The sequence below is a fragment of the Microbacterium sp. CFSPD4_SD4 genome (assembly GCF_057364585.1).
Window position 1 is genome coordinate 56,512 of record NZ_JBNFOC010000003.1, and the last position, 55,159, is coordinate 111,670.

Consider the following 55,159-nt stretch of genomic DNA (forward strand, 5'->3'; position numbering starts at 1 on the left):
GGGAACCGCTGTCGGCAGGCCGCCATCGAGGATCCGCTGGACGATGCCGATAGCGCGGTCGCTGAGACCGTCGCCCGGGTAGAAGTCCTCGTAGTGTGCCTCCGCCGCCTCCACCGTGGTGATGCCGCAGAGGGTGAGCAACTGACGGATGTCGTCCACGTCGCGTCCTGGTCGGTTGGCGCGGAGCTTCATGGCGAGAAGCGCGTCCTTCGAGGCGACCTAGATGATGACGCCGTCTCGGTCGTAGATCGTCTCCCACTCGACAGCTCGACGGCCGAACGTCGGCACGGAATCCGCGTGCTCTACAGCGAAGTTGAACCAGCCGGCGCTCCACCCTCGTCGGTCTCCGACGCGCGAGGCCGCGGCGAGAACGGATTCGTCGCTTCCGGGGTTGATGTGAAGGGAATCGAGGGTCTCCGGTGGCACGGCGGTCGAAGTGCCTGATGACGAGCGCAGCGCCACCGACAAGTCGGATGCCTGCGACTTCGCCAGCGGTGTGAAGCTCGCCGACCAGGTCGCGGAGTCCGGCGATGATGTCGTCGCGGTTCAGTGCGTCAGCCATCAGACGCTCGTCAGTGTGTCTTGCCAGACAAGGACACCACGCTCGAAGAATTCCGTGGGCACGTCGTCGGGCGCCGGGATCGGATCCGCCGGATCGACGTCCAGGGTACGGGGAACCTGGACCCGCCTGTTCGGGGCGTCGACCCACGCCGGAGTGGGGAGCCCCTCCTCGCGGAGGCGAAGATCCACGAGGGCTGCCAGGGCGGCGTCCCAGACGCGGTCGCCGGTCGGCTCGGGTTCCGCGAGACCGAGGACCCCGCGTACGAGGCCGTGCTCGGCGTTGAGGTTGTCGCTCAGCTGGATGAACTCGCGAAGTGCGCTGTGCTTGTCACCCGCTCGCAGGTACCCGCGGATCGCCGCCGCGATGGTTGCCGCGTCGTCCCGTCGCGTCGGTGCGGAGTACAAGCGGTAGCCGGCGCCACGGAGGAAGCGCTCGACTGTGCTGAACTCAGCCTCCCGGCCACCTTCCACCCGAGATACTCGGCCTTGGTCGACGTTGGTTCGCTCGGCGAGATCCTTCTGCGTGAGGCCGCTGCTCTTCCGCGCAGCGCGCACGAGCACTGATGCGTTGGTCATGTCGCCTCCCGTAGAAATGTCTTCTGAGCCATATTCTGCGTCGGCGGCGATCGGGATGTGACGCCTCGGATCCGGGAAGCCGCGCCCCGTTCGTTCCAGGGCAAAGCAAAACCCCCGCCATGTAGAAGCTAGGCGAGGGTTTCTGGGCTGATTGTAATGATCAGCCTTGTGGCTCCGACCGGCATCGATCCGGTGACCTTTCGATTTTCAGTCGAACGCTCTACCAACTGAGCTACAGAGCCGCGCGGCGATGATGCTGCCGCGTCCTAGACGAAGAGCCCTCTCCGAAGAAAGAGCTCGTCGCACGGAGCGACCCTGACGGGACTTGAACCCGCGACCTCCGCCGTGACAGGGCGGCACGCTAACCAACTGCGCTACAGGGCCATACTGGTGTTTTCAATTGTATCGGATGGAGTGACCCCAACGGGATTCGAACCCGTGCTACCGCCGTGAAAGGGCGGCGTCCTAGGCCGCTAAACGATGGGGCCGAGTCAGTCCCGGGGGACTTCCTTGCCGACGCTCAAGCATAAGGGATCATCCGGGCAAATCGCGAATCGAGGCCGGAACCCGCTTCCCCCGGGCGTGTTCGAGCGGGACCATGGAGGGGCCGGGGATGCCGTTCACGCCGCTCCAGGAGTCTGGTGCTGGTGTGAAAGTTGTTGTTACTGTGGCATCTGTGAAACCGGCGGAAGGGGCCGTGTGAACGACAAGACCACGCAGGATGCGGCACTCGCGGCATCCGCGGACTGCGGGTGTGCGCCCACCCCGACGGAGCGACGTACCCTCTTCGGCGACGGCATCAGCCGCCGCGGCGCTCTCGGACTCGGCGCGCTCAGCGTCGTCGCCCTCAGCGCGTTCGGCATCACGTCCGGAGTCACGGCCGCCCACGCCGCGTCGTACCCGAGCTGGGACGACGTGCAGAAAGCCAAGCAGAACGAGGCCTCCAAGGCCGCAGAGGTGAAGCGCATCGAGGGGCTGATCCAGTCGCTCACGCAGAAGGTCTCCGAGACGCAGGCCGCCGCCGAGGTCGCCTCGACCGAGTTCTACAACGCGCAGCAGGCCTACTTCGCCGCGATCGCGGAGGCCGACTCGCTGCAGGAGAAGGCGGACGCGCAGGCCGCCGTCGCCGACGAGTCCGCCCGCAAGGCCGGCCAGGTCGCCGCGCAGCTCTACCGCAACGGCGGTGACGACACCTCGCTGGAGCTGTTCTTCGCGGGCTCCGCAGGCAACGCCGACGAGCTCCTCGCCCGCCTCGGCTCGATGGACAAGCTCCTCGAGTACAACCAGACCGTCTACAACGACGCGGTCGCCGCGCGGAACTCCGCGCAGTCCCTCAGCGACCAGGCGGTCGTCGCCCGGGACGAGCGCGACCGGCTTCAGAAGATCGCCGAAGAGAAGATGGTCGCAGCGCAGCAGGCCGCCGACGCCGCCCAGGCCGCTCTCGACGAGCAGTCGGCGAACCTCGCCACGATGCAGGCGCAGCTCGCCGCGCTGAAGGACACCACCGCGACCACCGTCGCCGGGTACCAGAAGGGCGTCGAGGAGCGCGAGAAGGAGCGCAAGCGCCGCGAGGCCGCCGAGGCCGCCGCGAACGCCGGGGGGAACAGCGGCGGAGGCGGCACCCCGGGAAGCGGTGGCTGGGTGCGTCCGCACGGTGGCTACCGCAGCTCCGGCTACGGCCCCCGCTCGCAGCAGTGCAACGCCAACGGCTGCTCTTCGAGCTGGCACTACGGCGTCGACCTCGCCAACGGCTGCGGCGCGGCGATCTACGCCGCCCACTCGGGCACAGTCGACGCGGCCTTCTACAACGGCGGCTACGGCAACTACGTCCGCATCCAGCACGGCGGCGGCATCGCCACCGGCTACGCGCACATCAAGCCCGGCGGGTTCGCCGTGCGCAGCGGCCAGTGGGTCGAGGCCGGACAGGTCATCGCCTACGCGGGCAACACCGGCGGCTCCTTCGGCTGCCACCTGCACTTCGAGGTCTACATCAACGGCCGCTACACGAACCCCATCGACTTCATGGCGGGCAAGGGCATCTCCGTCTGACGGACGGCTGGACAGCAGAAGACCCCCGGACGCCTGGCGTCCGGGGGTCTTCGCTTCGACAGGCTCAGCGACCCAGAGAGGTCAGCGACCCAGAGAGGGTCGGGTCAGTGGCCCTGCTCGCCGAAGCGGACGATGGCCTCGTCGAGGATGCGCTGCGCCTCGGCGGCGTTGCCCCACTCGTCGACCTTGACCCACTTGTTGGGCTCGAGGTCCTTGTAGTGCTCGAAGAAGTGCGCGATCTCCTTCTTCGTGTACTCCGGCACATCGTCGATGTCCTGGATGTGCGCCCAGCGCGGGTCCTTGGAGAGCACGGCGACGAGCTTGTCGTCTCCGCCGGCCTCGTCGCTCATCTTCAGCACGGCGACGGGGCGGACCTCGACGACGACGCCGGGGTAGATCTGGTGGTCGAGGAGCACCAGCACGTCGAGCGGGTCGCCGTCCTCGCCGAGCGTGTTGTCGAAGTAGCCGTAGTCGGCCGGGTAGCCGAAGGTCGTGTAGAGCACGCGGTCGAGGTGCACTCGCCCGGTCTCGTGGTCGACCTCGTACTTCACGCGGCTGCGCGCGGGATCTCGATGACGGCGTCGTGTGCGCCCATGCGTGTGCTCCTCAGGAAGATCGGTTGGGATGCCGCGGACCAGCCTACTCGGGGGTCGCGGGATGGCTGTCCCGGTGCCGCCGCTGGACGATCCGGTTCAGGAGGCGTGAGAGAGGACTGCTCAACAGGAGGACCAGCAACCCCAGGTATCCGTTCGGCGACGCGGCGACGGCGATGACCAGGGCGATCGCGAAAAGGACGATCGCCGCGAGATCACCGGCGATTCCGCCGCGGATCACCGCCGGGGGTGTCGTGATGAGCTCCCCGTGCCGCTGCAGATAGAGCCAGCCGGCGAGCGTCGTGACCTGCGTCAGAAGGAGCGTGCCGATGTAGAGGACCGCCTGCAGAGGGTCGGGCTCCATCTGACCGATCATCGCCGTCGGCACTGGCAGCCACACGATGGTCGCCATCCACGCCACGTTGATCCACAGCAGCGCCGGCGTGACCGCCTGGACGTCCCGGTACTGACTGTGGTGCCCCATCCAGAACACCGCGATGAGGAGGAAGCTCAATCCGAAGCTCAGAAGTTGGCCCGCGTGTGCGGCGAGGAACTCTGCCGTATCCAGGTGATCGGCGGCCGCCTCGGCGACCGAGTCCGTGAGCGGCAGGATCAGCAACGTCATCGCGATCGCCACGACCGCATCGACGAACGCCTTGGAGCGCTCAGGGCGGAACGACGGAGCAGGGGAGCGACCGGTCACGGCGCCAGGATAGCCCTGCGCGGTTTCGGGCGACACGGCAGCCGAGACGGTGCCCTAGCGTGGAGGGATGCCATCCCTCGACCCCGCCGTCGCCGAGATCCGCCTCGCCGTGCGCACCGCGCTCGCCGACCTGCCCGAGGGCTCGACCGTCGTCGTCGCGGTGTCCGGCGGTGCCGACTCGCTCGCACTGGCGGCGGCCACCGCGTTCGAGGCCGCGAAAGTCGGGGTGCGTGCGACCGCGGTGACGGTCGACCACGGTCTGCAGGACGGGTCCGCCGGGGTCGCCGCCGAGACGGCACGCATCGCCGGACGGCTCGGATTGGAGGCGCTCGTCGTCCGCGTCGAGGTCGACGGCGACGGTGGTCCGGAGGCGGCCGCGCGCGACGCGCGCTACCGCGTGCTCCGGGACGCGGCGGGCGACATCGGCGCGCGGGCGGTCCTGCTCGGTCACACGCTCGACGATCAGGCCGAGACTGTCCTGCTCGGACTCGCCCGAGGCTCCGGGGCGACGAGCCTGCAGGGCATGGCGCCGGACCGGGAGGACGACGACGGCCTCCGGTGGCTGCGCCCGCTGCTCGGCGTTCGCCGCGAGACCACCCGTGCGTTCTGCGCCGCGGCGGAGCTGCAGCCGTGGGACGACCCCCACAACACCGACGACCGCTACACGCGAGTGCGGGTGCGCCGCCACGTGCTCCCGGTGCTGGAGACACAGCTCGGTCCGGGTATCGCCGAGGCGCTGGCGCGCACCGCCGAGCAGCTCCGGGAGGACGCGGAGGCGTTCGACGAGATGATCCACGAGACGATCGAGGACATCGTCGAGCACGCGGAGGCCGGGATCTCGGTGAGCGTCGCCGCGCTCGCCGCCAACCCGGCCGCGCTGCGCAACCGCATCATCCGCATCGTGGTCGACAGCGAGTTCGGGGCGAGCCTGAGCCGCGGGCAGACGATCGAGGTCGCCCGCCTCGTGACCGATTGGTCGGGTCAAGGGCCGATCGACTTGCCGGGGTGCGCCGCCGTGCGCCAGGGCGGCCGGATCGTGTTCACCGCCGCGACCCGCTGAACCGCGGGCCGCGGCGGCGTCACGTTCTACTTCCTGCCGCCGAAGAGGCCCCCGAGGATGCCGCCGAGGTCGATGCCGCCGCCGGAGCCGCTCTTGCCGCCGCCGAGGAGGCCACCCAGCACGTCACCCAACCCGCCGCCGGAGCCGGAGTCGCCGCCGCCGAGGATGCCGCCGATGACGTCGCCGATCCCGCCGGAGCCCTCCGTGCCCGCGTCCGCCTTCGCCGTCTTGTCCTTGGTCGCGTTGGCGATCAGACCCATCACGATCGGCGCGAGGATGGGGAGGAGCTTTCCGAAGTCGATTCCCGGAGTCGCCTTCGACTCCGTCAGCTCCTTCGTGACCTCCTTCTCCTTCCCGCCGAGGATGTGGGAGACGATCTTCTCGCCGTCCTCCTTATCGATGTCGTCGATCGTCGCCGGGCTCGACGCACCGCGGTGCTTGCCGAGGGCCTTCTCGATGGCCGCCGACCCCTCGGAGCTCTCCGCGTTCTTGGCCAGCCCGCCGAGGAGCACGGCGCCGCCCTGCTCGACCGCGAGCTTGGCCTCGTCGCGCGACACTCCGAGCTTCTGCGCGATGTCGTCGAGGGGGACCTGGCTGAGGATGTCTTGGGTCGCCATGGGGATCTCCTTCCGTCGGGGCGTGCGCCCGCGTCACCGTCAGAGTAGTGCGGTGTCGCCCTGCGGGGGAGGGTGCGCGCCCGCGACCGGAGCACACCGCCGCGTCGCCTAAAATCGATCCATGCGCGCCGCGGAGATCCAGGACGACCTTGCACAGATCCTCGTCACCGAGGAGGAGATCCACGCCAAGCTCGACGAGCTCGCGGCGCAGGTCGCGAAGGACTACGAGGGCAAGGACCTCATCCTCGTTGGCGTGCTGAAGGGCGCGGTCATGGTCATGGCCGACTTCGCGCGGGCGCTGCCGTTCCACGCGCCGATGGACTGGATGGCGGTGTCGAGCTACGGCGCCAGCACGAAGTCGAGCGGCGTCGTGCAGATCCGGAAGGACCTCGACACCGACCTGCACGGCAAGCACGTGCTCATCGTCGAGGACATCATCGACTCCGGCCTCACCCTGAGCTGGCTCCTGGAGAACTTCGAGTCCCGCGGTGCGGAGTCGATCGAGGTCCTCGCGCTGCTGCGCAAGCCGGAGGCCGCGAAGGTCGAGATCGACTGCAAGTACGTCGGCTTCGACATCCCCGTGGAATTCGTCGTCGGCTACGGGCTCGACTACGCCGAGCGCTACCGCAACCTCCGCGACGTCGCCGTGCTGGCACCGCACGTCTACAGCTGACGCTTCGACAGGCTCAGCGGCCCAGGCGGGCCCAGGACCCGGGCGGCAGCGCCGAGGGCGTTGCGCCGTGGGTGAACGCACAGCGGCCCCCTAGCACGGAGGCGATACGCTGATCCGACCATGGATGTGAAGAAGCTCACCCGCAATCCGCTGATCTACGTCGCTCTGATCGGCGTGCTGCTCTTCGGCGGATTCCTGCTGATCTCGAACCTCGGTGCGCCGAAGCAGATCACGACGCAGGAGGGGCTCGAGCTGCTCTCCGGCAAGACCGTGACCGAGGTCGTCACCACCGACGGCGATCAGCGGGTGGACATGACGCTGTCCAAGCCGTTCGAGGGCTCCGAGAACGTCCAGTTCTACTACGTCGAGGCCCGGGCGACGAGGTGGTCTCCGCGATCGATGCGGCCGCCCCGAAGGACGGCTTCAACGACGCCGTGCCGCGCGCGACCTGGTTCGACGGCTTCCTCTCCCTGCTGCTTCCCCTCGTGCTGCTCGGCCTCCTGTTCTGGTGGCTCCTGTCGTCCATGCAGGGCGGCGGCGGCAAGGTCATGCAGTTCGGCAAGTCCAAGGCCAAGCTGGTCAACAAGGAGACCCCGACGGTCACCTTCGCCGACGTCGCCGGTGCCGACGAGGCCATCGAGGAGCTCCACGAGATCAAGGAGTTCCTGCAGGACCCGGCGAAGTTCCAGGCCATCGGCGCCCGTATCCCGAAGGGCGTGCTCCTGTACGGCCCTCCCGGAACCGGAAAGACCCTCCTCGCCCGCGCCGTCGCGCGAGGCCGGAGCCCCGTTCTACTCGATCTCCGGTTCCGACTTCGTCGAGATGTTCGTCGGCGTCGGCGCCTCCCGCGTGCGCGACCTGTTCAGCCAGGCCAAGGAGAACGCTCCCGCCATCATCTTCATCGACGAGATCGACGCCGTCGGCCGTCACCGCGGCGCCGGCATGGGCGGTGGCAACGACGAGCGCGAGCAGACGCTGAACCAGATGCTCGTCGAGATGGACGGCTTCGACCCGAACGCGAACGTCATCGTGATCGCGGCCACCAACCGTCCCGACATCCTCGACCCCGCGCTGCTGCGCCCCGGCCGCTTCGACCGTCAGATCGGTGTCGACGCCCCCGACCTCAAGGGCCGCCAGAAGATCCTCGAGGTGCACAGCAAGGGCAAGCCGCTGTCGAAGAACGTCGACCTCGAGGTCGTCGCTCGCAAGACGCCCGGCTTCACCGGTGCCGACCTGGCGAACGTGCTCAACGAGGCCGCGCTGCTCACGGCCCGCTCGAACGCGCAGCTCATCGACAACCGCGCCCTCGACGAGGCCATCGACCGCGTGATCGCCGGTCCGCAGCGTCGCACTCGCGTGATGAAGGACAAGGAGAAGCTCATCACGGCGTATCACGAGGGCGGACACGCGCTCGCGGCGGCGGCGATGAACTACACCGACCCCGTGACGAAGATCACGATCCTGCCCCGCGGCAAGGCGCTGGGCTACACGATGGTGCTGCCGCTGGACGACAAGTACTCGGTGACCCGCAACGAGCTGCAGGACCAGCTCACCTACGCCATGGGCGGTCGCGTCGCCGAGGAGCTCGTCTTCCACGACCCCACCACCGGTGCGTCCAACGACATCGAGAAGGCGACCTCGATCGCCCGCAAGATGGTCATCGAGTACGGCATGACGACGCAGGTCGGCCCCGTCAAGCTCGGCACCGAGGGCGGCGACATGTTCGTCGCACGGGACATGGGCCGTGGCCGCGAGTACTCCGAGAAGGTCGCGGAGCGGGTCGATGCCGAGGTGCGCGCACTCATCGAGCAGGCGCACAACGAGGCGTATGCGGTGCTCAGCGAGAACCGGGACATCCTCGACCGTCTCGCCCTCGCGCTCCTCGAGGAGGAGACCCTCGACCACAACCGCATCGCCGAGATCTTCACCGAGGTGAAGAAGCTCCCCGAGCGTCCGCTGTGGCTGTCCAGCGAAGACCGCCCGGTCTCGGAGCGGCCGCCGATCGAGGTCCCGAAGAAGGACGTCTCGCTCGCCGCCTCCGTCGAGGCGCCGACGGCCCCGCCGCGTCCGCAGCAGGGCTCCGCCGGAGCGGGCAACCCTCGTCCCGCGACGGCGTGACGTGACCGTCGACAAGGGACGCGTCGAGCGGCTCACCAGGGAACTCCTGGAGGCGATCGGCGAGGACCCCGATCGTCCGGGGATCAAGCAGACGCCCTCGAGGATGGCCGAGCTCTACGCGGAGTTCTTCGCCGGTGTGGGCGAGGATCCCGCCGAGCCGCTCGCCCACACGATCAGCGTGACCCGCGGGCCGGCGCCGGACACCCTGCCGTCCGGAGCGGTGCTGCTGCGCGACATCCGCTTCCGCTCGGTGTGCGAGCACCACCTCCTGCCCTTCGCAGGGCACGCGCACATCGCCTACCTTCCGGGCGAGCAGGTCGTCGGCCTCGGTGCGCTCGTGCGCGTCGTGGAGATCCTCGCCGCGCGGCCGCAGGTGCAGGAGCGGCTGGGGGAGCAGATCGCCGACACGATCGCCGAGAACCTCGACGCGCGCGGCGTGCTCGTCGTGCTCGATGCCAGCCACGGCTGCGTGACGATGCGGGGCGGGCGGCAGACCGAGGCCTCGACGCTGACCATCGCGGCGCGCGGGGTCTACACGGATCCCGTGGCACGCGCGGAGCTGGTGACCCTGATCGGCATGACCGTGCCGGGGGCCGGGACGTCGCGCGCATGACGGGCATCTGGGGCATCGTGAACGTCACCCCCGACTCGTTCAGCGACGGCGGGCGGTATCTCGACGCGGACCGGGCGGTCGCCCACGGCCTCCGTCTGCGCGCGGAAGGGGCGTCCGTCCTCGACGTCGGGGGCGAATCGACCGGCCGGGCGCGGAACGCGTCGGGGTGGACGAGGAGCAGCGCCGGGTCCTTCCGGTCGTCGAACAGCTCACGGCGGCCGGTGCCGTCGTCAGCATCGACACCCTCAACGCGTCGACCGCCGCGGCCGCCGTGCGCGCGGGAGCGCGCATCGTCAACGACGTCTCCGGCGGACTGGCCGACCCCGACATGCGCGCCGCGGTTGCGGAGTCGGGTGCCGACTTCGCGATCGGGCACTGGCGGGGCTTCTCCGCCGACATGTACGCGAACGCCGATTACCGCCGCGTCGCCCGAGAGGTGGCCGGCGAACTGCGCGAGCGCATCGGGGAGGCGGCCGCCGCCGGGATCGCGCCCTCCCGCCTGATCGTCGACCCCGGTATCGGGTTCGCCAAGGCCGGTGCCCAGAACTGGGACGTGCTGCGGGGCCTCGACGAGATCGTGGGTCTCGGCTTCCGCGTGCTGGTCGGGACGTCGCGCAAGCGCTTCCTCGCCGACGTGCTGCAGGAGGCGGCCCCGGGCGGTGACGGCGTGTCCGAGGAGCGCCGGGACCTGGCCACCGCGGTGACGAGTGCGCTCGCGATGCGCGCCGGCGCCTGGGCGGTGCGCGTGCACGACGTCGCGGCCACCCGCGACGCCCTCGCGATCACCCGCGCCTGGGAAGGCTGAGTGCGAGGTCGGAGCGTCGCCGTACCCTAGAGGCATGGACTTCCTCGACGAGATCGTGCTGACAGGGCTGACCGTGTTCGGCCACCACGGCGTCTACCCGCACGAGCGGGAGAACGGACAGGAGTTCACGGTCGACCTCCGGTTGCGGCTCTCCCTCGAACAGGCCGCCGCGTCCGACGATGTGGCCGACACCGTGCATTACGGCGAGCTCGCGGAGCGGGTGGCCGCCGTCGTCGCGGGGGAGCCGGTGAACCTCATCGAGACCCTGGCCGAGCGGATCGCGGACGTCGCCCTCGGTGACCGCCGCGTGCAGCAGGTGACCGTCACGGTGCACAAGCCGCAGGCGCCGATCGCCCTGACCTTCGGCGACGTGGCTGTGACGGTGCATCGGACGCGGGCTCCGGAGTCGCTGGAGGACATCACCACATGAGCCGCAACCTCACCCGCCCGCCGGAGGTGCCGGGCCCCCGAGCTCCGCGCCCCGAGACGGTGGCGGTCGTCGCGCTCGGCGCCAATCTCGGAGACCGCGAGGAGACGATCCGCGCCGCGGCCGCGCGCATCGCTCGGCTGCCGCTCGTCTCGGACGTGCGCCTGTCGCGCCTGTTCGAGACGGTGGCGCTGCGCGTGGACGGCCCCGATCCGGACGCCCCCGGGTACGTGAACGCGGTGGCCCTGGTGACCACCCGGCTCGCTCCCGAGATCCTCCTCGGCATGCTGCACGCCATCGAGGACGAGAACGGCCGCGTGCGCGGCGAGCGGTGGGGCGACCGCACCCTCGACCTCGACCTCATCGCCTATGGCGACGTCGTCTCGGACGACCCCCGCATCCAGCTGCCGCATCCGCGGGCGGCGGAGCGGCTGTTCGTCCTGGAGCCGTGGCTCGACGTCGACCCCGACGCCGAGCTCGTGGGGCGCGGCCGGGTCGCCGATCTGGCGGCGGACCTTCGCGCGCGAGGCGAGGGATGAAGCGCACCTCCGCCGGACTTCTCGCCGTCCTCGCGCTCGTCGGCGCCGGGGCCGGCTTCATCCTCGACCAGATGCTCACGGCGACGGGGCGGGCCACGTTCACGCCGTCCCTCTTCCTCCCGGTGCTGCTCGTCCTCATCGCGGGCGCATCGCTCGGGGTGGCCTGGCCGGTGCGGCGCAGCGTCCGCTCCGGAGTGCGCATCGACCCGTTCCGTGCTCTCCGGGCCGCAACCCTCGCGCGGGCGTCGAGTCTGCTGGGGGCGATCCTGGCGGGCTTCGGGGCGGGCCTGCTGGCCTTCCTCCTCACGCGCCCCATCGATCCCCCGATAGGGTCGACTGTGGCCATGGTGGCGCTGATCGCGAGTGCGGTCGTGCTCGTCATCGCCGCTCTCGTCGCCGAACAGTTCTGCACCCTGCCGAAGGATCCTGATGACTCAGAACCCAGAGACCGCGCCCCTGAACCCGGCGGAGGGCACTGACCTCGGCGCCCTCGACCAGGGCACCTACACGGGCCTGCGCACGGCGCGCAACGAGGCCCGCCTCGAGCTCGACGGCACCTGGCACCAGATCTCGCCGCGCTACGTGGTGTCGCAGATCGTGCAGAACGTCATCTTCCTGGCGATCGTCGTGGCGGCTGCCGTCGTGCTGAACATCGTGCTCGAACAGGACTGGGTGTGGATCCCGGCCGGGTCATCATCCTCATCACCCTCGTGACGCTGGTCATCCTCCCGCGTCAGGCGCGGGCGATCGGCTACATGCTGCGGGCGGACGACATCGTGTTCCGCAAGGGCATCCTCTGGCAGCGCATGATCGCCGTGCCGTACGGTCGCATGCAGCTCGTCGACATCACCCAGGGGCCTCTCGATCGGGCGTTCGGCATCTCCCAGCTCAAGATGGTCACCGCGGCGGCCACCACCGGCGTGCAGATCCCCGGCCTCACCCAGGCGGCGGCCGAGGCGCTGCGCGACACGCTCATCCAGGTCGCCGAGACCCGCCGGACCGGACTGTGAGCGAGTCGCAGCTCCCCACCGCCGCGCCGGGGCAGACCTCCGCGGGCGCACCGTCGACGCACCTCGCGGACGGCGAATGGCACCGGATGCATCCGCTGACGCCGCTCTTCAAGGGCGGCCTGGCGCTCATCATCGTCGGCGGCATCGTGATCGCGAACATGCGCGACCGCGTCATCGCCTGGCTCGTCGGGCAGTTCGCGCCGGAGGAGGCGCACTACGACGACTACGCCGGCGGCGATCCGGTCGACTGGGTGCTCGCCAACAACTTCGCCCTGATCGCGCTGCTGGGTGTCCTGGCGCTCGTCGTGGTGCTCGTGGCCATCTTCTGGTTCGTCTGGCGTTTCCAGCAGTTCCGGATCACCGGGGAGCACGTCGAGGTGCGCAAGGGCATCATCTTCCGGTCGCACCGTCGCGCCCCGCTCGACCGTGTGCAGGGCGTGAACCTCACGCGGCCGTTCCCCGCACGTATCATCGGCCTCGCAAAGCTCGAGGTCGTCGGCGCGGGCACCGACGCGAACGTCGCGCTCGAATACCTGGCGACGCCGCGCGCCGAAGGCGTGCGCGCCGAGATCCTGCGCCTGGCCTCCGGTGCGCGAGCCGCTCGGCACGCGGCGTTGGATCCGCAGAGCGGCGCGACATCCGGCGGGACCGCTCCGGCTACCGCGCGTGCACAGCTCGTCGGCTCGATGAACGAGGGCGTCAACGGCCTGCTCGCCGGCGTGGACCTGCAGGACGTCGTCCCCGAGAGCGTCGTCAAGATCCCGGCCGGCCGGCTGATCGGCTCGCAGCTCATCTCCGGGCTGCTGTGGCTGGTCTTCTTCGGCGTGATCTTCGCGATCGCGATCGGCAGCACCCTCATCGGCATCCTCGTCGACGGCGATCCCGACGGCGGGGTGGTGCTGCTGGGCATCGGGCTCGGCATGGGCGTCCCCATGGTCATCGCCGTGGTCGGTATCACGTGGGCGCAGATCTCCAAGTCGCTGCGCTACTCCATCGCGCCCACCCCCGACGGCGTGCGCATCACCTACGGCCTGCTCACCACGGTCACCGAGACCCTTCCGCCGGGCCGCATCTTCGCGGTCGAGGTGTCGCAGTCCCTGCTGTGGCGGCCGTTCGGCTGGTGGACCATCAAGATCAACCGGATGAGCGGCAAGAGCGCAGCGCAGCAGTCGTCGAGCAGCGGTCAGCAGTTCAACGTCGTGCTCCCGGTCGGCAAGCGCGCGGACGTGGAGCGTGTGTTGTCGCTCGTGCTGCCCGACGTGCCGGCCGAGAGCATCCCCGCGCTGTGGGACCAGGGTGTCGTCGGTCCGACCGACGCCGACCCCTATCGGACGATGCCGCGCCGGGCCTGGTGGCGGCGACCGTTCTCCTGGAAGCGCCACGGCTATACGGTGACGACGGACGGCCTGCTCCTGCGCCGCGGCATCGTGTGGCGCAAGCTCGCGGTCTTCCCGCTCGCGCGTCTCCAGGGCGTTTCGCTGAGCCAGGGGCCTATCGACCGGGCCCAGGGGGTCTCCGGTGCACAGGTGCACACCGTGCCCGGGCCGATCACCGGCCTCCTCTCGGGGCTCGAGCGCGCCGACGCCCTTGCGCTGCTCAACGAGGTCAGCGTCGCCGCGGCCGAGGCGGCGTCCCGAGACCACACGCACCGCTGGAGCGAGCACGCCGCGGCGGGAACTCCGGTCGCACCGCCCGCTCCGCCGGTGTTCGGTGGTCCTGCGACGCCGGCGTCTCCCGCGTTCGGAGGGGCGGCATCCGCTCCGCCTGCTCCGCCCGCTCCACCGGCTCCGTTCGCGCCGCCTGCTCCGCCGACCGGTGTTCCGGGGTCGGCGACTCCGCCGGTCCCGCCCGTCCGGACTCCTCCGGTGACGCCGCCGCCTGCTCCGCCGGTCACGGCGCCTCCGGTCGCGCCGCCGCCTCGCTCCGCCGGTCGCGCCGCCACCGCCGCAGACGGCTGCCCCCTCGACCTCTCCCTCGCCGACCGGCCCGACCCCGCCACCCACCCCGCCGGCGCGACCGGACACGTCGCGCGAGGAGTGAGCGTGGTGCGCGACGGGCGCCTGGGCGTCGGCATCGTCGGGGCCGGGCGCGTCGGTCCGGTGATCGGCGCGGCACTGGCCGGAGCCGGGCACGCGATCATCGGGATCACGAGCGGATCGGACGACGAGCGTGCGTCCGCGGTGCTCCCGGGCATCCCGGTGCTGGACACGCAGGAGGTCGTGCGGCGCGCCGAACTGGTGATCCTCGCGGTCCCCTCCGCCGAGCTTCCGTCCCTCGTCTCGGGCATCGCGGAGGTCGGCGGGTGGCAGATCGGCCAGCTCGTCCTGCACACCGATCCGGCGCAGGGCATCGAGGTCCTGCGCCCGGCGGCGGAGCGCGGTGCCATCCCGTTGGCGGTGCACCCGGCGATCACGTTCACGGGGACCTCGATCGACCTCCGACAGCTGCAGGCGGGCTTCGCGGCGGTCACCGCTCCCGCCGCCGTGCTCCCGATCGCCCAGGCGCTGGCCGTGGAGATGGGGTGCGAACCGGTGGTCATCGCGGAAGCCGACCGTGCCGTCTACGCCGACGCGATCGCCACGGCCACGGAGTTCTCCCGCTCGATCATCGGACAGTCGACCTCGCGGCTCCGTGACATCGGGGTCGAGAACCCGGGTGGCTTCCTGTCGGCTCTGGTGCAGTCGACGGTCGAGCGGGCGCTGCGCGACGCCTCGGACCCGCCCCCGCTGGTCTGATCGCCGTCCCGGCGCGGCGTCTCGGGCTCAGCGTCCGCCGGAGAAGCCGCCTCCGCCTCCGCCCCCGGAGAACCCGCCGCCGAACGAGCCGCCGGTAGCGGACGAGGTGCCGGTGGACGGGGCCGAGTAGGTCGCGGCCGCGGTCGAGGAGCTCATGAACGCCACGAGCGACGTGCGGAGAGCGAAGGACGTGGGGTCGCCGATCCAGGTCGGGCCGTGCGCCTCCCGGCTGTACGCACTCTCCAGCACCCGGCCCCACTCGTCCTCCATGCCGAACAGCATCGCGTAGGGGAGGAGGCGCTCGTAGACATGGATGACGTCCGCCCCCTCCTCGGTGCGCCGTTCCGCGCCGGTGTAGGACTGCAGCATCCGCAACCGATCCTCCTCCGCGACCCGGATGAACTCGCGCACCCCCTGCAGATGCTCGTACGCCTGCGCACCTTCCGGCGTCAGCACCGTGTGCCGCGAGAAGGTGAAGAAACTCGAGGCCGCGACGAGCAGCGTCCCGAGGGAGATGGCGAGAAGCGCGGGGCCGGCGGACAGGCGTCCGGATGCCACGGCCACGATGGCGACGACGAGACCGGCCACGGCGAGGGCGATGGCCACGGACTGCAGGATGACGGCAGCGCGGCTGCGCGCCGTGGTCGTCAGACCGCGGCGGGAGGCCTCCTCCTGGCCCTTCGTCGTCAGCGCGGTCATCCGCGTCGCGAAGGCCTCGCTCTCGGTCGGCAGGTCCACGACGCCGTCCGCATCCGCGTGGAGGAAGAGCGCGTCGAGCGCAGCCTGATCGAGGGGGCTCGGCGCCCTGCCGTGGGGCTGTCGTCGCAGCCGGGGCGCTTCGGCTGACGTGCCTTCCTCGATGCGCAGGGCGCCGCGGACGGCGAGGTGCACGATCTCGGCGGGCACCACGTTCTCGGCACCAGGGAGGAGCGCGGCCGCGAGGAGGGGAGGCTGGTCGTCGGGGACCTCGTACTGCGCCACGATGATCCCGCTGGCGCGGCGCCGACGTCGTCCCGAGCCCACCGTGGCCGCCCACCCGGCCGCGGACAGGCCGACGGCGCCGACCGCGGCGAGCACGGGCCCGAGGTCGGCGACGGGATCGGGCTGGCGGGCGGCGGGCTGGGTCACGGTCCCCGGTGCGAAGCCGACGGCCACCGTCACCCCGTCCCCGGCGGGAAGCGACCGGGCCTCGACATGGAACGTCGCGCCCTCCCCACCCGCGATCGGCCCCGCGAGCTCGCAGGGAGCCGTGGATCCGGCAGGGCCGATGTAGCATCTCGTCGCGCCGGTGAGATGGGTGGCCAGGGCCGCGTCGAAGCGGATGTCGGCCCGGAACGCCTCGATCGGCTGCGTGCTGTCGAGGGGGAGGAGATCCCAGTAGAACTCGTCCGCGGTGCGGGAACCCGACGCGTCCGGAGCGCTGCCGACGATGATGTCGCGCATCTCGTACTCGATGACGTAGGTGGTCAAGCCGTGGACGAAGTCGTCGTCGCCGGTGAGGACGAAGAGCGTCCCGTCGTCCTCATCGGTCTCGTACGGGACGGCGGCTCCGTCCTCGTCGGTGACCGCGAGCACCCGGGTGTCGAGCGCGGCGTCCTTGTACGTCGTCGCCAGTCCCCGCACGATGCCGCGGTTCTGGTCGGCGTCGGGGAATCGCGCGACGACGGTCTCCGTCACCTGCATGCGCGCCCGCCCGTCCTCGTCGAGCCCGACGTCGTACACCGCGTCCCAGGAGGCGTAGGAGAAGTCGTCCACGTCGGCGGCGGAGACGACGGCGGTCGCCGGGGCCGCCGCGACGGCGATCTCCGGCGCGAGGACGGGGACGGTGGCGAGAGCGACGACGGCGCTCGCGCGGAGGATCCGAGTGGGGGCCATGCCTCGAGGCTACCCAGCACGCCGCGCGGCGAGGACGTCCCGCGCCATCTCGGTAAACTGGGGAGGACTTCCAAGGAGCCCCGCACATGACTGACGCGCCCGCCGCGCCCGAAACGGCCTCGGCCGCCCCTTCCGCCGAAGAGGACATCCACGAGCAGAAGGCCGTCCGCCTCGCCAAGCGCGAGCGTCTGATCGAGAAGCGCACGGACGCCGGCGGCGGTGCGTTCCCGGTCGCCGTGCCCGTGACGCACAGCATTCCCGCGCTGCGCGCGGAGTACGGAGACCTCGAGCCCGGCGCCGAGACCGGCGTCGTCGTCGGCGTCGCCGGCCGCGTGGTGTTCAGCCGCAACACCGGGAAGCTCTGCTTCGCGACGCTCCAGGCCGGCGACGGCTCCCGGATCCAGGCGATGGTCTCCCTCGCCAACGTCGGCGAGGAATCGCTCGCGGACTGGAAGGAGTACGTCGACCTCGGCGACCATGTCTTCGTGCACGGTGAGGTCATCTCCAGCCGTCGCGGCGAGCTGTCGATCATGGCGGACGACTGGGCCATCGCGTCGAAGGCGATCCTCCCGCTGCCCAACGCCTACGCCGAGCTGAGCGAAGAAGGACGCGTCCGCAGTCGCTACCTCGACCTCATCGTCCGGGAGCAGGCGCGGACGACCGTGCGTGCGCGTGCGGCGGTGAACGCGAGCCTGCGGGCGACGTTCGCGTCCCACGGCTACCTCGAGGTGGAGACGCCCATGCTGCAGGTGCAGCACGGCGGCGCGTCCGCTCGCCCGTTCGTCACCCACTCCAATGCGTTCGACACGGAGCTCTACCTCCGCATCGCCCCGGAGCTGTACCTCAAGCGCGCTGTCGTCGGCGGCATCGAGCGGGTCTTCGAGATCAACCGGAACTTCCGCAACGAGGGCGCCGACTCCACGCACAGCCCGGAGTTCGCGATGCTCGAGGCCTACCAGGCCTACGGCGACTACAACCAGATGGCGGCACTGACGCAGGAGCTCGTGCAGCAGGCGGCGATCGCGGTGGCCGGGTCGACCACGGTGACGTGGGCGGACGGCACCGAATACGACCTGGGCGGCGAGTGGGACCGCATCTCGATGTACGAGTCGCTGTCGGCCGCGTCCGGGCGGACCGTCACGCCGACGGACGCCGTCGCGGACCTGATCGCCTTCGCCGAGGCGAACGGCGTCGACGTGCCGCCTCAGGCCACGCACGGCAAGCTCGTCGAGGAGCTCTGGGAGCACTTCGTGAAGGGCGACCTCGTCCGGCCGACGTTCGTCATGGACTTCCCCGTCGACACCTCCCCGCTCGTGCGGGAGCACCGCTCCGTCGAGGGCGTCGTGGAGAAGTGGGACCTCTACATCCGTGGATTCGAGCTGGCGACCGGGTACTCCGAGCTCGTGGACCCGGTCATCCAGCGTGAGCGGTTCGAGGAGCAGGCGAAGCTCGCCGCCCGCGGCGACGTCGAGGCCATGCCGATCGACCAGGAGTTCCTCCGGGCTCTGGAGCACGGCATGCCGCCGTCCGGAGGGATGGGCATGGGCATCGACCGTCTCCTGATGGCGATCACCGGCCTGGGGATCCGCGAGACCATCCTCTTCCCGCTCGTCAAGTAGCAGCGGGGCGCTCATTCTCCGCGCCGCCCACGGAAGGCCCACTCCGGCAGGACCGCCCCGCCGATCATGGCGTCGAGCAGCAGCGCGAGACTGTACGTCGGGTCGATCTCCCGCGCCATCTCGAGGTAGCGGCCCGCGTGCGTGGCGCGTCCGAGCGCCCAGGACAACCAGGCCGCGACGGTGAGCGGGCCGGGGCGTGCCTCCCGCGGGGCTCGTGCCGTGGCCTCGCGTACGGCACGAAGCGCGGTGCGGAGTCGCTCGCCGTCCGGCGCCGTGCCGCGGCCGAGGAACACACGCCCGATGTCGTCGGGCACGGGTGCCCCGGCGGCGGTGAAGGCGAGCTGCGCCTCCATGGTGCGGATGCCCTGACGGTGATCGGTCGCCCACTGCGCGATCGCCGTGTCGCGGACCGGTGGTCGCCCCAGGCACCACACGAGCGCGGCGGCGGTGAGGGGCGGGAGCGGATCCGAGGCCTCGAGAACCGATTCGAGGAACGCGGGGATGTCGTCGAGCAGAGCGGCGGCGGCGATCACCTGCGGCTCGCCGGCGCGCGTCGTGCGCTCCGGACCGAGCGCACGGTCGAGGCCGTGCAGGATGCGGGCGACCTGGCGGGCCTCCGCCGCAGGGGCGGATGGCAACGCCGCTCCGGAGAACTGGTCTCCCGAGACATCGCCGAGCGCGGCGGCCCCGGGCGGCGGAACGATGTCGGTCAGCGGATGCAGCACCGGATCGGTGTCCTCGTACCGGCTCCAGCCCTCCGGCGTCACGCACAGGGCCTCGACCACTCGGAGCCCCGCGCCCTCGGCGCAACCCAGAAGCGTGTCGACCGCCACCGCGTGCGGAAGCACGAGGCCGTCCGGCGTCTGCTCCGCCGGGGTGTCGGTGTAGACGACGACGGCCAGGGCGTCGGTCCCCGGCACCCGGACGACCAGGTCGACCGCCGCCGTGGCGTAGTGGAGGACGGGGATGACGTGATCGGGGAGGTCGAGGCGCATCGCCCCGTCGCTGCGGGAGCCGCGGAACGGGAGGAGGACGATGCTCTCGCGTGGCGTGAAGCCGGCGAGGGCGGGCACGATGGCCAGGAACTGGGCGGAGTCGGAGGCGCGGAGCACGGTTGTCATGAGGAGAGGGTGACGTTTCTGCGCACGTGATGGGGCACCGGAGGGGCGCTGTGGATGAGAATCCTGGGAAGCGCCACCTGTGCACGAGTAGTCGCTCGCGTACGATGGACGCATGGACAACTTCTGGCTCGCCGCGGCATGGTCGCTCCTGCCGACGGTCGGCGTCAGCATCGTCTTCTTCGTCGTGCTTCGCGGCATCCTCCGGTTCGATCGCACGGAGCGCAAGGTGCACGCGCAGATCGAGGCCGAGGAACGCGCCGCGCGCGGGCTGCCGCCGCGCCCCTGAGTCCGACCCATCCGCTACTGTGAAGCGAGCGCGCCCGGTCCGGCGCGCCCCGGGGTGACCATCCTCGGTGTGGGTGAGGGGGCGTGATGACCGCGGAGTCCTGGGGATGGTGGGTCGCCGCCTTCGTCCTGGTGCTAGACATCATCATCCGCGTCACCGCGATCATCGTCATCCCGCGCAACCGCCGTCCCACCGCGGCGATGGCCTGGCTCCTCGCCGTGTTCTTCATCCCGGTGGTCGGCGTCTTCCTGTTCCTGCTGATCGGGAACCCCCGCCTGCCGCGTGCACGGCGCCGCAAGCAGGAGCAGATCAACCAGTACATCGCGGAGACCAGCGAGCACCTCCACTTCGGGACGCTCCGGCCGAACGCCCCCGCCTGGTTCGGGCCGATCGTGCAGATGAACCAGCGTCTCGGCGCCCTGCCGCTCTCCGGCGACAACGGCGCCCACCTCATCTCCGACTACCAGGAGTCGCTCGACGAGATGGCGGAGGCCATCCGCACGGCGCAGGAGTACGTGCACGTCGAGTTCTACATCCTGCAGTCCGACGACTCGACGGACAACTTCTTCCGCGCCCTCGAAGAGGTGGCTGCGCGGGGTGTGGCCGTGCGCGTGCTCCTCGACCACTGGGCGAACCGGGGCAAGCCGCGCTACCGCCAGACCATCGCCCGCCTGAACGACATGGGTGCGGAGTGGCACCTGATGCTTCCCGTGCAGCCGCTCAAGGGCAAGATGCAGCGTCCGGATCTGCGCAATCACCGAAAGCTCCTCGTCGTGGACGGCAACATCGCCTTCCTGGGGTCGCAGAACATCACGGACTCCACCTACAACCTGCCGAAGAACATCCGCCGAGGTCTGCACTGGGTCGACCTGATGGTCCGCCTGGACGGGCCGGTGGTGCTGAGCGTCAACGCGATCTTCCTCAGCGACTGGTACAGCGAGACGGACGTCGTGCTCGAGGAGATCGACATCTCGCACGCCAACATCGGCTCCGGCGACCTGGACTGTCAGGTGGTGCCGTCCGGCCCGGGCTTCGAGGTGGAGAACAACCTGCGGCTCTTCCTCGCCCTCCTGTACGCGGCGAAGAAGCAGATCATGATCGTCAGTCCCTACTTCGTCCCGGACGAGGCCCTGCTGCTCGCGGTCACCGCGGCCGTCGACCGCGGTGTCGAGGTGCAGCTGTTCGTCTCGGAGGAGGGCGACCAGGCGATGGTCTACCACGCCCAGCGCAGCTACTACGAGGCGCTGCTCCGGGCGGGCGTGCGGATCTGGATGTACCGGAAGCCCTACATCCTCCACACCAAGAGCCTGACGATCGACGACGAGGTGGCCGTCATCGGGTCCAGCAACATGGACATGCGCTCCTTCGGTCTGAACCTCGAGGTCTCGATGCTCGTGCGCGGCGAGGAGTTCGTCGCCGAGATGCGCGAGGTCGAGGACAAGTACCGGTCGCTGAGCCGGGAGCTGACGCTCGAGGAGTGGCTGCAGCAGCCGCTGCGCTCCACCGTGCTCGACAATCTCGCGCGGCTCACCTCCGCTCTGCAGTGATCGCGCGATCCGTCAACCCCGGTTTCGAGGAGCGGAACCCGCCGCTACCCTGAGGGCATGACTCCCCGCAGGCTCGTGCTCGCCGTGTCCTCCGCGCTCGCCGCGGCCCTCGTCCTCGCCGGCTGCACGGTCGGTCCCGGCGGAGCCGCACCGCATTCGACGTCCGACCCCTCCAGCGGCCCGGGAAGCGCCGGGAGCGCGGACGACCAGGACGACATGGACGGAGCGCTCGTCGACGACGGGCGGATGTTCGCTGTCGTCAGCTGGGGGTCGTCGACCTGCCTCCCCCAGGTGGACGAGGTCTCTGCCGAGGGGCAGCGGGTCTCCGTCACGCTCGTCGAGCCGGAAGGTGACGGCGCCACGGAGCAGGCCTGCACGGCGGACCTCGCGCCCCGGGCCAGCCTCGGAGCGCTGCCGGACGGCGTCGACCCGACCAAGGACGTGACGCTGGTGGTGACGTACGGCGACCTGATCGACGAGATCGACGTCGACGGCGACCCCGCCGCCACGGCCACTCCCGGTTCGTCGACCGAGTACCAGCCGTCCGCGGCCTGGTTCGACGACGGCGGTCTGGTGCTGCTGACCTGGGGCTCCTCCAGCTGCGCTCCGGTCGTCGACTCCGTCGAAGCGGACGGCTCGACGGGCACGGTGACCTTCGTCACGGACGAGGATCAGGTGTGCACCATGGACATGGCGCCGCGGGCCACGGTGGTCGAGTTCGCCGAGGACGAGGTCGACGACGACGCCCCGTTCGAGCTGACGCTCGTCGGCGGCGGTCTCGACGGCACGGTCGAGGTCCGCTGAGTCGGACGCCCTCGTCAGAGGATGTGCACCGGGTGACCGGTGGGCAGCGCGAGCAGAAGCGCGCCGGGGTCGGCTCGACACGTGAGGTGCACGGCCTCGCCGAACTCGTCGCCGTCGAGCTCGACGGGTGTGGGGGCGGAGGCGGCGGCCTCGGCGCGGGCACCGCGGAAGTAGTGCACCGAGGCATCCGTGCCGCGGCGCTCGAGCACGAACCGACCGGCACGTGAGCGGCGCAGCACGGAGTTGTCCCACCAGATCTTGCGCCAGACCCCGAGCCAGCCGAGCACGCCGGTCGGCTGGATGACCGCCACGTCGAGGGTCGCATCGGTAATGGAGGCGTCCGGGATGAGGGAGATGCCGGCCGGAAGCGTGCCGCAGTTCGCGAACAGGATGCTGTGCACCTTGGTGGAATGCAGGCGCCCCGTGCCGATCTGGTACACCGCCCGGAAGGGCTTGGCGCGGGGGAGGGATCGGGCGGCGCCGTCGACGTAGGCGATCCAGCCGACGGACTTCTTCAAATCGGCACGGGTGTTCGCGATCATGTCGGCGTCGAGGCCGATGCCGGCGAGCACGACGAAGGCATGCTCCTCCTCGGAGCCGTCGTCCCTGGTCATCCGCGCCCAGCCGATGTCGATCGGATGACGGAAGTCGCCGAGGGCGGCGCGGATCATCTCCGCCGGGTCGGCCAGCGGCAGCCCGAGATTCCGGGCGAGGAGGTTCCCGGTGCCGCTCGGCAGGATGGCGAGGGGGACCCCCGTGCCGGCGATGGCCTCCGCGACGGCGCGCACCGTTCCGTCTCCGCCGGCCACGAGCACCACATCCACGCCGCGCGCCAGTGCCTCGGCCGTCGCCCCCTGGCCCGCATCCTCCACGGTCGTCGGATAGAAGGCGGGGTGCTCCCATCCCGCCTCTCGGGACAGATCGCGGACCTGCGCGCGCAGGCGCTTCCCGTCGACCTTCACGGGGTTGTACACGAGCGCCGCCTGCTTCAGAACGCGGGGACTCGTGGTCATGGCGCTACTCTAGACCGGCATCCGCCGAGGGGCGGGACGCCGGTGGAGGGAAAACCAGGACGCCCGGTCCCGCGCCGCGCACCTCGTAGACTTGCGGGATGATCGACCTCGCACTCCTCCGCGAAAATCCGGAGATCGTCCGCCGTTCGCAGGCTGCCCGTGGCAACGACCAGAGCACCGTCGACGTCGCACTCGAGGCCGACCGATCGCGCCGCGCGGCACTGGCCGCGTTCGAGGAGCTGCGCGCGGAGCAGAACGCCTTCGGCAAGCAGGTCGCGAAGGCGCCCAAGGAGGAGAAGGCCGCGCTGGTCGCGCAGGCCAAGGACCTCGCCGACCGGGTCAAGCAGGCCCAGCACGCGGCCAACGAGGCCGCCGACGCCGCGGCCGCGGCCCTCGCCCGGATCGAGAACGTCGTCATCGACGGTGTTCCCGCCGGCGGTGAGGAGGACTTCGTCGAGCTGCGGCGCGTCGGGGAGGTGCCGGCGTTCGACTTCGAGCCGCGGGATCACCTCGAGCTCGGGGAGATGCTCGGCGCGATCGACATGGAGCGTGGTGCCAAGGTCTCCGGTGCGCGGTTCTACTTCCTCCGCGGAATCGGTGCCCGCCTCGAGATCGCGCTCATGAACCTCGCCCTCGACAAGGCGCTGCAGAACGGCTTCGTCCCGCTGATCACGCCCACGCTCGTGCGTCCGGAGATCATGCAGGGCACCGGCTTCCTCGGCGAGCACGCCGATGAGGTCTACCACCTCGACAAGGACGACGACCTCTACCTCGTCGGCACCAGCGAGGTCGCGCTCGCCGGGTACCACAAGGACGAGATCGTCGACCTCGCGCGTGGGGCCCTCCGTTACGCCGGATGGTCGACCTGCTACCGCCGGGAGGCCGGCTCGCACGGCAAGGACACCCGCGGAATCATCCGCGTGCACCAGTTCAACAAGCTGGAGATGTTCGTCTACACCACGGCCGAGGACGCCGAGGCGGAGCACCTGCGGCTCGTCGCGCTGCAGGAGGAGATGCTGACCTCGCTCGGCCTCGCCTACCGGGTGATCGACGTCGCCGCAGGCGACCTCGGGTCGAGCGCGGCGCGGAAGTACGACATCGAGGCCTGGGTGCCCACTCAGGGCGCGTTCCGCGAGCTGACCTCCACGTCGAACTGCACGACCTTCCAGGCGCGGCGTCTCGACGTCCGGTACCGCCCGGCCGCGGAGGACGGCGGCACGGCGCCGAAGACCCAGCACGTCGCGACGCTCAACGGCACGCTCGCGACCACGCGCTGGATCGTCGCCCTGCTCGAGACGCACCAGCAGGCGGACGGCTCGGTGCGGGTCCCCGAGGTCCTGCGCCCCTACCTCGGCGGACTCGAGGTGATCCGCCCGCTCGCCGACGAGCAGGCCGCCCGATGACAGCGCCCTGGCTGGTCGGCCTCGACGTCGACGGGACCATCCTCCTGCAGGACGAGACGATGAGCCCCGGCGTGCCCGAGGCCGTCGCCCGGGTGCGGGACGCGGGTCATGTGGTGACCATCGCGACGGGACGAAGCTGGATGGCGACCCGCCGCTACGTGGAGGAGCTCGGGCTGACCGCGGACTACGTGGTGTGCTCCAACGGTGCGGTGACCATGCGCCGTGACGGCGACGAGTGGGAGCGCTGGCACGTCGAGACCTTCGACCCGACGCCGGTGCTCGCCCTGCTCCAGGAGCGCCTTCCGGACGCGCGCTACATGGTCGAGCTCGGGTCGGGGCAGCGGCTGTTCACCGAGCAGCTCGACGACTGGACGCTCGACGGCGGCCGCCAGGTCGACTTCGAGGAGCTCGGGGCCCTCCCCGTCTCCCGCATCGTGGTCGTCTCGCCCGGACACGACGAGGACGACTTCCACCGACTCGTCGCCGATGCCGGGCTCAACGAGGTCTCGTATGCGATCGGCTGGACGGCGTGGCTGGACATCGCCCCGCAGGGCGTCGACAAGGGGACGGCGCTGGAGCGCGTGCGCGACGAGCTCGGCCTCGACGCGGCCCGGGTCCTCGTCGCCGGGGACGGACGCAACGACATCGGCATGTTCGGCTGGGCGCGCACCGGCGGCGGCCGCGCCGTGGCCATGGGACAGGCGCCCGCCGAGGTGAAGGACGCCGCGGGTGAGGTGACCGCCGACGTCGAGCAGGGAGGGCTGGCGGCGGCGCTGAACACGCTTCCAGCACCCGCCCAGGTCGACGCAGGAGAATAGAACTCGGCTAGACTCGCGCCTGGTCGGCAGATGTTTCTGTCGGGAGGGTTGTCCGAGCGGCCGATGGAGCTGGTCTTGAAAACCAGTGGGCAGAGATGTCTCGTGGGTTCGAATCCCACACCCTCCGCTTCCTGAGCGCGGTACCCCCGCCGTCGCTGAATTCGAAAGGGCCCGAGTGAGCGAGAACACCCGCCGCCGCCGCACCGTCGCGCGACATGGTCAGCTGCGCTCGCCCGGCGCCGCCAGTCAGCTGCTCAAGCTCCTCGCGATCAGCATGGCGGTGGTGCTCGTCAGCGGCATCGGGGTCGCGGCCTACATCTGGTTCGACTTCTCGAGCACGGTCTCGGCGAACGCCGTCGACCTCGACGGCCAGGAAGACCTCCCGCCGGACATCAGCGCGTACAAGGGCGGGTTCAACCTCGTCCTCACCGGCGTCGACACGTGCGAGGACGACTACAAGCAGTACTTCGGCGACCGGTGCACGGGCGGCGACGCCGAGGGCACCCTCAACGACGTGAACCTGCTCGTGCACGTCTCGGAGGAGCCGCGGCGGATCACGGTCGTCAGCTTCCCTCGCGACCTGATGATCCCGATCCCGTCCTGTGAGGACGAGGACGGCAACGCCACCGCCGCGATGAGCAAGCAGCCCCTGAACGTCGCGTACACCGACGGCGGCCTGAACTGCGTCGTCCGCACGATCTCCGCCCTCACGGACCAGGAGGTGCAGTTCGCCGCCTCCGTGACGTTCGGCGGCGTCATCGAGATCACCAACGCGATCGGCGGCGTCGACGTCTGCCTCGCCAACCCGATCCGCGACCGCTACACCGGTCTCGACATGGCCGCCGGCACCCACACCGTCCAGGGCCTCGAAGCCCTGCAGTTCCTCCGCACCCGGCACGGTGTCGGCGACGGCAGCGACCTCGGCCGCATCGGCAACCAGCAGCAGTACATGTCCAGCCTCGCGCGCAAGCTCATCAGCGGTGAGGTGCTGGGCAACGTGCCGGTCATGCTGAAGCTCGCCAACACCGGCATCCAGAACCTGGAGACGAGCACGTCGCTCGCCGATCCCATGATGATCGTGCAGATCGCGCTCGCCGTGAAGTCGGTGCCGTTCGAGGACATCGTATTCGTGCAGTACCCGACGCTGACCGACTGGAACGACCCGAACAAGGTCGTGCCGAACGAGGAGGCCGCCGTCGCGCTCTGGGACGCGATCGAGGCCAACGCCCAGCTACAGATCACCCACGAGAACACCAGCAACGACGGCGTCGTCGTGCAGGACCCGACGACTCCGACCGAGCCGACCGAGCCCGCCGAACCGACGCAGGAGGCGACGCCGACCCCGACGACCGCTCCGGACGTCGTGGCGCTGCCGGATTCGATCAAGGGCAACTCCGCCGCCCAGCAGACCTGCTCGAACGGCAACGTGCGCTGATCGGCCCTCAGGCGCCCCGCGGGCGGTAGACCGTCTGCGGGTGCGTCGTCGCCACGAGAGCGCGGAGCTCCGAGAGCGCGGCCGGCGCCGCTCCCCGGGCCCGCGCCTGGACGAGGACGTTGCCGAGAGCGGTCGCCTCGACAGGACCGGCGAGGACGGGAAGCCCGGTGCGGTCCGCGGTCGCCTGACACAGCAGCCGGTTGAGAGACCCGCCGCCGACGAGGTGGACGACGTCGAGGGGCTGCCCGGAGAGCCGGCCCGCCGTCCCGACGGCGTCGGCGAACGCGGCCGCGATGCTCTCCACGACGAGCCGGACGAAGGCCGGGCGCGAGGTGGGGGCGGCGACGCCGCTCGCCCGCAGGCGATCGGCGATACGCGCCGGCATGTCGCCGGGGGCCGAGAGCGCGGGGTCGTTCGCAGCGAACACCGCCGACGGCGGCTCCGCGGCGGCGGCCTCGGCGAGCAGTCCCGACAGATCGATGGGTTCTCCGTCTTCGGCCTCCCAGGCCCGCACGGTCTCGCTGAGGAGCCACAGTCCGGTCACGTTGTGGAGGACGCGGAAGCGGTCGTCCACGCCGCGTTCGTTGGTGAAGTTGGCGTCCCGCGCCGCCGCCGTGAGGATCGGCTCGACCCGCTCGACCCCGACCAGTCCCCAGGTACCGCAGGAGATGTACGCGGCACGGGGCGACGTCATCGGGACGGCGACCACCGCCGAGGCGGTGTCGTGCGAGCCCACGGCGATCACCGGCAGATCCGCGCCGATGCGCTCCGCGACCTCGGGGCGCAGCCGACCGATGACCGTGCCGGGATCGACGAGGTCCGGCAGGAGAGAGGCATCGATGCCGAGGCGGGTCGCGAGCGCCTGATCCCAGGTGCCGGCCCTCACATCCAGCAGCCCCGTCGTCGAGGCGTTGGTCCGTTCGGCGACGCGGGCGCCGGTGAGGAGGAAGGCGAGGAGGTCCGGGATGAGGAGCGCGGTATCGGCGTCGTGCCGGAGCTCGTCCGCCCGGAGCTGGTAGAGCGTGTTGAACGGGAGGAACTGCAGGCCGTTGCGTGCGTGGAGGTCGTCGAACGGGACGAGGGAGTGCACCTCGTCCACCCCGCGGGCGGTGCGGTCGTCGCGGTAGTGGAACGGCTCCGCGAGCAGCTCGCCGGCGCGGAGGAGGCCGTAGTCGACCGCCCACGAGTCGATCCCGATCGACTCGATGCCCGGTTCCCGGCGGACCGCTTCGGCCAGGCCGTCGAGGACATGGTCGACGAGCGCGTCGAAGTCCCAGTGCAGACCGTCGGCGCGGGCGACCGGGCCGTTCGGGAAGCGGGAGACGGGCTCGAGCTCCAGGACGCCCGGCCCCACGCGGCCGATCATCACACGACCGCTCGTGGCGCCGAGATCCACCGCCGCGACCGCACGGACGTGCCGTGCGGTCGCGGGCGAGCGGTCGCCGGTCATCGCAGGAACGCCGCGGCGACGCCGGAATCGACGGGGATGTGCAGCCCGGTGGTCCGGCTCAGCTCCGGACCGGTCAGCACGAAGACGGCGTCCGCGACGTTCTCCGGCACGACCTCGCGCTTGAGGATGGTGCGGTTGGCGTAGAACTGGCCGAGGTCCTCTTCCTTGACGCCGTACGTGGCCGCCCGGTTCGCTCCCCACCCGGAGGCGAAGATGCCGGAACCGCGGACCACACCGTCGGGGTTGATGCCGTTGACCCGGATGCCGTGCTCGCCGAGTTCCACCGCGAGCAGTCGCACCTGGTGCGCCTGGTCGGCCTTCGTCGCCGAGTAGGCGATGTTGTTCGGACCCGCGAAGACGGAGTTCTTGGAGGAGATGTAGATGATGTCGCCGCCGAGCCCCTGATCGATGAGCACCCGGGCCGCCGCCTTCGAGACGAGGAACGAGCCCTTCGCCATCACATCGTGCTGGAGATCCCAGTCCTTCTCGGTCGTCTCCAGCAGCGGCTTCGACAGCGAGAGACCCGCGTTGTTCACGACGAGGTCGAGGCCGCCGAACGCGAGCACCGCCTCGTCGATCGCCGCCTGCACCGCGTCGGCGTCGGCGACATCGGCGGCCACCCCGATGGCGACGTCCTCGTTCCCGAGCTCGGCGGCCGCGGCTCTGGCCTTGCCGAGGTCGAGGTCGGCGACGACGACGCAGGCGCCCTCCGCGGCAAGGCGGGTCGCGATGGCCTTGCCGATCCCGCTCGCGGCACCGGTGACGAGGGCGATGCGGCCCTGGTGGGACTTCGGCTTCGGCATTCGCTGCAGCTTCGCCTCCTCCAGCGCCCAATACTCGATGCGGAACTTCTCCGCGTCGGAGATGGGGGCGTAGGTCGACAGGGCCTCGGCACCGCGCATGACGTTGATCGCGTTGACGTAGAACTCGCCGGCGACCCGTGCGGTCTGCTTGTTCGCCCCGTACGAGAACATCCCGACGCCGGGCACGAGGACGATGAGCGGATCCGCGCCTCGGATCGCGGGGGATTCGGCGGTCGCGTGGGCGTCGTAATAGGCCTGGTAGTCGGCGCGGTAGGCGGCGTGGAGCTCCCGCAGGCGTTCCGTCTGCTCCTCCAGGGTCGCGGTGGCGGGCAGGTCGAGGAGGAGCGGCTTGACCTTGGTGCGCAGGAAGTGGTCGGGGCAGCTCGTGCCGAGGGCGGCGAGGGCCGGAGCCTTCTCGGACGCCAGGAAGTCGAGGACCACGTCGCTGTCGGTGAAGTGGCCGACCATCGGCTTGTCCGTCGACGCGAGACCGCGGATGGTGCCGGCGAGGGCGGCCGCCCGTGCGCGGCGCTCCGGCTCCGGCAGGGCCTCGAAGCCCGATCGCGTGCCGCCGAACGGCGCGGGGGAGCCGTGCTCCGCGATGTAGGCGGCGGCGGTGTCGATCATCCACAGGGAGTTCGCCTCCGCCTCCTCCGAGGTGTCTCCCCACGCGGTGATGCCGTGGCCGCCGAGGATCGTGCCGATGGCCTGCGGGTTCTCCGCCTTGATCTGCGCGATGTCCAGTCCGAGCTGGAAGCCGGGGCGGCGCCACGGCACCCAGACGACCCGATCGCCGAAGATCGTCGTCGTGAGTGCCTCGCCGTCGGCCGCGGTGGCGATCGCGATGCCCGAGTCGGGGTGGAGGTGATCCACGTGCGGGGCGTCGACCAGGCCGTGCATCGCGGTGTCGATCGAGGGGGCGGCGCCGCCCTTGCCGTGCAGGCAGTAGTCGAAGGCGGCGACCATCTCGTCCTCCCGCTCGACCCCCGGATAGACGTCGACGAGCGCGCGCACGCGGTCGAGGCGGAGGACCGCGAGACCGGCCTCGGTCAGGGTGCCGAGGTCACCACCGGAGCCCTTCACCCAGAGGAGTTCGACCGGCTGCCCCGTCACCGGGTCGATCTCGGTGCCCTTGGCGGAGGTGTTGCCGCCCGCGTAGTTCGTGTTCTTCGGGTCGGCGCCCAGGCGGTTGCTCCGCGCGATCAGGTCGGCGGCGGTGGGGTTGGTCATGTGAGTCCTCGGTTCGTGAGTGAAGATGCCGGTCGACGCCGGAGAGTCAGGGGAGCTGCAGGATCCGAGTCGCGAACCGATCGATCGTCGCGGCGAAGGCGGATTCCTCGGGGCGGTTGAGGTGCCCGTGGGTGGTGCCCGGCTCGACGACGACGTCGACCTCCACGCCGGCGGTGGCGAGGGAGCCGGCGAACGCCTCGCCGGACATACGGAGTTCGTCGGTCTCGTCGTTGACCATGATGGTGGGCGGGAAAGAGGCGAGCGCCGTCGGCTCTGCGGTGCCGGGGACGGCATAGACGTCGGCCGTGTCGGGGTCGCTCCCGAGATAGTTCTCGTACATGCCCCGCACGAAGTCCGGGTGAACACGTCAGCGGAGGGATCTCCGTCGAGCAGGGCACGCAGCTCCGGGTCGGGAGCGGCCTGCACCGCCTGCAGGGTCGGGTAGGCGAGGACCGCGAGTGCGGGCACCACGCCGCCCTCGTGCGCGAGGCGGAGCGCCGCGCCGGTGGCGAGGTTGCCGCCTGCGCTGGCTCCGCCGATCGCCCAACCTCGCGAAGCGACGTCCGACGTGGCGGCCCAGCGGAACGCGGAGACCATCTCGTCGTGCGGGACGGGGTAGTGCACACCCCCGCGCTTCTCCGCGCCGAGGCGTGCGCTCCACTCGGCTGTCATCGGGGCGAGGGCGTAGTCCACGCTCACCACGGCGATCCCGTGGTCGACGAACGCCCGCGCGACGGCGTCGGCCTCCGCCATGTCGATGTCGCCGCCGGCGAATCCGCCGCCGTGAGCCCACACCAGGCCGTGGCCGCTCGGCGACTTCGGGGAGTAGACGCGCACACGCAGCGGCCCGTGCGGCCCGTCCAAGACGTGATCGTGGATGTCGCGCGCGCTCATACGCTCAGGCTCCCCAGCCCGCCTGCACGCCGCCCACGCGCTCCTCCACGATCCGCTGCCCGTACCCGGAGGCCGCGTACGCCGCCATCGGGTCGGCGGGCAGCCCGCGCTCCTCTCGCCACGCGGCCAGGGCCGGGCGGACGTCGGTGGAGAAGGCGTCCATGAAGACGGCGTTCGCGGTGAGCACGTCGCCGCTGCGCTGGGCAGTCGTCAGCGCATCCCGGTCGACGAGCAGCGCCCGCGCGGTCATCTCCTGCACGTTCAGGACGGAGCGGATCTGTCCGGGGATCTTGTCCTCGATGTTGTGGCACTGGTCCAGCATGAAGGCCACGTCGGGGTTGTTCAGCCCGCCGCCCCGGATCACCTCGAACAGGATCCTGAACAGCTGGAACGGGTCGGCCGCACCCACGATGAGGTCGTCGTCCGCATAGAAGCGGGAGTTGAAGTCGAACGAGCCGAGCTTGCCGAGGCGCAGCAGCTGCATCACGATGAACTCGATGTTGGTGCCCGGCGCGTGGTGACCGGTGTCGAGGCAGACCATCGCCTTGTCGCCGAGGGCGGTCACCTGCACGTAGGACGTCCCCCAGTCCGGGACGTCGGTGTGGTAGAACGCCGGCTCGAAGAACTTGTACTCGAGCACGAGGCGCTGGTGGTCGCCGAGACGCGCGTAGATCTGCTGCAACGAGTCGTGCAGGCGATCCTGCCGTCCGCGCAGGTCGGCCTGACCGGGGTAGTTCGACCCCTCCGCCAGCCAGATCTTCAGGTCGCGGCTGCCGGTGGCGTCCATGACGTCGATGCAGGCCAGGTGGTGGTCGATGGCCTTGCGGCGCACGGCCGCATCCTCGTGGGTGAGGGCGCCGAACTTGTAGTCGTCGTCCTGGAAGGTGTTGGAGTTGACGGTGCCGAGGGCGACGCCGTGGTCCTCGGCATGACGGCGCAGGTCGTCGAAGGAGTCAACCAGATCCCACGGGATGTGCAGCGCCACGGTGGGGGCGAGCCCGGTGTGGGCGTGGACCTGCGCGGCGTCGGCGATCTTCTCGTACGGGTCGCGGGGCGTGCCGGGAGTGCTGAACACCTTGAACCGGGTCCCGGAGTTGCCGAACGCCCAGCTGGGCAGCTCGATGCTCTGCTTCTCGAGCGCGGCGAGGATGTCGGGGGTGAGGATGCTCACGATGCACGGCCTTCGTTGTCGGTGGCGGGTGTGACGCTCTCGCCGGCGGCGGCGAGCTGGTCTTCGAGGTGGAACACCTCGGTGAGAGGGGTGGCGGCCTGATCGGGACGGCCGTCGAGGTCGAGGAAGAAGGGGGCCATCTCGGCCTCCCAGCGTGCGGCGACGGGGGAGGCGGCGAGGTACGCCTGCGCGGCCGCATCGTCATCGGTCTCGTAGTAGCCGAAGAGCACCCCACCGCTTCCGAGGAAGAGGCTGTAGTCGCGCCGTCCGGCGGCCGCGATCTCGCGGAGCATCTCCGGGCGCACCGGCGTGTGACGGGCGAGGTACTCGGGCAGCAGCTCGGGCTTCACCTGGAGCTGGAAGGCGACGCGGGTCATGCGATTCCTCTCGGGGGTCCGGCCGCGCCCGCGGGGAGCGCCGGCCGGAGGCGACTCAGAAGTCGAAGTCGCCGATGTTGTCGGCGTCGAACACGAACGGGTCGCCCAGCAGGACGACGCCGTCGGCGCCGACGGTGTACTCGCCGAGGTCGCCGGCCTCGAAGGTGTCGCCCTCTTCGCCGGTGATGTCGCCGGCGATCAGGGCCTGGGCGGCGTAAGCGGCCAGGTAGCCGAGGTCGGCCGGGTTCCACAGCGCGAAGGCGGTGACGGTGCCGTCCTCCACGTACTCGCGCATCTGGTTGGGCGTGCCGAGTCCGGTCAGCGCGACCTGGCCCTTGAAGTCGGACGTCGACAGGTAGCGCGCCGCGGCGGCGATGCCGACCGTGGTGGGCGAGACGATGCCCTTGAGGTCCGGGTGGGTCTGCAGCAGCGCGGCCGTCTTGTCGAACGACGTCTGGTCGTCGTCGTCGCCGTAGACCGTCTCGACGATCGTGATGTCGGGGTACTCGCTGGCGACGTACTCCTCCATCAGCTCGATCCAGGCGTTCTGGTTCGTGGCGTTGGCCGATGCGGAGAGGATGGCGATCTCCCCGGCGCCGCCGATCTGCTCGGCGATGAGGTCGATCTGCACCTTCGCGATGCCCTCGGAGTCGGCCTGGTTGATGAACAGGTCGCGGCAGTCGGTGTTGGTGTCGGAGTCGAAGGTGACGACCTTGACCCCGGCGTCCCTGGCCTCGTTCAAGGCGTCGCAGATGGCCTGCGGGTCGTTGGCCGAGACGACGAGGGCGCCGACACCCTGCTGCGTGGCCGTGTTGATGTAGCTGACCTGGGCGTCGGGCGTGGCCTCGGCAGGGCCGACCTCGGAGAACGTGCCGCCGAACTCCTCGACGGCCTTCTTGCCGCCCTCGCTTGATGTGTCGAAGTACGGGTTGCCGAGGTTCTTGGGCAGGAAGGTGATCGAGGCGTCCGCCCCGTCGCCGCCGCCGTCTCCGCCGCCGTCGGTGGAGCCGGCGCAGCCGGTCAGTGCGACCGCCGCCGCCACCGCGAGGGCGGCGAAAGCGGTGACACGCTTGCGTGCAAACGTCATTGTTCGTTCCTTTCGTCGGGAGATGCCGCGGATGCGGCGTCCATCGGTGCCTTCGTCGCTGTGGCGGCACCGGCGGGGGGTCTGCCCGGTCGGCGGCGTGCCTTCTGCAGCCAGGCCAGGAAGCTTGCGGCCACCACCGAGATCACGAGGAGCGTGCCGGTGATGATGTTGATGACGTCGGAGGTGACGTTCACCAGGCGGAGTGCACTCGCGAGCGCCCCGATGAGGAAGGCGGCGGCGATGACGCCGTAGATCTTGCCGCGACCGCCGAACACCGACACCCCGCCGAGCACGACGGCCGCGATGACCTGGAGCTCGAGGCCGGTGGCGTTGTCGCCGCGGGCGCTGCCGTAGCGGAGCGTGTAGAAGATGCCGGCGAACGCGGCGACCGCTCCGGACAGCACGAACAGGATGAGCTTCGTGCGCTCGACGTGCACACCGGAGAAGTGCGCCGCGTCCTTCGACAGCCCGATCGCGTACACCCCGCGGCCGAAGGGTGTGAAGTGCAGCAGGACCGCGAAGACCGCGACGAGCACGAGGAACGGGATCGTGATGACGGGTATCGGGGTGCCCGCGATCTTCGCCTTGGCGAGAGCCGTCCAGAACTCCGGGAAGTCGGTGACCGCGGCCGTGCCGAGCAGCCCGACGGCGAGGCCGCGGAAGAGGGCGAGCGTGCCGATCGTGACGGCGAGCGAGGGCAAGCCGACGACCGTCACGAGGAAGCCGTTGAACGCGCCGCCGACCACGCCCACGACGAGGGCGGCGAGGGCCGCGAGCTCGAACGGGATCCCTGACTGCACCAGAGCGCCGGTGACGACGCTGGACAGTCCGACCATGCTGCCCACCGAGAGGTCGATCTCGCCGGTGATCATGATGAGGGTCATCGGCAGGGCGATCAGGAGGATCGGCGCGATGTCGAGCAGCAGGTAGGTCAGCGTGATGGGCTGTCCGAACCCGCGGATGCTGGAGGCCGAGACGACCGCGACGAGCAGGAGCAGACCGACGATCGCGGCCTCGCGCGTGAGCAGGAGCCGGCGCCACAGGGGCTTGTCGTAGTCGCGGATGACGCGGGTGGTCGCGGTGGCGGTCGCGGTGGTCATGATTCGTCCCTCGCCTCGATGAGCCGCCGTCTCTGCCGCACCGCGAGCACGCGGTCGAGCACGATGGCGCCGATGATGAGCAGGCCGACGACGGCACGCTGCCAGAAGTCGGGGATGCCGAGGATCGGCAGAGCGCGGTTGATGGTCAGCAGCAGGACGGCGCCGATCGCGGCGCCCCACACCGAGCCGATGCCGCCGGTGATCGCGACGCCGCCGATGACGGCCGCGCCCACCGCGTCCAGCTCCCATCCCGCTCCCGCCTGGGAGTTGATGGTGCCGTACCGGGCCGCGTAGAAGACGCCGGCGAGTCCGGCGAGCGCTCCCGACAGGACGAACGCGGTGAGCACGCGGCGGGTGACGCGCAGGCCGTAGAGCTCGGCCGCCGCGGGGTCGGAGCCGATCGCGTAGAACTCCCGGCCGCCGCGGGTGTTCTTCATGTACCAGGCGGCGACGGCGAGCACGACGACCGCGACGATCGCGAGGATCGGGATGCCGAGGACCTGCCCCGTGCCGAGGGCGAGGAAGTCGCGCGGCATGTCGGAGGCGTTCACGCGGTCGCTGCCGGTCCACAGCACGTTGATGCCGCGGTAGGCGTAGAGGGTGCCGAGGGTGATCACCATCGCCGGCACCTTGGCGTACGCGACGAGCGCGCCGTTGATGAGGCCGAGCAGAGCGCCGAGCACCACGGCGGCGACCACGACCAGGACGGTCGGGATGCCGGGGATGTCGATGAAGAGCCGACCGGTCAGGTACGCGGTCAGACCCATCACGGAACCCACGGACAGGTCGACGTTGCGCGTGATGAGGACGATGGCCTGTCCCACGGCGACGAGCACGAGGATCGACGGCGTCAGCAGCAGGTCGCGCCAGCCGTCGGCGCTGAACAGGAACTTGGGATTGTTGAGGGTCGCGGCGGTCACCACGAGCACGAGGGCCAGGAGGATGCCGAACTCGCGGGCCCTGCCGAGACCGGAGATGCGCTTGGTGAGCGCGGAGACGGGGATGGCGGTGGTCACGAGCTGAGCTCCGATGCTTGCGTCGCGGCGAACATGACGTTCTCGGAGGTGGCCTCCGAGCGGGGGATCTCGGCCGTGATGCGACCCTCGCGCATCACGAGCACCCGGTCGGCCATGCCGAGCACCTCGGGCAGCTCGGACGAGATCATGAGGATGCCCATGCCCTGACCGGCGAGCTGGGACAGCAGGCGGTGCACCTCGGACTTGGTGCCGACGTCGATGCCGCGGGTCGGCTCGTCGATGAGCAGCACCTGCGGCTGCGTGGCGAGCCATTTCGCGAGGACGACCTTCTGCTGGTTGCCGCCGGAGAGCGTCGCGGCGACGGTGTCCAGGGCGTGGGTCTTCACCTCGAGCCGCGACGCCCACTCCCGGGCGGCGCGGTTCTCCATCGCTGTGGTGAGCAGGCCGAGGCGGGCGAGACGCCGACGGATCGCGAGGGTGATGTTCCCGCCGACGCCGGCTTCGATGACGAGGCCCTGCTTCCGGCGGTCCTCGGGGACGAGGGCGAGACCGGCGCGCATGGCGTCGACCGGACGGCGCGCGCGGATCCGGCGGCCCTTCATGCGCACGCTGCCCTCGCGGTACCCGTCCACGCCGAAGACCGCGCGCGCGACCTCGCTGCGCCCGGCGCCGACGAGGCCGGCGAGCCCGACGATCTCGCCCGCACGGACGGAGAACGAGATGTCGTGGAAGAGGCCGGGGCTCGTGAGCCCCTCGACCTCGAGCAGCGGCTCGCCGATCGTCGCCTCCTGCTTCGGGAACAGCTCGGACACCTCGCGGCCGACCATCTGGTGCACGAGTTCGTCGACCGTGGTGTCGGCGATGGCGGAGGTCGCGATGTACGCGCCGTCTCGCATGACCGTGACGGTGTCGCAGAGCGCGAACACCTCGTCGAACCGGTGCGAGATGAAGATGAGGCCGCGGCCCTCGTCGCGCAGGCTCCGGGCGATCGCGAACAGGCGCTCCACCTCCACGCCGGAGAGCGCCGCGGTGGGCTCGTCCATGATAAGCAGCGTGGCGTCGAGGGAGACCGCCTTGGCGATCTCGATGACCTGCTGGTCGGCGATCGACAGGCCTTCGGCGGGGCGGTCGGGGTCGATGGTGACGCCGAGGCGGGTGAAGAGCCGCTCGACCTCGTGGCGCATGGCCTTGCGGTCGATCCGCCCGAACCGCCCGGTCGGCTGGCGCCCCATGAAGATGTTCTCGGTGACGGAGAGATCGGGGAAGAGCGTCGGCTCCTGATAGATGACCGCGACGCCGGCCGCCTTCGACTGGGCGGTCGAGGTGAAGTCCACGTCTTCGCCGCGAAGCCGGAAGACCCCGCCGTCGCGCTGGTAGAGACCGGCGACGATCTTCACGAGCGTGGACTTGCCGGCCCCGTTCTCGCCGACGAGCGCGTGGATGGAGCCGGGGCGGACGGCGATGGTGCCGGAGCGCAGGGCGATCACCGACCCGAACGCCTTCTGGACGTCGGCGAGCTCGAGCACGGGCGCCGTCGTGGGTGAGGACATCATTTCTCTCTCCATTGAGGGAATGAATCGTTTCAAACCCTGATGGAGATGAGACTAGGGGCTGTGTTGACGCGTGTCAATACGGCATGAGAGTCTGAGGCGATCCCCGCGGATGAGTCGTTTCAGCGGCGGGAGCCGGAGGGAGGGCGCGATGGCCGTCAGTGTGCGGGAGGTCGCCGAGGACGCGGGTGTCTCCGTCGGGACCGTCTCGAACGTGCTCAACCGGCCGGAGAAGGTGGCCGCGGAGACCGTCGCGCGTGTGCAGGCGTCGATCGACCGCCTCGGGTTCGTGCGCAACGACGCGGCACGGCAGCTCCGTGCGGGGCGCAGTCGGACGATCGGCCTCGTCGTGCTCGACATCCGCAACCCCTTCTTCGCCGAGGTGATCCGCGGAGCCGAGGAGCGCGCCGACCAGCACGGACTCTCCGTCCTCGTCGCCAACAGCGACGAGAAGCAGGAGCGGGAGGCGATGCATCTCGATCTCTTCGAGGAGCAGCGGGTGACCGGCGTGCTCGTCACTCCCGTGGCGGAATCCCTGCCGCGGCTGGTGCGGATGCATGAGCGCGGGACGCACGCCGTGCTCGTCGACCGGGAATCGCAGGACGAGCGGTTCGCCTCCGTCGCCGTCGACGATGTCGAGGGCGGACGCATCGCGACCGAGCACCTGCTGGCGGTCGGTCGTCGCCGGATCGCCTTCGTCGGCGGCCCGGTCGCGCTGCGCCAGGTCTCCGACCGCCTGAGCGGTGCGCAGGCCGCGGCGGCTGCGGCGGGGATCGGGCTGGAGTTCATCCCGACCTCCGCGCTCACCGTCGAGGAGGGACGCCGGGCCGGTGCGCAGATCCTCGACCGCGCCCCCGGGGACCGGCCGGACGCGGTCTTCGCGGCGAACGACCTCCTGGCACTGGGCCTCCTGCAGAGCCTGGTGATGACCGGCGATGCCCGGGTCCCCGAGGACATCGCGCTCGTGGGCTACGACGACATCGACTTCGCGGCGGCCGCCGTGATCCCGCTCAGCTCGGTGCGGCAGCCGGCCGCTCTCATCGGCTCGACCGCCGTCGACCTGCTGCTGCGAGGCCAGGACGAGGTGGCGCCGGCGCCGGAGCACGTGCTGTTCCGGCCGGAGCTCGTCGCCCGCCGCTCGACGACCGGGGAGTGACCGTCAGGCCGGCGTCGATGTGGTGCGTTGGGCGCTCGCACCCCGCATGATGCGGGCGACGGCGGTGATGAGGAAGAGCTGCCCGGTGATCCCCTCGGCGACGGCCACCGCCTGCACGCCCGGTCCGACGGGGACGAGGTTCCCGTAGCCCGTCGTGGTCAGTGCCGTGAACGAGAAGAAGAGCTGATTGCCGAGCGAGTCGTTCGCCGCATCTCCGAACAGCGGCGTCGGCAGCAGCAGCGACAGCAGGTTGTAGACGAAGGCGAAGAACATGCCGACGAGGATGTACGCGGTCACCGCGGCCAGGAGCGCCTCGACGTCGAGGCCTCGGCGGGTGACCTGGTGCGCGATGATGGCCCACGGCGCCACGAGCAGCGCGAGCATGGAGGCGGCGGACAGGGCGACCGCGAGGGCGGGACTGTCCGTGGCGAAGAATGCCGCGAGGAGGGCAGCCAGCCCCGCGGCCGAGAGCACGACCCACGACACCCGCTGCACGAGGGCGTGCGCCCTGGTCACGCGGAACACGATCGCGACCGTGACCAGCATCGCGAGGAACGCCCAGGGGCTGGGGACCGTGCCGGGCTGGGCCGCGCACAGTCCGTACGACACGACGAGGAGGGCGAGCACCGCGGCATAGCCCAGGGCGCCGCGCCTCGGGTCGGCCGGGGCAGCGAACCCCGCGCGGACGTGCGCTCCCGATGGCTCGGACATGGCGTCTCCTCTCGCGTCCGCGGGGGCCGGACCCTCGCAACGTGCGGCCAGTATCGCAGGGCATGCGGCCGGCTCCCGGGAGCATCCGAGACCGGCGGTTCGTGACCACGCGCCGGACCCGTTATGATGGTGGGGTGCATCCGTGCTCTCGAGCCGGATGTCTGGAGACGTCGCATAGTCCGGCCTAGTGCACCACCCTGCTAAGGTGGAGTCCCCTTACGGGGACCAGGGGTTCAAATCCCCTCGTCTCCGCCAAATTTTTCCTGGTCAGATCCGGTTTTCTTCCGGGAAGCCGCCGGAACCACCGTTACCGAGATAGCCCCGACCCTCGTTGCTGGACAGCGGAGCTTCAGCGAGCATTGCGGTCTGCCATCAGGTGCGCGACGACCGGCGCGAGTGCGACGCCCAGGGCGTGGTGCTGGTCGGCGTCGAGATGCACGCCGTCGTGCTTGCTGCTGGTGGTGATCGTGTTCGAGTCGAAAAAGACGCAGCCGGTGTCTTCGCTGACCTGTCGAATTGCCTGCGCGAGACCCTGTGCGGCGATATCCCCGCCCGCGAACTTCGGGCCGATCGGTCCTCGAGGGTTCTCCAGCTGCGGGGGCGCGATGACGAGAATCGGCGGGGTAGGCATCCCGGGCTCGATCGGTGCTGTCCTGATCTCGTTGATGAGCGCTGCGATGCCCATCGCGGAGTGCCAGGGTTTGTGCTGGTGCATGGATTGGAAGTCGTTGGTGCCGAGTAGGAGAATCACGAGGTCGAGCGGTGATTGCGCTTCTATGACCTGTTGGATGCCGCTGAGGGCGTTCCGCTCCGGTTTGTATGGGTCGTCGAAGGCGGTGCGGCGCCCGTTAAGACAGTCCTCCGTGAGCCGGATGTGACCGTCCCATCCCGCGTTGAGCGCGGCGTGCAGAACTCCGGGCCAGCGCTCTTCGAAAGGAAGTCGCTGCCGAGTCGTCAGGACTATGCCCCAGTCAGCGAGTCCGAGTACACAAGGATGTGCTTCGTCGTTGGCATCTTGGCTCCTTTGCGTTGCCGTCGTTTCTTTTTGCGTTCACGGGTCTGGAAGGAGGATCGTGGCGAGGTTGACGCGTTGCTGACCGTCCTCCCGTTCCGTCAGGTAAGGAGTGAGTAGCTCAGCGAGGCCTGCCTGAATCGTGGCGAGATCCTCCCTGCTCACGTACAAGGGCGTTCGGGCGAATCCGACCAGCTCACGGGCTTCGGGAGAATCCGCGCTGAGGAAGCGATCGAAGTCACCCGTGACGTCTCCCAGGAAAGCCAGGAAGGCAGTGCTCAGCTGCGCGCTGCTCATCGCAGAAAGCTCAGCGTGGTCAATGGCTGCCATCCGGTCGCCCAGCGCCAAGGTTCGCTCGATCGCACCACGAGATCTGCGCTCGTCGACCACTGCGACAACCTCGGCATCGAGGAGGGCAGCCACATGTCGGTAGAGCGTGGCCTGCGGGATATCCGGGAGCGCCTCGCGCAACTGCGCCGTCGTGCGGTTGCGGCCACCCAGCTGCTGGACGATCCGCAATCGCACCGGGTGCAGTACGACCTTTGCCAGAGCAGTCCCGTCGGGCACGTTGACTCCTCACTGTTATCACGATGATAATGTTCTCAGTACGATTCCACTCTAGCGATCGAGGAGAGAACGATGACGAACATCACATACGACCGAGCCGGAGTGCACGTGCAGTTTCCCGGTTGGGAGTCGACGATGACGGGCTTGCCGAAGCTGTTGATTCCGAGGTCGGCGATCCGTGGTGTCGCGAGCGAACAGGGATGGACTTCCGAGATCCTCGGGATGAAGTCCGGTCTCGTCATCTCCGGCTACCGCAAACTGGGCACGTTTAGGCACCCTTCCGGGGTGCGGCGCCTGGTCTCAATGAAGCGCGGGCACCCGCTGCTGCGGATCGCCGTCGACCGGGCCGCCGTCGGGTTCGACGAGATCCTCCTGAGCACCGATGCTGCAGCGTCGATCGCGGCAGACCTCCGATCGGATGTGCACTCTTGAACGCTGCGATCGAGGTAGAGGCGCTCTCCAAGCGGTTCGGAAACGTCGTTGCACTCGAAGATGTGAACGTGAAAGTCGAGTATGGGCGCATCGTCGGGTTTCTCGGGCCCAATGGGGCAGGGAAATCGACGCTGATGCGCGCGCTACTCGGCCTGATCCGCTCAGACAGCGGTGAGACGCTCATCGCCGGCCTGCCCTACGCCCACCTGTCTGCGCCCGCAAGTACCGTGGGCGCGGTCCTGGACGTCGCGTCAGCGCATCCACGCATGACAGCACGCGCTCACCTTCACACCTACGCGGCACTCGGAGGAATGGACCGGTCGCGGGTGGACACCGTGCTATCCCTCGTGGGGGCGCAGTCGTACGCCGATCGTCGAATCGGCGCCTTCTCCACCGGGATGCGGCAGCGCCTCGCGCTGGCCACCGCGATGCTCGGCGACCCGGACATCCTCGTGCTCGATGAGCCGTCGAACGGTCTGGACCCAAGCGGAATCGCGTGGCTCCGCACATTCCTGCGCGGGTTCGCCGATGCTGGCGGCGCCGTACTGCTCTCCAGCCATGTGCTTCATGAGATCGAGCACGCGATCGACGACGTCATCCTCATCGACCAGGGCCGCACCGTCTGGACGGGCGCGCTCGAACGACTCGTGGCGCAAGATGCTCCTCTCGAGGAAGCATTCCTGCACCTCACGCAGAAAGGACCTCTCTCATGAATGCCGTCTACGGAGAGGTCGTGCGACTGCGCGCCACCGGAGTAGCACTGTGGTCGGCAGTGGTTGCGCTCGCGTGTGGTGGCGGATTGACGCTTCTCCTTGCGCTCACCGGACCGCAGAACGCCCAGCCTCCCATGCCGGACATCGACACCCCCGAAGGCGTTGGATTCGTGCTCGGCATCGGGACCGTGCTTCTGTTCATCCCCGCGCTGGTCGGGACCATCGCGATCACAAGCGAGTATCGACACCGCACGATCGGCACGACGCTCCTCGTCGTTCCTCGACGGGGTCGAGTACTAACAGCCAAGCTCGCCGTGTACACAGTGCTGGGCATCGTCTACGGAATGATCGCATCTCTGTCGGCATTGCTCGCCCTGATCGTCGCAGCATGGGTGCGCGGTGTACCGCTGGGCGTCGATGCGGTGGATCTGGCGCCGGCCCTCATACAGCTCACCCTCGCCGCTGCGGCCTACATGCTGCTCGGAGTAGGTATCGGCGCGTTGGCGCGTTCACCCTTCGTCGCGATCGGCGTCGTGCTCGGCTACTTCCTGTTCGTCGAGTACATCCTGATGCTGGTTCCCGGCGTCAACGCGATTTACCCGTTCCTGCCGGGCGGCGCGACGGCATCGCTGACGAGTTTTGACTTCCTCACCGGCGCGATCGCGAGCCAGACAGCGCTGACGCCTGCGACGATGGTCTCACCTGTGCTCGGCGCTGCGATTCTCGTGGCATACGCGGTCATCGCGGCGATTCTCGCCGTCTTCGTTCCCCTTCGGCGAGACCTGAGGTGACCGGATCCAGGGTCTCGCCGAACGAAAGCCTCTATGTCTGCACATACGCGCTCGCGTAGTCCTCGCTCGGGGCCACGGGCTGGATGATGTCGAGCAGGACGCCGTCGGGGGCGGCAACGATGAAGTGCCGCTGACCGAAGTCCTCATCGCGAAGCGGTAACACCACGTTCGCCTCTGTCTTGCCGGCCAGCTGCGTGTGGACGGCATCGACGTCGCTGACTTCGAGGTTGACGATCACTCCTCGGGGAAGCTCACGGTATCCGTCCGGCACCGTGGGGTGATCGTGAGCCAAGATCGCCAGCTCGAACTCCCCTAAGCGCAAGCTGACATACCAGTCGGATTCAAAGGTCGTCTCAAAACCGATGAAGTCGCGGTAGAAGGACGCCGCGGCGTCGACATCGCGAGACATGAGCACGGGATAGAGGCTGGTGACGGACATTGCACTCCTTTACGTACGATATGAATGTAACGAAGCCAGTATACATACACACTGTACGTAAAGGGAGAGGACCATGCCTCGCGCCTCCGCGGCCGACGCCGCCCAGACAGCCCAACGCATCCTCGATTCGGCGAAGGAGCTCTTCTCAGCACGAGGCTTCAGCGAAGTCTCGGTCGATGACGTCGCCCGGGACTCCGGGGTCACGCGAGGCGCGGTCTACCACCACTACCGGAACAAGGTCGCACTGTTCGGCGAGGTCGTCGCCCGCCTCCAAGCCGACGTCGCACGAGCTGTCGTCGCGGCAGCAGAGAAGGCAGACCCGCAGCCTCTCGAACAGCTCAGGGCCGGGTCGCACGCGTTCCTCGATGCGATCACGAACGGGGCGGCCATGCGAATCCTGCTCATCGATGCACCAGCGGTGACCGGCTGGCAGGAATGGCGCCGACTCGACGCGGAGAACTCGGCGACGCATCTGCGAGAGGCACTACGTGAGGCGGGAGTTGCAGAAGATATCCTCGATGCGTCGACCGCGCAGCTCTCCGGCGCGATGAACGAGGCGGCTCTCTGGACGGCCCAACACGAGGACACCGACCTGGCTCGTCGGCAATCTCATAAGGTTCTCGACAGACTACTCACGGCCTACGTGTCGTAGAGCCGGTTCTGGGGCATGGGCGAGCTTTCCAGAGATTCGCACGATATCAAGGAGGTCGCGCGCGTCGAGCCGATCGGCGAAGCGGCGGCGCACGGATTCCAGGTGCACGGCAGTCGCTCCGCGAAGGGCGTCGAGCCCGAGTGGGGCGAGTACGAGCAGACAGCCGCGACCGTCTGCCGGGTCGGGGTCACGGCGAATCAGCTCTCGCGCTTCCATCCTGCCGGCCTGACGCGAGAGCCTGCTTCGCGACCACCCCATCTTCTGCGCCTGGGCATGCAGTGTGCTCGTCATCTCCGGCGCTTCGACCAGGGTGCTGAGTACTTCGTAGTCGGGCTCCGAGAGACCCGATGCAGCAAGGTCGTGCACCACACCGGCCTGCACTGCGATCGTCATGCGACGAAACGCGCGCCAGGCGACCTCCTCGTCCTCGCTCAACCAAGGCGCCGCCGACCCGATCCTTTTCGTTGACATGTAATCATTCTACGATCTATGCTCGTTTACATGTCAACGAAATCGCCTAGAGTCGTGATCCTCACGTGCAGCACCAGGCCCGGAGCGATGGGCCCGGCGGTTGCAGACTGGCTCCTGCAAGCCCTCACCCCCCGCGCTGACGCACTCGACGTCGAGCTTCAGCATGTGTCGTTGCGCGATCTCGATCTCCCGTTCTTCGACGAGGAGGATCATCCTGCTCTCGGCGCCTATCGAAACCCGCACACCAAAGCGTGGAGCAAGATCGTCGACGAGGCGGATGGCTTCATCGCGGTCACACCTGAGTACAACTACGGCATGCCCGCAACGCTCAAGAACGCCCTCGACTACCTGAGCCATGAATGGGCGTGGAAGCCCATGGGATTCGTGAGCTACGGCAACACGTCAGCAGGCACCCGATCCGTGCAGCACGCGAAACAGGTGACAACGACGCTTCGTCTCGTCCCGCTCGGCTCGACCGTCGCCCTGCGGCTGAAAGACACGATCGATTCGACTGGGGTTCGTCCGAGTGTACAGCTGACCGCGTCGGCGAAGGGCTTGCTGGAGGAGCTGGTCAGACTAGCTCACGCGCTCAAGCCCATGCGGGAGGCTGCGCGACCCGGTATCGACGTTGGGCCGTTGCCCGGAAGCTACACACGCTCGTTGACTCCCGACGACGCCCCGCACGTACTGGTTCTGCAGCGATGCTGCTGGGTCGACGAGGCGTTGAGCAACGAAACACTAGACCTCCCTCCGTTCACCGAGACCCTCGAAGACGTGCAGACCTGGCTCACCGACTGGGAGACCATCGGACTCTGGCTCCACGGGCGTCTCATCGGAATGGTTCGCGCTCGACGCGCATCGCGAACAGGGCACATCGGCAGACTCGCCGTCGTTCCCGATCTCTACGGGCGGGGAATCGGGCGCTGGCTCCTCCGGCACGCGACGGATGCTCTCGCGAGCTCCTGCGACCGTATCGAGCTCAGCACCGGATCGCGGAGCACGAAGAACATCCATCTGTACACGAGCGAAGGGTTCGTCCAGCACACCGAGAACCCCGAAGGAACAGTCGAACTCGTCAAGCGCTTCTGAAGCGAAACCCGACGGACTGGCACTCGGCTTCCTGCCCATGCACCTACTTGTCGTCGCCCGGTTGAGGAATCGGCAGGCTTTCGAGGAATGCTCTTGCCGCAGGGGCGGGATTGAAGCTGCTCCACGCGAGGTGCTCGATACGGGTGGGGGCAGCGGTCACCGGGATCATTCGACAACTGCATACGTCGCGGGCTCTGCTAAGGTGGAGTCCCCTTACGGGGACCAGGGGTTCAAATCCCCTCGTCTCCGCACTGAGAAGCCCCGACGAGTCCGCTCGCCGGGGCTTTCGTGTTCTCGCGTGCGGGCGGGCCCTCCTCACGCCCGCGTCCCCGGCATCCAGGTCGGGTCGGGGGAGAGTGCGGCGGAGATCTTCCGGCTGGCCGCGCCGAGCTGCCGGGCCTGCGCCGGGGTCAGGGTGTCGAAGACGACGCGGCGGATGAGGGCCTGGTGTGCGGGGGTCGACTCCTCGACCTTCCGGTGGCCGGCGTCGGTGAGGATGCCGAGGGTGAAGCGCCCGTCCTCCGCATCGACCTCGCGCCGGATCCAGCCTTTCGCCTCCAGGCGGGTGACCGCACGGGAGAGTCGGGACAGCGTGCTGTTCGCGTAGCCCGCGAGGACACTGAGGCGGAGCGTGCGCTCCGGTGCCGCATCGAGGGCGTAGAGGATGCCGTGCTCGAAGTGGGTCAGTCCGCTGTCGCGCTGCAGTTGCGCGTCGAGGGCCGCGGGGAGCCGTTCGAGCAGTGTCGCGAGTGCCGACCAGACGTCCATCTCTTCGGTGCTCAAGGGGGCGGGGGAGGATGACGACATTCCTCCACCGTAGCGGTCGAGCCGTGCTCTTCGCTTGCTTGGGAAAGTGAGTCGTGACTAGGATTACTTGCTCAGGCAAGTGATGCGGGGCGTCCGCGGAAGTGAGAGGGAGACGGATGGAACTGGGACTGCGCGGCAAGAGGGCGTTCATCAGCGGATCGAGCCAGGGGATCGGATATGCGGTCGCGTCCGCTCTCGCCGCCGAGGGGGTCGATGTCGTGATCAATGGTCGTGACCAGGGACGCGTCGACGCGGCGGTGCGCGTCCTGGCCCTCGCTCATCCGGAGGTGGCCGTGTCCGGGATCGCCGCGGACTTCACCGATCCGTCGCAGGTGGCGCGGCTGACGGAGCGGCTCGGCGACGTCGACATCCTCATCAACAACGTCGGCCTCTTCGGACTCGCCGACTTCGCGGACGTCGCCGACGAGGACTGGGCGCGCTACTTCGAGGTGAACGTGATGAGCGGCGTGCGTCTCTCCCGCTCCCTCCTGCCGGGGATGCGGGAACGGGGCTGGGGGCGCATCGTCTTCGTCAGCAGCGAGTCCGGCGTCAACGTCCCGGCCGACATGGTGCACTACGGCGTGACGAAGGCCGCGATGATCGCGCTCGGGAACGGGATGGCCAAACTCACCCGCGGCACCGGCGTGACGGTCAACACCGTCCTGGGCGGGCCGACCTACTCGGAGGGGGTCGCGGCGAGCGTCGCCGCGGTCGCCGAGGCCCGGTCCGTCTCCGAGGAGGTGATGAAGGAGGCGATCATCGGACAGAATGCGACCACACTGCTGGGGCGCTTCCTCGATCCGGCCGAAGTCGCCGACCTCGTCGTCTACCTCTCCAGCGTCCGCGCATCGGCGACGAACGGCGCCGCGCTGCGGGCGGACGGCGGGGTGCTGACCGCGATGCTGTGAGCGCGGCCGGGTGAGTCGCCGGGGCGCACACGTTCGGGTATCCTCGCGGGCATGCCTGAACCGACCCAGACCCCGCAGCGCGAGGCCTTCGGCTCGCGGAACGTGTTCATCCTCTCGGCGATCGGCTCCGCCGTGGGTCTCGGGAACATCTGGCGCTTCCCCTACGTCGCCTACGAAGGCGGCGGCGGTGCGTTCCTCATTCCGTACCTGTGCGCGCTGCTGACCGCCGGCATCCCGCTGCTCTTCCTCGATTACGCGATCGGCCACCGGTTCCGGGGCTCCGCGCCCCTCGCATTCCGACGCCTGCACCGGGCCGCCGAACCGCTGGGCTGGTGGCAGGTGCTGATCTGCGTCGTCATCGCGGTGTACTACGCCGTGATCGTCGCGTGGGCGGGCATGTACACCTGGTTCTCCGCGCAGCTCACCTGGGGTGCGGGCAACGAGAACGACTTCTTCTTCGTCGACTTCCTGAAGTCCGCCGACGTCGCGGTGGTCGGCCTGTCCGGCGAGTTCGTGCCGCAGGTGGGCCTGCCGCTGATCGCGGTGTGGCTGATCGTCATCATCATCATGGCGCTCGGCGTCAAGCGCGGCATCGGTCGCGCCAACATGATCCTGATGCCGCTGCTCACCCTCATGTTCGCGGTGCTCGTCGTGCAGGCCCTCTTCCTCCCCGGCGCGTTGGACGGTCTGAACGCGTTCTTCACGCCGAACTGGGAGGCGCTCGCCGACCCGGCCGTGTGGGCCTCCGCCTACGGGCACATCTTCTTCTCGCTGTCCGTCGCGTTCGGGATCATGGTGACGTACGCGTCCTACCTCAAGCGCAAGACCGACCTCACCGGCTCCGGTCTCGTGGTCGCGTTCGCCAACTCCGGTTTCGAGATCCTCGCCGGCATCGGCGTGTTCGCCGCCCTCGGGTTCATGGCCCAGGCGCAGGGCACGGATGTCTCCGGCGTCGCGACCTCGGGCATCGGTCTCGCGTTCGTCGCCTTCCCCACGATCGTGTCGCAGGCGACCGGTGGCTCGATCATCGGCGTGCTGTTCTTCGGGGCCCTCGTCTTCGCGGGGGTGACCTCGCTCATCTCGATCCTCGAGGTGATCGTGGCCGCCCTGCAGGACAAGCTCGGGTGGGGACGGGTGCGCACCACCCTCATCGTCTCCATCCCGCTCGCCGTCATCTCGATGGCCCTGTTCTCCACCACCACCGCGCTGTCGGTGCTCGACACCACCGACGCCTTCGTCAACGCCTTCGGCATCATGGCGGTCGCCCTCGTCGCGGTGATCGTGGTGGCGTGGGTGCTGCACAGGCTGCCGCAGCTGCAGGAGCACCTCAACCGGCGATCCAGCTTCCGGGTCGGGCTGATCTGGCGCCTGCTCGTGGGTGTGCTGGCCCCGCTCGTGCTCGGTTACCTGCTGATCACGGAACTCCTGACGAAGATCGCCGAGCCGTACAGCGGCTACCCTGGCTGGTTCCTCGGGGTGTTCGGCTGGGGCATGGTCATCGCGCTGGTGATCGGGGGAGTGCTGCTGTCGCTGGTGCCGTGGAGCAGGCGCTCCCGTGCCAAGGACGACGTCGGGTACGACGACTTCCTGGACCAGGAGGAGTACGCCGCCGACCCCGAGACGACGAGCATCGCCGTCCCGGCGGCGCAGACGAAGGGAGCGGGCGCATGACCACCACCGCGATCGTCATGATGATCATCGCCATGGTCACGGTGTGGGGCGGCCTCCTTGCGGCCGTGGTGAACCTCGCCCGTCACCCGGAGGTGGAGGACACGGAGCCGTCGGTCCCGGTCGAGCTCTGATCACCGACCCGATCGCATCGGGTCGGAATGGTCGGGTGCGCGGATGGGCGGCGGCGAGACGATGAGGGGGAAAGGAGGACCCCCGTGATCGGCACGCTCAACGCTCTGGTCGACCTCGTCGACGCAGACCGCGGTCAGGAGATCGACGTCGCCGCGTTCGCCCGTGCGCACGGCACCACCGAGTACCACCTGCGACGGATGTTCTCGGCGCTCGCCGGGATGCCGTTGACCGAGTATGTGCGGCGTCGTCGGATGACGCTCGCCGGCGCGGAGCTCGCCGCCGGCGCGCCGAGTCTGCTCGATGTCGCCGTTCGGCACGGTTACGGCTCGACCGAGGCGTTCGCCCGGGCGTTCCGCGCCGTGCACGGCATCGGGCCGGCGGACGCGCGTCGGCACGGGGGTCCTCTCCACACACAACCCACGCTCCGGTTCCGCCTGAGCGTCGAAGGGAGTACCCCGATGGATGTCACCATCACCCACCGTCCCGCGTTCGTCCTCGCGGGCCATGCCGCGGAGGTCCCGCTGATCCACGTCGGCGTCAATCCGCACATCCAGGCGCACATCGCCGCCATCCCGCCCGAGGAGCACGCGCGCCTCAAGGCCCTCGGGAACGAGGAGCCCGCAGGCATCCTCGCCGTGACCGCCGACATCGATCCGGATGCCCCGGAGGGGACGCCGCTGACGTACCTGCACGGGGTGGCCGTGCGCGCCGACACCGCGGTTCCCGACGACCTCGACGCCCTGCGCGTGGCGGAGGGCACCTGGGCCGTGTTCGGCGCGAGCGGACCCTTCCCCGAGACCTGCAGAATCTGTGGGCGGCGACGGCGACCGAGTGGTTCCCGTCGAACCCGTGGCGGCTGCGGCCCGGGCCGTCGATCGTCCGCTACCGGGAATTCACCGGCGACACGGCCTCCTGCGAGCTCTGGCTCCCCGTCGAGCAGAGCTGACCGCCCATCGGGTCGGGCCCCTGGGGCTCGACCCGATGTCGGTGTCCCGTGGCACACTGACCGCACGACGTACCGAGAGGCGGGCCATGACGGCGATCGATCCCAAGAAGACGCTCGACGCGTATCAGGCGAAGCGGGGCGCCTTCCGTGTCCTCGAGGTGCCACCGCTGACCTATCTGATGGTCGACGGCGCCGGAGATCCGAACACCGCTCCGGCCTTCTTCGACGCGGTCGCGGCGCTCTACCCGCTGGCGTACACCCTCAAGTTCGCCAGCCGGGCAGAGCTCGGCGTCGATCAGGTCGTGATGCCCCTGGAAGGCCTGTGGCATGCGCCCGACATGGCGTCGTTCACCACCCGGCGCGACAAGTCGACCTGGCTCTGGACGCTCATGATCATGGTGGACGATCACGTCACTCCCGCCCTGTTCGACGCGCGGTCGAGACGGTCGCGGCGAAGAGCGCGAAGAAGGGGGAAGAGCTTCCGGCGCTGGCCGCCGTCCGGCGGGAGGTCCTCGACGAGGGCCTCTGCGTGCAGACGTTGCACATCGGGCCGTTCGACGATGAAGGACCCGTGCTCGAGGAGCTGCACGAGCGCTTCGTCCCGGAGAACGGGGTGCAGATGCGCGGACGGCACCACGAGATCTACCTCAGCGACCGCCGTCGGACGGCTCCGGAGAAACTGCGCACCATCCTGCGGCAGCCCGTCGAACGGATCACCTGAGCGCTGTCGCACCGGGGGTCCGGAAAGCAACCCCCTGATCGGGACGCGCCGCGGCGGATACTCTTCGAGCATGAGCACCGTCAAGCATGCGGCGCGCGTGGCGAAGGACTCCACCGCGTTCCGGCGGACCGCCCGCGCGGGATTCGTGGTCCTCGGCATCATCCACATCATCATCGGCGCGATCGCCATCACGATCGCGGCCGGCGGGTCGGGGGACGCCGACCAGGACGGCGCGATGGAGCAGGTGCGCAACAACCCCATCGGCGGACTGCTGCTGCTCGCGATCGCCGTGGGCCTCTTCGCGCTCGCCGTGTGGCAGGTGGCGAGCGGGTTCCTGGCCGCCGACCCCGCCGAGACGAAGAAGTGGGGCAAGCGCCTCAAGCTCTTCGGGATCTCGGGCACCTACCTGGTGATCGCCGGCCTCGCACTCGTCTACGCGGTGGGCGGCCGCGCGGAGTCCTCCGACGCGTCGAAGACCCTGAGCCAGGTGGTCCTCGCCGCACCGGGCGGGGTGGCCCTGCTCGTGGTGATCGGCCTCAGCGTCATCGGTGTCGGCATCGGCTTCATCATCGGCGGGATCATGCGCTCCTTCCGCAAGCTCATCGACGTGCCGACCGGAGCCGCCCGCGCCGGCGTGATGGCGCTCGGCGTCGTGGGCTACATCGGCAAGGGCATCGCGGTGGGGGTCACCGGCGTGCTGTTCGTGGTGGCGGCCGTGACGCAGGACCCGGAACGCGCCGCGGGTCTCGACGCCGCTCTGCACAGCCTCCTCAGTCTGCCGTTCGGCCGGCTCATCCTCGGTGCGGTCGGCGTCGGCTTCGCGCTGTACGGGGCCTTCTGCATCGCCCGCGCCCGCCTCGCCCGCATGTCCTAGCTTCCGCCGGGCACGACTTCGGAGATCGTCGCCGACACGTCGCTCGACGGTCCGGCAGCCCGGCGTGTCTCGCCCCGTCTCCGAAGCCGTGCCCGTCCGGAGCCGGGCCCCGGTCAGCCGGAAGATGGGAGACTGGAACGATGAGCGCTTCTCCCGGAGTCGACGTGATCAACCCGCTGACCGAGACCGAGGTGCAGCGGATCCGCGAGGACTTCCCGATCCTGCACACCCGCGTCCACGGTCACCCGCTGGCGTACCTCGATTCGGGGGCGACCTCGCAGCGTCCGGAGTCCGTGCTCGACGCCGAACGCCGCTTCGCCACCACGATGAACGCGGCCGTCCACCGCGGCGCCCACACGCTGGCCGCCGAGGCGACCGAGCTCTTCGAAGACGCCCGCAGCACCCTCGCCCGGTTCATCGGCGCCGATGACGACGAGATCGTCTGGACCTCGAACGCCACCGAAGCAGTCAACCTCGTCGCCTACTCCCTCTCCAACGCCTCCCTCGGCCGGGGTGGCGCCGCGGCCGAGCCTCTCCGGCTCCGCGAAGGGGACGAGATCGTCACCACCGAGATGGAGCACCACGCCAACCTCATCCCCTGGCAGGAGCTCGCCGCGCGCACCGGGGCCACGCTCCGGGTCATCCCGCTCGACGACGACGGGGCCCTCCGTCTGGATGCGGCCGCGGAGATCATCTCGGAGCGCACGAAGCTCGTGGCCTTCACCCACGTGTCGAACGTGCTGGGCGTGATCAACCCCGTCGAGACCCTCGTCGCGCTGGCCAGGGAGGTCGGCGCCCTCACCCTGCTCGACGCCTGCCAGTCGGCTCCGCACCTCCCGCTGGACCTGCACGCGCTCGGCGTCGACTTCGCGGTCCTCTCCGGCCACAAGATGCTCGGCCCCACCGGGATCGGCGCGCTCTACGGCCGTCGAGAGGTCCTCACCGCGATGCCACCGTTCCTCACGGGCGGCTCCATGATCACGACGGTGACCACGACCGCGGCCGAGTACCTGCCGCCGCCGCAGCGCTTCGAAGCGGGCACGCAGCGGGTGTCCCAGGCGATCGCGCTCGCCGCTGCCGTCGACTACCTCTCCGCGGTCGGCATGGAGCGCATCGCCGCCCACGAGGCCGCGTTCGGGCAGCGTCTCGTCGAAGGACTCGGCGCGATCGACGGCGTGCGCGTCCTGGGCGCGGGCATCGAGCTGCCGCGGGTCGGTGTCGCGAGCTTCGACGTGGCCGGGATCCACTCGCACGACGTCGGGCAGTTCCTCGACGACCAGGGCATCGCGGTGCGCGTCGGTCACCACTGCGCGCAGCCCCTGCACCGTCGGCTGGGCGTGACCTCATCGACGAGGGCGAGCACCTACCTGTACACCACCGCGTCCGAGGTGGACGCCGTCATCGAGGCGGTCGCCGGGGCCATCGCATTCTTCGGGAGGGGCGCATGAGCGACCTGCAGAGCCTGTACCAGGAGCTGATCCTCGACCACTCGCGCACGCCGCACGGCTTCGGGCTCCGCGAGGAGATCCCGGCCCAGTCGCATCAGCTCAACCCGACCTGCGGCGACGAGATCACGCTGCAGGTGCATCGCAGCGCCGACGGCGGCGTGGAGGCGATCGCGTGGGAGGGACACGGGTGCGCCATCTCCCAGGCTTCCGCGTCCCTGCTCGCCGAGCTCGCCGAGGGCCTCACCGTGGACGAGCTCGAGGTGCGGATCGCTGCCTTCCGCGAGGCGATGCGCTCCCGCGGCACGGTCGAGCCGGACGAGGAACTGCTCGGCGATGCCGCGGCGCTCGGGGGAGTCTCGCGGTACGTGGCGCGCGTGAAGTGCGCCATGCTCGCCTGGGTGGCCGCGGAGGACGCGCTCACGCGCCTCTGACCGCGTTCGCCTCCCTCCTCGACGGGAATAGCATCCGGCGGCAGGCGTTGGCCCGAGCATGACAACTCTCGGAATCATCGGAGCAGGCAACATCGGCAGCCAGGTCGCGCGCGTGGCGGTGGCCAACGGCTATGACGTCGTGATCGCGAACTCGAGAGGGCCGGAGACCTTGGCCGATCTCGTCGCAGAGCTCGGGCCGCGCGCGAAGGCGGCGACGGCGGAGGAGGCGGCCGCCGCGGCCGACGTGGCCGTGGTGACGGTGCCGCTGCACGCGATCGATCAGCTTCCCGCCGCGCAGCTCGCCGGGAAGATCGTGCTCGACACGAACAACTACTACTTCGAGCGCGACGGGCACATCGAGGCCCTCGACAAGGGTGAGACCACCACGTCCGAGCTCGTGCAGGCGCAGCTCCCGGACTCGAAGATCGCCAAGGCGTTCAACCACATCTACGCCGCCGAGATCACCACCGACGGGGCCCCGGCCGGTACGCCGAACCGTCGCGCGCTGGCCACGGCCGGGGACGACGCGGAGGCCGTGGCCTTCGTCACCCGCTTCTACGACGAGGCCGGTTTCGACACGGTCAACGTCGGCCCGCTCAGCGAGTCGTGGCGAGTCGAGCGTGACCGTCCGGCGTACGTCATCCGGCAGAACGCGGAAGAGCTGACGGCGAACGTCGCGCGGGCGAACCGTCTGCCCTGACGCGGCGCGCGCCCCGGTCTGGGATACCAAACTTGGCCAATCCCGGGCCGGGGTGCGACAATGCCCGGATGGCGGGGGCTGTGGGGGTAAGCGGGGAACTCGAGTCGGTCAGGGTCACGAGGATCCTCCGGGATGACATCGTGCTGGGTCGGCGCGCGCCCGGTTCCCGGCTTGTGGAGCGGGATATCGCCGCCGAGCTGAATGTGTCGCGACTTCCGGTGCGGGAAGCCATCCGCACGCTGGTCGCGGAGGGCGTGGTCGTCGCACGGCCCCGGACGTGGGCCGTAGTGCGGGAGTTCACCCATGACGACATCCGCAACTTCGCGGAGGTGCGCGAGGCGATCGAGACCCTCATCTTCGTGTTCGCGGCCGAGCGCCACGACGCGAAAGGGCTCGCCCGGTTGCGCGAGGCGTACGAGCGCGAAGTCGCCGCGGCCCGGGCCGGCGACGCGGAGACCGCCCGGACGGCTGCCGCGGCGTTCCATGAGGTCGCCGTCGACCTGGCGGGCAACGAGATGCTCGGCGAGCTCATCGCCGTGTTCCTGACGCGCTTGCGCTGGCTGTTCGGGCAGCACGACGATCTGGAGGCGATGGCGGAGGAACACCGTGTCATCCTCGAGGCCGTCCGTGCGCGCGATGTCGAGGCGCTACGACGCATCGTCCCCGCGCACCTGGCGAGCGGGCACTCCGCGGCCGAACGGCGGCTGGCGCAGACGGCGACCACCTGAGCCGTCCGTCGGGAGATCGACCCCCGGACGCGCCGCGAGCGGTTGTATCCTTGTCCGGTCGGAGTCGGTCCGGTCTGTTCGCGCTGTCCTGGGGAGCGAGATGCGAAGTCTTGCTGTCGTC

The 55,159-nt window shown here is 69.7% G+C and carries 52 protein-coding genes, 5 tRNA genes and 7 pseudogenes (2 of these 64 running past the window's edge); 38 read left to right on the forward strand and 26 right to left on the reverse strand.

From position 1 onward, the window contains the following. The 5 genes from AC2W7E_RS06520 to AC2W7E_RS06540 form a co-directional block, all read right to left on the reverse strand. Positions 1-192, reverse strand: the 5' portion of a protein-coding gene (locus tag AC2W7E_RS06520; protein ID WP_485988783.1) for a hypothetical protein. 24 nt of this gene lie to the left of the window's left edge; the window shows 192 of its 216 coding nt (coding positions 1-192); the start codon lies at positions 190-192; the stop codon falls past the left edge of the window. Positions 193-561: 369 nt separating this feature from the next. Next, positions 562-1,137: a helix-turn-helix domain-containing protein gene (locus AC2W7E_RS06525; protein WP_071327685.1), complete on the reverse strand. Its 576-nt coding sequence runs from the start codon at positions 1,135-1,137 to the stop codon at positions 562-564. Positions 1,138-1,306: 169 nt separating this feature from the next. Next, positions 1,307-1,379, reverse strand: a tRNA-Phe gene (locus AC2W7E_RS06530). Positions 1,380-1,447: 68 nt separating this feature from the next. After that, positions 1,448-1,521 (reverse strand) — tRNA-Asp (locus AC2W7E_RS06535). 31 nt (positions 1,522-1,552) lie between these two features. Continuing rightward, positions 1,553-1,625: transfer RNA gene (locus tag AC2W7E_RS06540), tRNA-Glu, on the reverse strand. Positions 1,626-1,836: 211 nt separating this feature from the next. On the opposite strand from AC2W7E_RS06540, the gene AC2W7E_RS06545 reads away from it, so the two are divergent. After that, positions 1,837-3,186 (forward strand): M23 family metallopeptidase, encoded by a 1,350-nt coding sequence (locus tag AC2W7E_RS06545; RefSeq protein WP_025104594.1) that lies wholly within the window; start codon positions 1,837-1,839, stop codon positions 3,184-3,186. Positions 3,187-3,290: 104 nt separating this feature from the next. On the opposite strand, the pseudogene ppa reads toward AC2W7E_RS06545, so the two are convergent. Beyond that, positions 3,291-3,781: pseudogene (gene ppa / locus AC2W7E_RS06550) on the reverse strand (inorganic diphosphatase). A 44-nt stretch (positions 3,782-3,825) separates the two neighbouring features. Continuing rightward, on the reverse strand, positions 3,826-4,482 hold the full coding sequence (locus AC2W7E_RS06555; RefSeq protein ID WP_485988784.1) for a TMEM175 family protein: 657 nt from the start codon (positions 4,480-4,482) through the stop codon (positions 3,826-3,828). Between the two features lie 67 nt (positions 4,483-4,549). On the opposite strand from AC2W7E_RS06555, the gene tilS reads away from it, so the two are divergent. Further along, positions 4,550-5,542 carry a tRNA lysidine(34) synthetase TilS gene (tilS, locus tag AC2W7E_RS06560; protein WP_485988785.1) on the forward strand — a complete coding sequence of 331 codons (993 nt, stop codon included), beginning with the start codon at positions 4,550-4,552 and terminating at the stop codon, positions 5,540-5,542. A gap of 26 nt (positions 5,543-5,568) precedes the next feature. Here the strand turns inward: tilS and AC2W7E_RS06565 are convergent, their stop codons facing one another. After that, positions 5,569-6,159, reverse strand: coding sequence for a DUF937 domain-containing protein (locus AC2W7E_RS06565; protein ID WP_485988786.1), 591 nt, complete (start codon positions 6,157-6,159; stop codon positions 5,569-5,571). Positions 6,160-6,280: 121 nt separating this feature from the next. Here AC2W7E_RS06565 and hpt point away from each other — a divergent pair, with 121 nt between their 5' ends. From hpt to AC2W7E_RS06615, 10 genes and pseudogenes are all read left to right on the forward strand, one after another. Next, the gene (gene hpt, locus AC2W7E_RS06570; RefSeq protein WP_017204674.1) at positions 6,281-6,832 is read left to right on the forward strand and encodes a hypoxanthine phosphoribosyltransferase; all 552 of its coding nucleotides are present in this window, start codon (positions 6,281-6,283) and stop codon (positions 6,830-6,832) included. A gap of 120 nt (positions 6,833-6,952) precedes the next feature. Then, positions 6,953-8,950: pseudogene (ftsH, locus tag AC2W7E_RS06575) on the forward strand (ATP-dependent zinc metalloprotease FtsH). 1 nt (position 8,951) lies between these two features. Next, positions 8,952-9,563: a GTP cyclohydrolase I gene (gene folE, locus AC2W7E_RS06580; protein ID WP_025104588.1), complete on the forward strand. Its 612-nt coding sequence runs from the start codon at positions 8,952-8,954 to the stop codon at positions 9,561-9,563. Then, positions 9,560-10,368: pseudogene (gene folP / locus AC2W7E_RS06585) on the forward strand (dihydropteroate synthase). Before folE ends, folP begins: the two are co-directional and overlap by 4 nt. 34 nt (positions 10,369-10,402) lie before the next feature. Next, entirely contained in the window at positions 10,403-10,798 is a 396-nt protein-coding gene (gene folB / locus AC2W7E_RS06590) for a dihydroneopterin aldolase (protein ID WP_085604020.1), read from the forward strand. Beyond that, complete coding sequence (gene folK / locus AC2W7E_RS06595; protein WP_085604017.1) at positions 10,795-11,334, forward strand: 2-amino-4-hydroxy-6-hydroxymethyldihydropteridine diphosphokinase; 540 nt, start codon at positions 10,795-10,797, stop codon at positions 11,332-11,334. The genes folB and folK overlap by 4 nt, the downstream gene beginning before the upstream one ends. Continuing rightward, positions 11,331-11,813: a DUF3180 domain-containing protein gene (locus AC2W7E_RS06600; RefSeq protein WP_025104584.1), complete on the forward strand. Its 483-nt coding sequence runs from the start codon at positions 11,331-11,333 to the stop codon at positions 11,811-11,813. Before folK ends, AC2W7E_RS06600 begins: the two co-directional genes overlap by 4 nt. Beyond that, positions 11,764-12,344: pseudogene (locus AC2W7E_RS06605) on the forward strand (PH domain-containing protein). The gene AC2W7E_RS06600 and the pseudogene AC2W7E_RS06605 overlap by 50 nt, the downstream one beginning before the upstream one ends. A gap of 158 nt (positions 12,345-12,502) precedes the next feature. Then, positions 12,503-13,879: pseudogene (locus tag AC2W7E_RS06610) on the forward strand (PH domain-containing protein); the annotation flags it as partial. Between the two features lie 507 nt (positions 13,880-14,386). Next, positions 14,387-15,079 carry a DUF2520 domain-containing protein gene (locus AC2W7E_RS06615; RefSeq protein ID WP_485988869.1) on the forward strand — a complete coding sequence of 231 codons (693 nt, stop codon included), beginning with the start codon at positions 14,387-14,389 and terminating at the stop codon, positions 15,077-15,079. Positions 15,080-15,106: 27 nt separating this feature from the next. On the opposite strand, the gene AC2W7E_RS06620 is transcribed toward AC2W7E_RS06615, so the two are convergent. Continuing rightward, entirely contained in the window at positions 15,107-16,954 is a 1,848-nt protein-coding gene (locus AC2W7E_RS06620; RefSeq protein ID WP_485988787.1) for a DUF2207 domain-containing protein, read from the reverse strand. Positions 16,955-17,040: 86 nt separating this feature from the next. On the opposite strand from AC2W7E_RS06620, the gene lysS reads away from it, so the two are divergent. After that, on the forward strand, positions 17,041-18,573 hold the full coding sequence (gene lysS, locus AC2W7E_RS06625) for a lysine--tRNA ligase (protein WP_085604003.1): 1,533 nt from the start codon (positions 17,041-17,043) through the stop codon (positions 18,571-18,573). A gap of 11 nt (positions 18,574-18,584) precedes the next feature. Here the strand turns inward: lysS and AC2W7E_RS06630 are convergent, their stop codons facing one another. Further along, positions 18,585-19,694: a DUF4192 domain-containing protein gene (locus AC2W7E_RS06630; protein WP_085604001.1), complete on the reverse strand. Its 1,110-nt coding sequence runs from the start codon at positions 19,692-19,694 to the stop codon at positions 18,585-18,587. A 112-nt stretch (positions 19,695-19,806) separates the two neighbouring features. Between AC2W7E_RS06630 and AC2W7E_RS06635 the strand changes: the two genes are divergently transcribed. The 3 genes from AC2W7E_RS06635 (at position 19,807) to AC2W7E_RS06645 (ending at position 22,331) form a co-directional block, all read left to right on the forward strand. Then, the gene (locus AC2W7E_RS06635) at positions 19,807-19,980 is read left to right on the forward strand and encodes a hypothetical protein (protein WP_164498164.1); all 174 of its coding nucleotides are present in this window, start codon (positions 19,807-19,809) and stop codon (positions 19,978-19,980) included. Positions 19,981-20,066: 86 nt separating this feature from the next. Further along, positions 20,067-21,527 (forward strand): cardiolipin synthase, encoded by a 1,461-nt coding sequence (gene cls / locus AC2W7E_RS06640; protein WP_025104577.1) that lies wholly within the window; start codon positions 20,067-20,069, stop codon positions 21,525-21,527. 57 nt (positions 21,528-21,584) lie between these two features. Then, positions 21,585-22,331, forward strand: coding sequence for a hypothetical protein (locus AC2W7E_RS06645; protein ID WP_485988788.1), 747 nt, complete (start codon positions 21,585-21,587; stop codon positions 22,329-22,331). A gap of 14 nt (positions 22,332-22,345) precedes the next feature. Here the strand turns inward: AC2W7E_RS06645 and AC2W7E_RS06650 are convergent, their stop codons facing one another. Further along, complete coding sequence (locus tag AC2W7E_RS06650) at positions 22,346-23,344, reverse strand: diacylglycerol/lipid kinase family protein (protein ID WP_485988789.1); 999 nt, start codon at positions 23,342-23,344, stop codon at positions 22,346-22,348. Between the two features lie 98 nt (positions 23,345-23,442). Here AC2W7E_RS06650 and serS point away from each other — a divergent pair, with 98 nt between their 5' ends. The 4 genes from serS (at position 23,443) to AC2W7E_RS06670 (ending at position 27,000) form a co-directional block, all read left to right on the forward strand. After that, positions 23,443-24,747, forward strand: coding sequence for a serine--tRNA ligase (gene serS, locus AC2W7E_RS06655; RefSeq protein ID WP_025104574.1), 1,305 nt, complete (start codon positions 23,443-23,445; stop codon positions 24,745-24,747). Then, entirely contained in the window at positions 24,744-25,565 is an 822-nt protein-coding gene (locus AC2W7E_RS06660; RefSeq protein ID WP_025104573.1) for an HAD family hydrolase, read from the forward strand. The genes serS and AC2W7E_RS06660 overlap by 4 nt, the downstream gene beginning before the upstream one ends. 42 nt (positions 25,566-25,607) lie before the next feature. Continuing rightward, positions 25,608-25,692, forward strand: a tRNA-Ser gene (locus tag AC2W7E_RS06665). 48 nt (positions 25,693-25,740) lie between these two features. Continuing rightward, entirely contained in the window at positions 25,741-27,000 is a 1,260-nt protein-coding gene (locus AC2W7E_RS06670) for an LCP family protein (protein WP_085603992.1), read from the forward strand. 7 nt (positions 27,001-27,007) lie between these two features. Here the strand turns inward: AC2W7E_RS06670 and AC2W7E_RS06675 are convergent, their stop codons facing one another. The 9 genes and pseudogenes from AC2W7E_RS06675 to AC2W7E_RS06715 form a co-directional block, all read right to left on the reverse strand. After that, on the reverse strand, positions 27,008-28,450 hold the full coding sequence (locus AC2W7E_RS06675) for a rhamnulokinase (RefSeq protein ID WP_485988790.1): 1,443 nt from the start codon (positions 28,448-28,450) through the stop codon (positions 27,008-27,010). Further along, entirely contained in the window at positions 28,447-30,483 is a 2,037-nt protein-coding gene (locus AC2W7E_RS06680) for a bifunctional aldolase/short-chain dehydrogenase (RefSeq protein ID WP_338565398.1), read from the reverse strand. The genes AC2W7E_RS06675 and AC2W7E_RS06680 overlap by 4 nt, the downstream gene beginning before the upstream one ends. A 46-nt stretch (positions 30,484-30,529) precedes the next feature. Then, a pseudogene (locus tag AC2W7E_RS06685) lies at positions 30,530-31,377 on the reverse strand (alpha/beta hydrolase fold domain-containing protein). Between the two features lie 4 nt (positions 31,378-31,381). Beyond that, positions 31,382-32,548 carry an L-rhamnose isomerase gene (rhaI, locus tag AC2W7E_RS06690; RefSeq protein WP_303708520.1) on the reverse strand — a complete coding sequence of 389 codons (1,167 nt, stop codon included), beginning with the start codon at positions 32,546-32,548 and terminating at the stop codon, positions 31,382-31,384. After that, positions 32,545-32,925, reverse strand: a complete 381-nt coding sequence (locus tag AC2W7E_RS06695) for an L-rhamnose mutarotase (RefSeq protein WP_085603978.1) — start codon at positions 32,923-32,925, stop codon at positions 32,545-32,547. Before AC2W7E_RS06695 ends, rhaI begins: the two co-directional genes overlap by 4 nt. A 55-nt stretch (positions 32,926-32,980) precedes the next feature. Beyond that, entirely contained in the window at positions 32,981-34,012 is a 1,032-nt protein-coding gene (gene rhaS, locus AC2W7E_RS06700) for a rhamnose ABC transporter substrate-binding protein (protein WP_025104566.1), read from the reverse strand. Beyond that, a complete protein-coding gene (locus AC2W7E_RS06705) occupies positions 34,009-35,112 on the reverse strand; it encodes an ABC transporter permease (RefSeq protein ID WP_249521761.1) in 1,104 nt (367 codons plus the stop codon). Before AC2W7E_RS06705 ends, rhaS begins: the two co-directional genes overlap by 4 nt. Next, positions 35,109-36,128 carry an ABC transporter permease gene (locus AC2W7E_RS06710; RefSeq protein WP_249521760.1) on the reverse strand — a complete coding sequence of 340 codons (1,020 nt, stop codon included), beginning with the start codon at positions 36,126-36,128 and terminating at the stop codon, positions 35,109-35,111. Before AC2W7E_RS06710 ends, AC2W7E_RS06705 begins: the two co-directional genes overlap by 4 nt. Next, positions 36,125-37,642 carry a sugar ABC transporter ATP-binding protein gene (locus tag AC2W7E_RS06715; protein WP_485988791.1) on the reverse strand — a complete coding sequence of 506 codons (1,518 nt, stop codon included), beginning with the start codon at positions 37,640-37,642 and terminating at the stop codon, positions 36,125-36,127. Before AC2W7E_RS06715 ends, AC2W7E_RS06710 begins: the two co-directional genes overlap by 4 nt. A gap of 148 nt (positions 37,643-37,790) precedes the next feature. Between AC2W7E_RS06715 and AC2W7E_RS06720 the strand changes: the two genes are divergently transcribed. Continuing rightward, positions 37,791-38,795 carry a LacI family DNA-binding transcriptional regulator gene (locus AC2W7E_RS06720; RefSeq protein WP_025104562.1) on the forward strand — a complete coding sequence of 335 codons (1,005 nt, stop codon included), beginning with the start codon at positions 37,791-37,793 and terminating at the stop codon, positions 38,793-38,795. 3 nt (positions 38,796-38,798) lie between these two features. On the opposite strand, the gene AC2W7E_RS06725 is transcribed toward AC2W7E_RS06720, so the two are convergent. Then, positions 38,799-39,506: a potassium channel family protein gene (locus AC2W7E_RS06725; RefSeq protein ID WP_366216542.1), complete on the reverse strand. Its 708-nt coding sequence runs from the start codon at positions 39,504-39,506 to the stop codon at positions 38,799-38,801. A 163-nt stretch (positions 39,507-39,669) separates the two neighbouring features. Here AC2W7E_RS06725 and AC2W7E_RS06730 point away from each other — a divergent pair. After that, positions 39,670-39,761, forward strand: a tRNA-Ser gene (locus tag AC2W7E_RS06730). Positions 39,762-39,855: 94 nt separating this feature from the next. Here AC2W7E_RS06730 and AC2W7E_RS06735 read toward each other — a convergent pair. Both AC2W7E_RS06735 and AC2W7E_RS06740 read right to left on the reverse strand, forming a co-directional pair. Further along, complete coding sequence (locus tag AC2W7E_RS06735) at positions 39,856-40,470, reverse strand: SGNH/GDSL hydrolase family protein (RefSeq protein ID WP_485988870.1); 615 nt, start codon at positions 40,468-40,470, stop codon at positions 39,856-39,858. Positions 40,471-40,557: 87 nt separating this feature from the next. Next, positions 40,558-41,085, reverse strand: a complete 528-nt coding sequence (locus AC2W7E_RS06740) for a helix-turn-helix domain-containing protein (protein ID WP_126893490.1) — start codon at positions 41,083-41,085, stop codon at positions 40,558-40,560. 72 nt (positions 41,086-41,157) lie between these two features. Between AC2W7E_RS06740 and AC2W7E_RS06745 the strand changes: the two genes are divergently transcribed. The 3 genes from AC2W7E_RS06745 to AC2W7E_RS06755 are packed head-to-tail and all read left to right on the forward strand — an operon-like array spanning position 41,158 to position 43,021. Next, positions 41,158-41,517, forward strand: a complete 360-nt coding sequence (locus AC2W7E_RS06745) for a hypothetical protein (RefSeq protein WP_126893489.1) — start codon at positions 41,158-41,160, stop codon at positions 41,515-41,517. After that, positions 41,514-42,230 carry an ABC transporter ATP-binding protein gene (locus tag AC2W7E_RS06750; protein WP_485988792.1) on the forward strand — a complete coding sequence of 239 codons (717 nt, stop codon included), beginning with the start codon at positions 41,514-41,516 and terminating at the stop codon, positions 42,228-42,230. The genes AC2W7E_RS06745 and AC2W7E_RS06750 overlap by 4 nt, the downstream gene beginning before the upstream one ends. Next, positions 42,227-43,021: an ABC transporter permease gene (locus tag AC2W7E_RS06755; RefSeq protein ID WP_126893487.1), complete on the forward strand. Its 795-nt coding sequence runs from the start codon at positions 42,227-42,229 to the stop codon at positions 43,019-43,021. Before AC2W7E_RS06750 ends, AC2W7E_RS06755 begins: the two co-directional genes overlap by 4 nt. Positions 43,022-43,052: 31 nt before the next feature. Here the strand turns inward: AC2W7E_RS06755 and AC2W7E_RS06760 are convergent, their stop codons facing one another. Next, positions 43,053-43,460, reverse strand: a complete 408-nt coding sequence (locus AC2W7E_RS06760) for a VOC family protein (protein ID WP_126893486.1) — start codon at positions 43,458-43,460, stop codon at positions 43,053-43,055. Positions 43,461-43,533: 73 nt separating this feature from the next. Here AC2W7E_RS06760 and AC2W7E_RS06765 point away from each other — a divergent pair, with 73 nt between their 5' ends. Further along, the gene (locus AC2W7E_RS06765; RefSeq protein ID WP_126893485.1) at positions 43,534-44,112 is read left to right on the forward strand and encodes a TetR/AcrR family transcriptional regulator; all 579 of its coding nucleotides are present in this window, start codon (positions 43,534-43,536) and stop codon (positions 44,110-44,112) included. Here AC2W7E_RS06765 and AC2W7E_RS06770 read toward each other — a convergent pair. Next, complete coding sequence (locus tag AC2W7E_RS06770) at positions 44,089-44,583, reverse strand: MarR family winged helix-turn-helix transcriptional regulator (RefSeq protein ID WP_126893484.1); 495 nt, start codon at positions 44,581-44,583, stop codon at positions 44,089-44,091. The two genes, AC2W7E_RS06765 and AC2W7E_RS06770, sit on opposite strands and share 24 nt — an antisense overlap. A 30-nt stretch (positions 44,584-44,613) precedes the next feature. On the opposite strand from AC2W7E_RS06770, the gene AC2W7E_RS06775 reads away from it, so the two are divergent. After that, complete coding sequence (locus AC2W7E_RS06775; RefSeq protein ID WP_485988793.1) at positions 44,614-45,672, forward strand: GNAT family N-acetyltransferase; 1,059 nt, start codon at positions 44,614-44,616, stop codon at positions 45,670-45,672. A gap of 315 nt (positions 45,673-45,987) precedes the next feature. Here AC2W7E_RS06775 and AC2W7E_RS06780 read toward each other — a convergent pair whose 3' ends face one another. Continuing rightward, positions 45,988-46,455 carry a MarR family winged helix-turn-helix transcriptional regulator gene (locus AC2W7E_RS06780; RefSeq protein ID WP_366216540.1) on the reverse strand — a complete coding sequence of 156 codons (468 nt, stop codon included), beginning with the start codon at positions 46,453-46,455 and terminating at the stop codon, positions 45,988-45,990. A gap of 140 nt (positions 46,456-46,595) precedes the next feature. On the opposite strand from AC2W7E_RS06780, the gene AC2W7E_RS06785 reads away from it, so the two are divergent. From AC2W7E_RS06785 to AC2W7E_RS06835, 11 genes and pseudogenes are all read left to right on the forward strand, one after another. Beyond that, positions 46,596-47,387: an SDR family NAD(P)-dependent oxidoreductase gene (locus tag AC2W7E_RS06785; protein WP_126893482.1), complete on the forward strand. Its 792-nt coding sequence runs from the start codon at positions 46,596-46,598 to the stop codon at positions 47,385-47,387. 51 nt (positions 47,388-47,438) lie between these two features. Next, complete coding sequence (locus AC2W7E_RS06790; RefSeq protein WP_025104558.1) at positions 47,439-49,058, forward strand: sodium-dependent transporter; 1,620 nt, start codon at positions 47,439-47,441, stop codon at positions 49,056-49,058. Then, positions 49,055-49,189: a methionine/alanine import family NSS transporter small subunit gene (locus tag AC2W7E_RS06795; RefSeq protein WP_081811605.1), complete on the forward strand. Its 135-nt coding sequence runs from the start codon at positions 49,055-49,057 to the stop codon at positions 49,187-49,189. The genes AC2W7E_RS06790 and AC2W7E_RS06795 overlap by 4 nt, the downstream gene beginning before the upstream one ends. Before the next feature lie 84 nt (positions 49,190-49,273). Beyond that, a pseudogene (locus tag AC2W7E_RS06800) lies at positions 49,274-50,136 on the forward strand (AraC family transcriptional regulator). A gap of 529 nt (positions 50,137-50,665) precedes the next feature. Continuing rightward, a complete protein-coding gene (locus tag AC2W7E_RS06805) occupies positions 50,666-50,857 on the forward strand; it encodes a GyrI-like domain-containing protein (RefSeq protein ID WP_485988794.1) in 192 nt (63 codons plus the stop codon). 70 nt (positions 50,858-50,927) lie between these two features. Continuing rightward, a complete protein-coding gene (locus AC2W7E_RS06810) occupies positions 50,928-51,731 on the forward strand; it encodes a DUF1206 domain-containing protein (protein ID WP_025104555.1) in 804 nt (267 codons plus the stop codon). A gap of 140 nt (positions 51,732-51,871) precedes the next feature. Continuing rightward, positions 51,872-53,179: a cysteine desulfurase gene (locus tag AC2W7E_RS06815; RefSeq protein WP_485988795.1), complete on the forward strand. Its 1,308-nt coding sequence runs from the start codon at positions 51,872-51,874 to the stop codon at positions 53,177-53,179. After that, positions 53,176-53,610 (forward strand): Fe-S cluster assembly sulfur transfer protein SufU, encoded by a 435-nt coding sequence (gene sufU, locus AC2W7E_RS06820; RefSeq protein ID WP_485988796.1) that lies wholly within the window; start codon positions 53,176-53,178, stop codon positions 53,608-53,610. Before AC2W7E_RS06815 ends, sufU begins: the two co-directional genes overlap by 4 nt. Positions 53,611-53,668: 58 nt before the next feature. Beyond that, entirely contained in the window at positions 53,669-54,310 is a 642-nt protein-coding gene (locus AC2W7E_RS06825) for an NADPH-dependent F420 reductase (protein WP_485988797.1), read from the forward strand. Between the two features lie 68 nt (positions 54,311-54,378). Next, positions 54,379-55,038: a GntR family transcriptional regulator gene (locus AC2W7E_RS06830; protein ID WP_371511085.1), complete on the forward strand. Its 660-nt coding sequence runs from the start codon at positions 54,379-54,381 to the stop codon at positions 55,036-55,038. A gap of 100 nt (positions 55,039-55,138) precedes the next feature. Next, a protein-coding gene (locus tag AC2W7E_RS06835) for a hypothetical protein (RefSeq protein ID WP_025104550.1) crosses the window boundary here: on the forward strand, positions 55,139-55,159 show its 5' end (the start). The gene runs 225 nt beyond the window's last position; the window shows 21 of its 246 coding nt (coding positions 1-21); it begins with the start codon at positions 55,139-55,141; its stop codon lies beyond the right edge, outside the window.

Bases quoted from the DNA above. Each gene is read 5' to 3' on its own strand.
- AC2W7E_RS06695 (WP_085603978.1), bottom strand. From the start codon at position 32,925: ATGACCCGCGTCGCCTTCCAGCTCCAGGTGAAGCCCGAGCTGCTGCCC.
- folB (WP_085604020.1), top strand. From the start codon at position 10,403: ATGGACTTCCTCGACGAGATCGTGCTGACAGGGCTGACCGTGTTCGGC.
- AC2W7E_RS06755 (WP_126893487.1), top strand. From the start codon at position 42,227: ATGAATGCCGTCTACGGAGAGGTCGTGCGACTGCGCGCCACCGGAGTA.
- AC2W7E_RS06720 (WP_025104562.1), top strand. From the start codon at position 37,791: ATGGCCGTCAGTGTGCGGGAGGTCGCCGAGGACGCGGGTGTCTCCGTC.
- AC2W7E_RS06725 (WP_366216542.1), bottom strand. From the start codon at position 39,506: ATGTCCGAGCCATCGGGAGCGCACGTCCGCGCGGGGTTCGCTGCCCCG.
- rhaS (WP_025104566.1), bottom strand. From the start codon at position 34,012: ATGACGTTTGCACGCAAGCGTGTCACCGCTTTCGCCGCCCTCGCGGTG.
- AC2W7E_RS06680 (WP_338565398.1), bottom strand. From the start codon at position 30,483: ATGACCAACCCCACCGCCGCCGACCTGATCGCGCGGAGCAACCGCCTG.
- hpt (WP_017204674.1), top strand. From the start codon at position 6,281: ATGCGCGCCGCGGAGATCCAGGACGACCTTGCACAGATCCTCGTCACC.
- AC2W7E_RS06795 (WP_081811605.1), top strand. From the start codon at position 49,055: ATGACCACCACCGCGATCGTCATGATGATCATCGCCATGGTCACGGTG.
- AC2W7E_RS06825 (WP_485988797.1), top strand. From the start codon at position 53,669: ATGACAACTCTCGGAATCATCGGAGCAGGCAACATCGGCAGCCAGGTC.
- AC2W7E_RS06525 (WP_071327685.1), bottom strand. From the start codon at position 1,137: ATGACCAACGCATCAGTGCTCGTGCGCGCTGCGCGGAAGAGCAGCGGC.
- AC2W7E_RS06775 (WP_485988793.1), top strand. From the start codon at position 44,614: ATGTCAACGAAATCGCCTAGAGTCGTGATCCTCACGTGCAGCACCAGG.
- AC2W7E_RS06715 (WP_485988791.1), bottom strand. From the start codon at position 37,642: ATGATGTCCTCACCCACGACGGCGCCCGTGCTCGAGCTCGCCGACGTC.
- sufU (WP_485988796.1), top strand. From the start codon at position 53,176: ATGAGCGACCTGCAGAGCCTGTACCAGGAGCTGATCCTCGACCACTCG.
- AC2W7E_RS06600 (WP_025104584.1), top strand. From the start codon at position 11,331: ATGAAGCGCACCTCCGCCGGACTTCTCGCCGTCCTCGCGCTCGTCGGC.
- AC2W7E_RS06565 (WP_485988786.1), bottom strand. From the start codon at position 6,159: ATGGCGACCCAAGACATCCTCAGCCAGGTCCCCCTCGACGACATCGCG.
- AC2W7E_RS06650 (WP_485988789.1), bottom strand. From the start codon at position 23,344: ATGACCACGAGTCCCCGCGTTCTGAAGCAGGCGGCGCTCGTGTACAAC.
- AC2W7E_RS06815 (WP_485988795.1), top strand. From the start codon at position 51,872: ATGAGCGCTTCTCCCGGAGTCGACGTGATCAACCCGCTGACCGAGACC.
- AC2W7E_RS06745 (WP_126893489.1), top strand. From the start codon at position 41,158: ATGACGAACATCACATACGACCGAGCCGGAGTGCACGTGCAGTTTCCC.
- AC2W7E_RS06760 (WP_126893486.1), bottom strand. From the start codon at position 43,460: ATGTCCGTCACCAGCCTCTATCCCGTGCTCATGTCTCGCGATGTCGAC.
- AC2W7E_RS06645 (WP_485988788.1), top strand. From the start codon at position 21,585: ATGACTCCCCGCAGGCTCGTGCTCGCCGTGTCCTCCGCGCTCGCCGCG.
- AC2W7E_RS06620 (WP_485988787.1), bottom strand. From the start codon at position 16,954: ATGGCCCCCACTCGGATCCTCCGCGCGAGCGCCGTCGTCGCTCTCGCC.
- folK (WP_085604017.1), top strand. From the start codon at position 10,795: ATGAGCCGCAACCTCACCCGCCCGCCGGAGGTGCCGGGCCCCCGAGCT.
- AC2W7E_RS06705 (WP_249521761.1), bottom strand. From the start codon at position 35,112: ATGACCACCGCGACCGCCACCGCGACCACCCGCGTCATCCGCGACTAC.
- AC2W7E_RS06635 (WP_164498164.1), top strand. From the start codon at position 19,807: ATGGACAACTTCTGGCTCGCCGCGGCATGGTCGCTCCTGCCGACGGTC.
- tilS (WP_485988785.1), top strand. From the start codon at position 4,550: ATGCCATCCCTCGACCCCGCCGTCGCCGAGATCCGCCTCGCCGTGCGC.
- AC2W7E_RS06660 (WP_025104573.1), top strand. From the start codon at position 24,744: ATGACAGCGCCCTGGCTGGTCGGCCTCGACGTCGACGGGACCATCCTC.
- AC2W7E_RS06785 (WP_126893482.1), top strand. From the start codon at position 46,596: ATGGAACTGGGACTGCGCGGCAAGAGGGCGTTCATCAGCGGATCGAGC.
- AC2W7E_RS06790 (WP_025104558.1), top strand. From the start codon at position 47,439: ATGCCTGAACCGACCCAGACCCCGCAGCGCGAGGCCTTCGGCTCGCGG.
- AC2W7E_RS06675 (WP_485988790.1), bottom strand. From the start codon at position 28,450: ATGACCGGCGACCGCTCGCCCGCGACCGCACGGCACGTCCGTGCGGTC.
- serS (WP_025104574.1), top strand. From the start codon at position 23,443: ATGATCGACCTCGCACTCCTCCGCGAAAATCCGGAGATCGTCCGCCGT.
- AC2W7E_RS06770 (WP_126893484.1), bottom strand. From the start codon at position 44,583: ATGTCAACGAAAAGGATCGGGTCGGCGGCGCCTTGGTTGAGCGAGGAC.
- lysS (WP_085604003.1), top strand. From the start codon at position 17,041: ATGACTGACGCGCCCGCCGCGCCCGAAACGGCCTCGGCCGCCCCTTCC.
- AC2W7E_RS06630 (WP_085604001.1), bottom strand. From the start codon at position 19,694: ATGACAACCGTGCTCCGCGCCTCCGACTCCGCCCAGTTCCTGGCCATC.
- AC2W7E_RS06830 (WP_371511085.1), top strand. From the start codon at position 54,379: ATGGCGGGGGCTGTGGGGGTAAGCGGGGAACTCGAGTCGGTCAGGGTC.
- AC2W7E_RS06810 (WP_025104555.1), top strand. From the start codon at position 50,928: ATGAGCACCGTCAAGCATGCGGCGCGCGTGGCGAAGGACTCCACCGCG.
- AC2W7E_RS06765 (WP_126893485.1), top strand. From the start codon at position 43,534: ATGCCTCGCGCCTCCGCGGCCGACGCCGCCCAGACAGCCCAACGCATC.
- cls (WP_025104577.1), top strand. From the start codon at position 20,067: ATGACCGCGGAGTCCTGGGGATGGTGGGTCGCCGCCTTCGTCCTGGTG.